We start from the raw sequence: 57,671 nt of genomic DNA, 5'->3' as shown, positions 1-57,671 counted from the left end.
GGCCACGGGCTCCGCGAAGCCGATCCAGGTGTCGACGGTCTGCTGCACCCACTCGATGCGAGTGAGGGTTCGCGGGGCGTCGGGGGTGGCGCCGATCTCCGTCGCCTCGTCGAGCCACAGCGTCGCGACGGGGAAGGCCCGCATGGCGGGAGCGGGATCGCCCGAGGACCCGCCCGAACCGGCGACCTCGATCGCCGTGCGGCGGGTCACCGACCAGTCGATGCCCTCGCTCGGCTGTCGCATCGCCCCCTGCAGTGTGGCGAAGAGGCCCTGCAGGGTCGCGGGGTCGGCGGGGATGCCCGCGGCCTTCGCGAACTGCTCGGCGTCCATGCCGCCCTCGGGCAGTCCCTGTCCCGAGAGCATCTCCCTCAGGATGCGCTGCAGCTCCTCGAAATCCTTGCCGTGCTCGTCCGCGCCCATAGCCGAATCTCCTCGTCTCGTCCGATTCCACGCTACGGCACGACACCCGGTTCCGCCTGCTAGATTGACCGTCGCATCCCATTTCCATTGCGCCCACTGCGAACAGGAGCAGCCCGGCTCCCGGCGCCCGATCCGCCGAGGAGCATCGTGCAGGAGTTCGAGCCGATGCGCACCGTCGAGGACGAGCGGCGGGTGCTGCGCAGGTGGCTGTGGACGGCGGTCGCCGCGTGCCTGCTGCTGCTCGCCGCCGTGATCCCCGCCCCGTTCGTCATCGAGCGCCCCGGCCCGACGGTCGACGTGCTCGGAGACGTCGAACTCGAGGACGGAGAGACGCAGCCGGTCATCGAGGTTCGGGGCGCCCCGGCATCGGACGGCGAGGGATCCCTCCGCTTGCTCACCGTCTCGGTGGCGGGGAGCCCCCAGCACCCGAGGAGCTGGCTCTCGCTCGTTCCCGCACTGATCGATCCCTCTCAGCAGGTGCTGCCCGTCGACGAGGTCTTCCCGAGCGGCACGACGGAGGAGCAGCGCGACGCCGCGAACACGGTGCTGATGGACGACTCGCAGGCGAAGGCCGCAGCCGCGGCCTTCCGATATCTGGGCGAAGATGTGCCGGAGCGGATCGAGGTCGCGGCCGTCATCGACCCTGGCCCCTCCGTCGGAGCACTGCTCGAGGGCGACGTGATTGTCCAGGCCGGGGGTGCGCCCGTCGCGGGTTACGCGGAGCTGCGCGAGCGCATCGTCGCCTCGGGAGCGGGGAAACCCCTCGAACTGGTCGTCGAGCGCGACGGCGCGGAGGTCGAGACGGCCGTCACCCCCGTCGTACCCGATGGCGGGAGCGAACCCATGCTCGGCACGACCGTCGCATCCGAGTACGAACTGCCCCGCAAGGTCGACTTCTCGCTCGGCGACATCGGTGGCCCGAGCGCCGGCCTCGTCTTCTCGCTCGGCGTGGTCGAGCTCATGACTCCCGGATCCCTGTTCGACGGGGTGCAGGCGAGCGGCACGGGCACCATCGCCTCGAGCGGCGAGGTCGGGCCGATCGGCGGCCTCGAGCAGAAGATGTGGGCGGCCTCGCGGGCCGGGGGCGGGCTCTTCCTCATGCCGATCGGCAACTGCGCCGATCTCCCGGAGCGCATCCCCGACGGGCTCGAGGTCGCGCCGGTGGCCACACTCGAAGAGGCCGTCGCAGCGGTCGAGGCGGTCGCCGAGGGGCGGTCTCCCTCGGGTGTCGAGCGCTGCACCGCCGGCTGAGCGGACCGATCCGGGGAAGTGTCAGCGGCGCCCGCTAGGCTGGTACGAACTGCCTCGAGCTCGTGCAGTCCGGACAGGAAAGTAGAGGGACGTGACCGACCAGAACGCCTCAACCCGGCCCCCGCGGGGGCGCCGCTTCTCACCGCTTGCGATCACGATCGTGCTCGTGGTGGTGCTGATCCTCGGATTCCTCGGCGTCGCGGCCGTCATGGCCGAGGTGCTGTGGTACCGCCAGCTCGACTTCCTCCCGGTCCTGACGACCCAGTGGATCGCCGCGGGCACGATGTTCCTGATCGGATTCTTCGGAATGGCGATCCCCGTCTTCCTGTCCATCGACATCGCCTATCGCAAGCGCCCCGTCTACGCGCGTCTCACGGCCCAGCTCGACCGCTACCAGGAGATCTTCGAACCGCTGCGCCGCCTGGTGAAGTGGGCGCTGCCCGCCGTGATCGGCGCATTCGGCGGCTTCTCCGCCGCGACCCAGTGGCAGCGCGCGCTGCTGTGGCTCAACAGCTCTCCCACGGGCGAGAAGGATCCGCAGTTCGGCCTCGACACCTCGTTCTACCTGTTCGACCTGCCGCTGCTGCAGGGGGTCGTCGGCTTCGCCTCCGCCGTGATGCTGATCTCCCTCATCGGCGGGGTCGCCACCAGCTACCTCTACGGCGGCATCTCGTTCTCGGGCCGCGATGTGCGGGTCTCGAAGGCCACGCGCATCCAGGCGGCGATTCTCGCAGCGCTCTACCTGCTGCTGCAGGGCGTGAGTCTCTGGCTCGACCAGTACCGCCTGCTCAACGACCCGTCGGGGCTCATGACCGGCGCGATGTTCCAGGACGTGCACGCGGTGATCCCGGGCAAGCAGATCCTCGCGGGCATCGGCGTGCTCGTGGCCGTCCTGTTCCTCGTGACCGCCTTCACCGGCAAGTGGCGACTGCCCGTCATCGGTACGGCGCTGTTCCTCATCTCGAGCATCGTGCTCGGCATCGGCTACCCGTGGGCGGTGCAGCAGTTCCAGGTGAAGCCCGACGAGAAGAGCCTCGAGGCCGAGTACATCCAGCGCAACATCGACGCGACCCGGGCCGCATTCGGCATCGACGCCGTGGAGACCGAACGCTACGACGCGGTCACCGACGCCGAGCCTGGCGCCCTGCGCAACGACGCCGTCACCACGGCCAACATCCGCATCATGGACCCGGAGGTGATCTCGCGCACCTTCGCGCAACTGGAGCAGAGCAAGCAGTACTACACCTTTCCGAACTCGCTGAACGTCGACCGCTACGAGATCGATGGCAGCGTGGAGGATACGGTCTCCGCCGTGCGCGACATCAACGTCTCCAACGACGAGAGCTGGTACAACCGGACCCTCGTCTACACCCACGGCTACGGACTCGTCGCGGCATACGGCAATCAGCGCTCTCCGGGCGGCGAGCCGGTCTTCCTGGAGAGCGGAATCCCGACGAGCGGCAAGCTCGGCGAGTTCGAGCCCCGCGTCTACTTCGGCATGAACTCGCCGGAGTACTCGATCGTCGGCGGCGAGCGGAAGAAGCCGATCGAGCTCGACTACCCCGCAGACGCCGAGAGCGAGGCGGAGGCCTCGGCCGAGCAGGACGAGGCCGCGGCACCGGCGGAGGATCCCGCGCAGAATCAGGAGAACGCCGACACCGAGGCGGCCGATGCGGAATCCGGCGACACGAGCTCCAGGCAGAACCTCACGACCTTCGCCGGCGACGGCGGGCCCGAGCTCTCGAACGTCTTCACCAAGCTGATCTACGCGCTCAAGTTCCAGGACATGGAGGTGCTGCTCTCGGGCGCCGTGGTCGACGGCTCGCAGATCCTCTACGACCGCAATCCGATCGACCGCGTGCAGAAGGTCGCGCCGTATCTGACCCTCGACTCGGCACCCTACGCCTCCGTGGTCGACGGCCGGGTGGTCTGGATCGTCGACGGTTACACGACGTCGGCCGACTACCCCTACTCGGAGGTGCAGGACATGAACGCCCTCACCGTCGACGCCGACAACGAGCGGGTGAACGTCATGCCGAAACCGGTCAACTACATCCGCAACTCGGTCAAGGCGACGGTCGACGCCTACGACGGCTCGGTCTCCCTCTACGCGTGGGACGAGGAGGACCCGCTGCTCAAGGCATGGGGGCAGATCTTCCCGGGAACCCTCAAGAGCGTCTCCGACATGAGCGGCGATCTGCTCAGCCACGTACGGTACCCCACCGACCTGTTCAAGGTGCAGCGCGAACTGCTCGGTACCTACCACGTCAGCGACCCCGGCGCCTTCTACTCGCGCGAGGACGCCTGGCGCACGCCCGCGAATCCCGTCGGGCAGACCGGCGACGGCGAGCAGTCCCTCGCGCAGCCGCCGTACTACCTCACCCTCGCAGCGGGGGCGGGTGCCGAGCCGAGCTACTCGATCTACTCGACCTTCATCCCCGACGCCCGAGGCGAGGGCGCGCGCGACATCCTGACCGGGTACCTCGCAGCGAACTCCAACGCAGGCTCCGAGGACGGTAAGGTATCCGACGGCTACGGCACGCTGAAGCTGCTGACGCTGCCGAAGAGCAACACGATCCCCGGCCCCGGACAGGTGCAGAACAGCTTCAACACGGACCCCAAGGTGTCGACGGAGCTGAACATCCTCGACCAGCGCGGCACGAAGGTGATCAGCGGCAACCTGCTCACCCTCCCCGTCGGCGGCGGTCTGCTCTACGTGCAGCCGGTGTACATCGAGGCGACCTCGGGCACGCGCTTCCCGCTGCTTCAGAAGGTGCTGGTCTCGTTCGGCGACGAGATCGCGTTCGAGGACACGCTCGACGGCGCGCTCGACGTGCTCTTCGGCGGAAACTCGGGTGCGAGCGCGGGTGACGGCGACGTCGACCAGACGGAGACGCCCGATGCGCCGGACGACGGGACGACCCCGCCCGACGACGGCTCGTCCGCCGGCTCGGGCGGCGGATCGCAGAGCACCGACGTGGCCGCCGCGCTGCGCGACATGAGCCAGGCGCTCAAGGACCGCGACGCGGCTATGAAGAACGGCGACTGGGCCGCCTACGGCGAGGCCGACGAGCGGCTGCGCGCCGCGCTCGAGATCGCGCTGCAGGACGAGTAGTCCCGCGATCCCTCACCCCGACTCGAAGGGCGCTCTCCTACAGAGGGCGCCCTTCGCAGTTCGCGGGCTCCGTGATTCGGAACCGCAGCGGTGATGCGAGTCCGGCTCGCACCGCCGGTTGAACGAGGAGCGCATCGACGAGTCGAAACCGCAGTGGAGAGGCGAAGCGGGCTCACACCGCCCGGGAGCGGCTTTCGGCGAGGGATCGTTCGAGGAGTTCGCGCAGCGCGGAGCGATCCACGCCCGTCAGCCGGGTGAGGTAGAGGCAGGCCTTGCTCGCCCGGTACCGGCCCAGACGCTCCATGAGATCGGGCCAGCGCTCCGCGAAGTCGTCGACCAGGTAGAGCGTGTGCCTGGCCGAACCGGTGGCGAAGGCGAGTTCCGGCATGCGGCCGCCGTGCCCGCTCTCGTAACGGTACTCGTACTCTCCGAAACCGATGATGCGGCGGGCCCATACGACCGGTTCGGCGCCGGTGAGTTCGGCGTGGAGGGCCAGCAGTTCGTCGGCTTCCGCGCGTCGCGGCCCCGTGACGCGGTCGAGCACTTCCGCGACGGGCATGTCGGAGGGGGACATCGCGGGCTGTTTCGCGGCCATGGGCTTCCTCGCTGTCGTGCGTTCGGGAATGCTTGCATGGTACCGGAGGTGCTGGCTCGATCCCCGGTCGTGCGCGATCCCTCGCGGTGCTCGATCCCTCGCTCGGACCTGACAGCTCATTCGGATTCAGAGCCCCGTTTCGATCCGAATGAGCTGCCAGATCCGAGAGAGGTGACGCTTGGTGAGACTGCGCGTGGTGAGGCCGCGACTACTCCATCGTGATCACGATCTTGCCCGCAGTTCTGCCGGTCTCGCCGAGCCGGTGGGCGTCGGCGATCCTGTCGAGGGGGAACGTCTCGGCGATCGTGGCGCGGAGCCTGCCGGCCTCGACGAGCTCGGCGATCGAACCGAGGTCGGCCCTGGAGGAGTCGACGAGCATGCGCAGCGCGCGAACGCCCAGGCGGTCGGCCTCGCGGTAGAGGTCGTCCGAACCGATCGGCAGGATCGAGACGAGGATCCCGCCCGGGCGCAGAGCGCGGAGAGAACGAAGCGAGGTGTCGCCTCCGATGGTGTCGAAGACGACGTCGACGTTCTTCGCGACCTCGGCGAAGTCCCGGTTCCGGTAGTCGATCGGCTCGTCCACGCCCAGACTCCGCAGGAAGTCGTGCTTGGCCTCGCTCGCGGTGCCGAGCACGTGCGCTCCGCGCGCCTTCGCGATCTGCACGGCGACATGCCCCACGCCGCCGGCCGCAGCATGGATCAGCACGCGCTGCCCCGGTTGCAGCTCGGCGTACTCGACCAGCGCCTGCCACGACGTCAGTGAGACCAACGGCAGGGCCGCGGCTTGGACGTGGTCGAGCGATGCCGGCTTCGGTGCGAAGACGCGCGCCGGGGCTGCGACGTACTCGGCGTGCGAGCCGTGCCCGAAGGGGTAGGAGAGCATCCCGAAGACCTCGTCTCCCGGCCGGAAGCGGGCGACGCCCACGCCGACGGCTTCGACGACGCCCGAGACATCCCACCCGAGCACGAACGGGGGATCGCCGATGAACCCTCCGCGTGCGCGGTGCTTCCAGTCGGTGGGGTTGATGCCCGCCGCGCGCACGCGCACGAGTATCTCGTTGGTGCGCGGCTCGGGCCGAGGGATCTCGACGACCTCGAGCACCTCGGGTGCTCCGAGGGAGTGCTGGACGGCGGCTCGCATCGTGGGTGTCGTGCTCATGACCACTACGATGCCAGGCCGACGGAGATGAGCCAACCGGGCGAGCCCGGGCGGTCTCGTCTCAGCCGATGATCCGATCACCCGGTCAACCCCGGAACGTCGTCCACAGGGAGAACGGGGAAGGGCGAAGAAAGTCGTGAGAACGTACTTTCCGCTCCCACGTGCCGCCTCCTGGGCGTTGGAATCGCCAGCCCGGTTCCGGATCCGGCCGCCGTGCAACGGGATTCTGACGCATCGGCACATCCGGGAAAGGCGGAAGGCCCTGATCAGTTTTCCCTGATCAGGGCCTTCCTCATGGTTGCGGGGGCGGGATTTGAACCCACGACCTCCGGGTTATGAGCCCGGCGAGCTACCGAACTGCTCCACCCCGCGGCACAAGAATTAACTTTAGCACGGATCTGAACGAATGCAAATCCGGCGTGTCCCAGCCGCTGTGGATGGCGTCTGCGGGCCGGCGCTTCAGCGATGAGCATGGTCGCCACGGCCCACTCGGGTCGCGGAAGGAGACCCCACATGAAGATCCCAGTTCCTGATGCGCCGCGCCGCGGGCCGCGCTTCGGATTCCTCGCCTCGATCGTGCTGCTGGTCGGGATGCTCGCGACGGTGATGCCCGCCGCGGCGCCGAGCCCCGCGCGAGCGGCGTCGTACAGTCACGGGGTGAGTTTCGGCGGCTGGGAGGTCGGGGCGTTTCTCAGCTCGACGGGCCAGCTCGTCTACTGCGTCGAGCCGGGGGCGTCGGAGCCGCGCGCAGCGCAGAACACGCCCGTGCCGGTTGGCACGTTGACCGGCTATACGACGCAGGCCCGTGACGAGACCGGCTGGAACGGGACGGTCTCGGTCGGCCCGATGTCGGGCGAGTCGCTGCGCAGGATGAACTGGCTGCTGACGAAGCACGGGCAGAGCGCCGATCCCGGCATGGCGGCGGTCGTGCAGATCGCGATATGGATGCTGCGCTACGACTCCGGCACCTCGCCCTGGCTCGACCACCATTTCGGGTGGATCGCGGCCCACGGCGGCGGAGACCATCTCGCGCACGCCAGATCCCTTCTGGCCGAGGCGGAGGCTGCGACCGGGCCCCGCTCGACTCCGGTTCCCGAAGCAGAGCTGTCGCTGGCGCTCGACGCTGAGCAGGGCAGGGGACGGGTCGACTACCCGGCCGGCACCACCGCGATCACCCTGGAGGGAGCCGTGTTCGAGGGCGGCGGCGCCGAGTTGCGGGTCGACGGAGGCGCGGCGGGCAGCGCCTCGTGGACAACCGAACTGCACGCCGAGGGCTGGCAGCGGGAGCACCGCGTCACGGCGACGGGGGAGTGGAATCACGTCGAGGAGGTGTGGCCCGCCGAGGTGATGCTGCACAGCGCGACCGAGGCCAACCAACAGGATCTGGGTTCGATGGTCGGCCCGTTGCAAGACGCCCATCGCGCTCCGCTCGGCCCGGTGTCGGCGGTGATCGACACACGCTTCGCGCCGGTGCTGTCCACGCGCACCGACCAGCCGATCGTGGAGCGCGGAACGGGCAGGTTCTCCGATCTCGTCACCCTCTCGACGCTCGAAGGAGAGACGCCCTGGGCTTCCAGGCGGCATGCCGACGGCTCGGTCGAGTATGCGCCGGTCGTCGCCGAAGGCGTGCTCTACGGACCGTTCTCCCACCCGCAGGCAGTTGCCGATCACGCACCGCAGGGCGCGCCGGTGGCCGGGCGGGCGAGGCTCATCGCCGACCGCGGGCCCGGGGAGTATCGCGCCGAGATCGATGCGGCGCCCGGTGAAGCCGGTTACTACTCCTGGGTGTGGCGCATCGACGAGTCGGAACAGCGGCCCGAGGTGCGCGCGGCGGGACTGCTGCCGTCGGGGTACGGCTTCGCCGATCGCTTCGGCCTGCCCGAGGAGGGGCAGACGGTTCCCTCGACGCTGCACTGGAGCACCGAACTCGAGTCGCGCGAACTGGCGCTCGATTCGCTCGTGCTGAGGGATCGACTGACGGCTTCGCTCCGTCACGGTGCCTGGCTGCGCGATGAGAACGGCTCCAGGATTCCCGCCAGGATCAGACTGACCGTATACGGGAGCGCCGAGGAACCGGTACGAGCGCCGCAGCCCCCGCCCGGGGTCGGCGAGATCGCGCGGGTCTTCGCCGACATCGACAGCACCGGGGAGATCGAGGTGGCCCCGATCGAGCTGCCTTTCGAGACGCGCGGATGGGTCACGGTGCAGGCCTGTCTGCTCTCCGAGGAGCAGTCCGAGGAGCACCGCGGGCTGATCGCCGAGTGGTGCGACGACTTCGGCGTGCCCTCCGAGACCGCGCGCATCTCGGTACCGACGGTACGCACCGAGGCGCAGCCGAGCGCCGTCGTCGGCGAGGCCTTCGGAGATGTCGCCTTCGTGGAGGGTCTCGTGCCGGCCGGTGCCGAGCTGGGCTTCGCGTACTACCTCGCCCCCGCGGCCGGCGAGCCCAAGTACGACGAGCGATGGGAGCCGAGGACCGATGAGAACGGTGAGCCTGTGCTCTGGGAGGAGACCGAACTGGCCGCGATGACCGAGGAGGAGCGCTGTCTCGCGCAGCCCGTCGCCACCACGGCGAGGGTCGAGGTGCGGGCTGCGGGGCGCGTGTCATCGCCGCGCATCGTGGCGCGGAGCACGGGCGTCGGATACTGGGTCGAGGATCTGACGATGCCGCACCCCGAGACCGGGGAGCGGGTGGAACTGCACCGAGGCGCGTGCGGTCTCGAGAACGAGCGCACTGAGATCCTCGATCAGGAGCGGCCTCTTCCCGCGCCGAACACATCGGCCGCGACCGAGCTCTCGGCGACTGGTGGAGTCGACCCCCGGTTCGCCCTGCTCGGGGTCGTGCCGCTCGCCGGGGCGGGCCTGACCATGCTTCTGGCGGCGAGAAGGCGGAGCGGAGGGGCTGGGCTCCGCGAGTGAGAGCTGCGCGTGAGGGCTGGGGTAGACCCTGCGGACGAACCCTTCAGGCGGACCAATCGGGGGAGTGCCGCGGGCGAGCCCCGCGTGAATCCCGCACGTGAAGCCCTGTCGATGGATCCTGCGGATGCGTCCCCGGATCGGGGCGTCGTCGATGCGGCGCCCCGATCCGCAGCACCCCTGCAGCAGTCGCAAATGATTTTCATAAGTTGCGTCGGCATGCTGGTTCCAACGAGAAAGGGAGCCTTCCATGAGCACCACGCCTGACCAGGAACCGTCCGCCCCGAACCAGGCTCCGCACGCGGAGCGGTCGGTCGGCACCCCGACCGAGTCGGCGCCGACCGCCCCGACCGCCGCCTACACGCAGCCGACCGTCCCGCTTCCCGAGCAGGGCGCGTATCCTGCGGCCCCGCACGCGGGGCACGTGCCGGCTGAGGAGCAGCATCAGGCCGCGCAGCCGCAGAACCCGCAGTTCGGCACCGCCCAGCCGCAGGATGCGCATCAGCACGGCGATCAGACCGCGCAGCCGCAGTTCGCGGCAGGCCAGGCCTTCGCACACGAGCAGCAGGGGCAGGCGGAGCCTCTGCACGGTCATGACACCGCGACGGCGCAGCCGAAGAGCCGCACCGGTGCCCTGCTCGCGGGGCTCGCGATCGGTGCCCTGCTCGGCGGCGTGGTGGGCGGCGGCGTCTCCGCCATCGTGGCGTCGAACGTCGCACAGCCGAACTCGACCGCGCAGGGCGGCGGAACGCTGACGCTCAGCAACTCCCGGAGCGCGACCGCCATCTCGGGCGTCGCCGCGGTCGCCACTCCGAGCGTCGTGACGCTCGAGGTCGCGGGGTCGAGCGCCTCCGGCTCCGGATCGGGCGTGATCTACAGGGAGGACGGCTACATCATCACGAACGCGCACGTCGTCACGCTCGACGGGGCAGCAGGGACGGACGCCGCGATCCGCGTCAAGCTCAGCGACGGGCGCATCCTCGACGGAGAGACCGTCGGGGTGGATCCCTACGCCGACCTCGCCGTCGTGAAGGTCGACGCGGAGAACCTTCCGGCCGTGAAAGTCGCCGACTCCTCCGAGCTCAACGTGGGCGACGTGACCGTGGCGATCGGCGCTCCCATGAACCTCGCCAACACCGTGACGAGCGGCGTCATCAGTTCCGTCGACCGGGGCATCTCGGTCGGAAGCCCGCTGATCCCGCAGGATCCCTCGCAGGGTCAGGGCCAGGATCAGGACCAGGGCGACGGGGGCGGCGGCTTCCCGTGGGACTTCCGCTTCGGCACCCCCGAGCAGGATCAGGGGCAGCAGCAGTCGTCCGGAGGCACTGTGACGCTGCCGGTCATCCAGACCGACGCCTCCATCAACCCGGGCAACTCGGGCGGCGCCCTGCTCAACGACCAGGGCGAGCTGATCGGCATCAACGTGGCGATCGCCTCGCCGACGAGCTCCAACGGCACCGCGGGAAGCGACGGCCTCGGCTTCGCCATCCCGTCGAACCTCGCCTCGCGGGTGGCCGATGCGCTCATCAAGGGCGAGCAGCCCTCGCACGGCCTGCTCGGCGCCTCGGTCGGCGATTCGAGCCAGGACACCGACGAGGACGCGAACCACGCGGGCGGCCTGCTCATCGAGGTCAACCCGGGCGGGGCCGCGGAGAAGGCCGGACTGCGTGCAGGCGACGTGATCACCGCGGTGAACGGGATCCCCGCCGCCGACGGCACCTCTGTCTCGGCGCTGATCCGCATGAACGAGGGCGGCAGCGATGTGAAGATCGACTACACCCGTGGAGGCAAGGCCGCCGAGACCACGGCGACGCTCGACCGGCTCGAGTGGTAGTACCCGGAGGCCGGCACGGCAGCGGCTCGCGCCGCCGTGCCGGCCTTCGCCATGCCCTACAGTGGTTGCGATGACTACCGGCGGCTTCCGATTCGCGAGCGGCAACCTCGCCAAACTGCTCGCGCTTCCCAAATACCTGCTCTCCGCGGTGCTCGCGTGGTTCATACCCCGGGCACCGGAGCGCTGGGTGTTCGGCAGCGGGATCGGAGTGGGCGAGGGGGCGCTCGCGCTCGCGCGCCGACTGCGGCAGGAGGATCCGCAGGCGCGCATCACCTGGCTCGTGTCCGACGAGACAGAGGCCGACGAGGCGCGCGCGGAGGGATTCGAACCCGTCCTGCGCAGCAGTCGCGCCGGATACTGGGCGACGCTCAGGGCCGCGGTCATCGTCGTCACCCACGGCCTGGGAGACGCGAATCGTTTCGGCGTGTTCGGCGGGTTCGTCGTGCAGCTCTGGCACGGCGCTCCGCTCAAACGGCTGCACCTCGACACCTCCGTCACGACCTCGGTGCGCGGGCCCGCCCCGATCAGGGCGCTGCTGAAGCGCATGTACCTCGTGGGATCGCGCGAGGTCGACCTCTACGTCGCGGGATCGGTCGTCGCGGCCGAACGCCTGCGGTCGGCGTTCCGCGTCGAGCCGGGCAAGGTGCGCGTGCTGGGCGACCCCCGCGACGACGAACTCGCCGTGCAGGCCGTCGATCCCGCTGCGGCCCGGGCGGCACGCGCCCGGCTGGTCGCCCTTCTCGCAGCAGGCCCCGCGGGAGCCGGACGCGCCGAGGGCGCCGCGGGCGTGGTGGATCCGGCAGCCGCAGCGGACCTCGCGGACGGCGAGGGATCCGGCCCGGCCCCGATCGCCCACGGCGCCCGCATCCTGCTCTACGCACCGACCTGGCGGGACGGCGAGACCGACCCCGCCGTGCCGACCGAGGCGGAGACGGCGATCATCAGGGCCGCGCTCGACCGCCTCGACGCGCACCTCGTGATCCGCCCCCACCCGCTCGGCCGCGGCGCCTACTCGCACCTCCTCGGAGGTCGTATCCACCTGCTCGAGGCCGCCGTCGCTCCCGATGTCACCCCGCTGCTCGGCGGCGTCGACACCGTCATCACCGACTACTCGTCGATCGCGCTCGACTACGCGCTGCTCGGGCGTCCCGTGGTCTGGTTCGCCCCCGACCTCGAAAGCTACGTCGGCAGCCGCGGCCTCTACGAGCCGCTCGAGGTGACGAGCGGGGGGCGCATCGCACGCGACTGGGCCGACGTCGTGTCGCGCCTCGACGAGCTCGCGGGCAACCGTGCGGTGCTCCGCTCGGCGCAGGCCGAGACCCGGGCGCTCGCGGCCCGCTTCCATGCGCACCCCGAGGGCGGAGCCGCGGCGCACGTGCTCGCCGAGGTGCGGAGGCTGCGCACGCCGGCCCGCGAGCTGATCGCGGAGAACGCCGTCTTCTTCGAGAGCTTCTACGGACGCCAGGTGAGCTGCAACCCGCTCGCGATCGACCGCGAGATCGCCGCACGGTTCCCTGAGACCACCCGGTACTGGAGCGTCACAAGCGAGCGCCAGGAGGTGCCCGAGGGGGCGATCCCTCTGCTCGTCGGAGGCCGCGAATGGTTCGCCGCCCGCCGCTACGCGCGGCTGCTCGTCGTCAACGACTGGCTCAGGTACGGCTTCCGCCGCAGGCGCGGCCAGACGGTGCTGCAGACCTGGCACGGCACGATGCTCAAGCACCTGGCGCTCGGCCGCCCGAACGTGAGTCTGCGCACCCGGCTCGCCGTTCGCCGCGAGAGCCGGCGCTGGAGTCTCATGCTCTCCCAGAACCCCCACTCCACCGAGCAGTTCCGCTCGAGCTACGCGTTCAGGGGCGAGATCCTCGAGCTCGGATACCCGAGAGACGATCGCCTCGCCAGCGCCGTGCTCGGCGAGCACGAGCTGAACCCCATCGCGGTTCGCGCCGCGCGCGAGGAGCTCGGCGTGCGCCGGGGAACGTCGGTGCTCGCCTACATCCCCACCTGGCGCGACGGCGGACTCACCCTCGTCGACGATCTCGACGTGCACCGCCTCGCAGCCGAGCTCGGCGAGGAGTGGACCGTGATCGTGCGGGGCCACACCCGTACGCACGCGTTCGGCGGCTATGTCGGTTCGGGCGGCGTGATCGACGCCTCGCAGCACCCCTCGGTGGAGGACGTGCTGCTCGCGTCGGACGTGGTCGTCACCGACTTCTCGTCGGTCATGTTCGACGCCGCCGTCGCGCGCCGCCCGCTGCTGTTCTTCGTGCCCGACCTCGAGGCGTATCGCGACCGGGAGCGCGGCTTCACCTTCGACTTCGAGCGCGAGGCGCCCGGCCCCCTGCTGTCGCGACGCGACGAGGTCGTCGGCATGGCCCGGGCGCTTCGCGACGAGGGATCGGACGCGGCCTGGATGCGCGAATCCGCCGACGCCGCGCGCGCCTGGCGCGAGCGCTTCGCCCCGCACGACGACGGGCATGCCGCAGAACGCGTCGTCGACGCGCTCGTCGACCGCGGCGCGCTCGACTGAGGCGGGAGCTCCGGGTAGGCGACCGCGTCGCGCCGGGGTGACGAGCCTCACCGCGGGCGACGCGCGTACTCGGCCGCGGACGGGGCCCGGGCTCAGGCCCTCGAGCGGTCCACGACCCGCCCGCCGCCGAACAGGATCCCTCGCAGGAACCCGGTGCCCCAGCTCAGGTGCATCGTCACGAGCGTCGCGGCGGTGCGCAGGCGGTCGCCGATCCCACGCTGCTCCGGAATGCGGATCGTCGCGTAGCCGATGCCGAGCAGGTAGAGCACGGCCGGGGCGAGCAGCAGGAGCCACCAGGAGGCCCAGGGGAGCACGCGGGCGACAAGCAGCAGGAGGCCGACGGCGCTCACCGCGAGTGCGATGACGAGGGTGCCGGGCGCGAAGAAGCGCCACGGGTTGGCCCTGCCGTATCTACGCACGAGCACGGCGCGCCAGGTGCCCGTCGCGAAGAACTGCTTCGCGAGATCCCCGAAGCTCGCCCGAGGCCAGTAGGTCACCTGCAGCGAGGGATCGAACCACACGCCGTAGCCCGCGCGCCGCAGTCGGAGACTCAGCTCCCAGTCCTCGCCGCGGAGGATCGCGGGGTCGTAGCCGCCGACCGCCTCGAGCGCGTCTCTGCGGAAGATGCCGAGGTAGGCCGATTCGGCCGGCCCGGGTGCGCCGTCGCCGTGGTAGGCGCCTCCGCCGAGCCCGAAGGGACTGTTGTAGCCGCGCGCGATCGCCCGTTGCACGGGGGAGCGCCCGGCCGCCCGCATGATGCCTCCGACGTCTGCGGCATCCGACTCGCGCAGCGTCGCGATGCCGCGGCGGGTGTAGTCGGGGGTGAGCTCCGAGTGCGCGTCGACGCGTACGATGACGGGGTTGCGGCTCGCCGCGATCGCGCGGTTGAGCCCTGCGGGGATGTCGCGCTCGGGGTTCGCGACGAGACGCACGCGCGGATCCTCGGCGGCGAGGCGCTCCGCGATCTCGTCGGTGCGGTCGCGGGAGGGGCCGAGCGCGAGCACGATCTCCTTCTCGCCCGGGTAGTCCTGCGCGAGGATCGTGCGCACGGCCGCCTCCAAGAACCCCTCCTCGTTGAGAACCGGCATGACGTAGCTCACGGCGGGTGTTTCGGGGAGAGGGATCACCCGTCGATCCTCCCACATCGTGCCTGCGCACGCGCGGGGGTTTCCCGGCCGCGCGCGGATATGCTGGTTCGATGCATGTGGCGAAGGACGTGGTGCGCGCGGTCAAGCTCGCGAAGCGGGTGCTCAAGCGTCGGCGGGTGTTCGCGGACACCCGGCGCAGGGTCGAGGAGCGGGGGGAGCTGCCCCTGGGACGCTTCCGCGTCGGCGTCTACTTCGCCGACAGCGACGTGAACATCTACCAGATGCGGCAGTGGTACGCGCCGCTGCGCGAGCTGTCGAAGCGCTGGCCCGTGCTCGTGCTCGCCCGCAACGCGGCGGGCGCCGGGCTGCTCATGCAGGAGAGCGGCCTCGAGGTCGCCTTCGTGCAGAAGGTCACCGACATCGAGGAGGTCATCGAGCGGCAGCCGCTCGAGGTGATCCTCTACGTGAACCAGAACACCCGCAACTTCCAGATGATGCGCTACGGGCGGCGCTGGCACGTGTTCATCAATCACGGCGAGAGCGACAAGATGTACATGACCAGCAACCAGCACAAGGCGTACGACTACGCGCTGGTCGCGGGCGACGCCGCGCGGGCCCGCCTGTCGAAGGCGCTCTGGGACTACGACGTGGAGCGCTGCACGATCCCCATCGGCAGGCCCCAGACCGACCACCTGACGGGGGAGCCGCCGTTCACGCCCGACGATCGCACGGTCGTGTTCTACGCGCCGACCTGGGAGGGTGATCGCCCGGCAGCGCATTACGGCTCCGTCGCCACGCACGGCGAGAACCTCGTGCGGCGGCTCATCGCGACGGGCAGGCACCGCGTGGTTTACCGTCCGCACCCCCGCAGCGGCGTCGTCGACCCCGAGTTCGGCGCGGCCAACGAGCGCATCATCGCCATGATCGACGAGGCCAACCGCCAGGATCCCTCGGCCCAGCACGTCTACGACACCGCACCTGGGCTCGGCTGGCAGCTGAGCCTGCCCGACGTCGCCATCTGCGATATCTCGGCGATGGTCTACGACCGGCTCGCGACGGGCAGGCCGATCATGGTGACCCGGCCGACGGACCCGGAGGCCGAGGTCGACGAGGGCGGCTACCTCAGCGTCTGCGAGTGGCTCGACGCGTCGGAGACCCCGCGGATCGACGCGGTGCTCGACCGGGTGATCGGCGACGACGCGGCGCGCGAGCGGCTCACGACATGGTCGAGCCGCTACTTCGGCGACACCTCGCCCGGCGCGCCGACGCGCCGCTTCCACGACGCGATCGAGACCCTGCTCGCGCGGGCCGACGCGTGCCGCGAGGCCGAGGGATCCCTCACCGCTGATTGAGCGAGCGGAGCCACCTCACCGCTGATTGAGCGAGCGAAGCGAGTCGAAATCAAGGCGTCCATCCCGGGTTTCGACTCGGCTTCGCCTCGCCGGGCCAGCGGGTCGAGATTGAGGGATCGCCTCTACGCGGGGTGATCGGCGTTGTAGCGCTCGAGCACCTCGTCGATCGGGCCGTCGAGCACGAGTTCGCCCCGGTCGAGGTACAGGCCCCGCGTGCAGAAACGACGCAGGTCGCGCTCGTTGTGAGAGACCAGGAAGAGCGTCTTGCCCGCGGCGAGCAGTTCCTCGATGCGGCGGTAGCACTTCGCCCTAAAGGCCTTGTCTCCGACGGCGAGCACCTCGTCCACGAGCAGCACGGGCTCGTCGAGCTGCGACACGACCGCGAAGGCGACGCGCACCTTCATGCCGCTGGAGAGATGCTTGAAGGGGGTGTCGATGACGTCACCCGCACCGGCGAACGAGATGATGTCGTCGAAGCGCTCCGCGATCTCGCGCCGTTTGAGCCCGTGCATGCCCGCCGTGAGCAGCACGTTGTCGCGCACCGTCAGGTCGCCGGCGAAGCCGCCGGTGAGCTCGATGAGCGGGGCTACGCCGCCGTGCACGCGCACCGATCCCTCATCGGGCAGCAGCACGCCGGCCACGAGCTTCAGCAGCGTCGACTTGCCCTGGCCGTTGCGGCCTACGACGCCGATCGCCTCGCCGGTGCGCACCGTGAAGCCCACATCGCGCAGGGCCCAGAACTCGCCGGGCGCCGTTCGGCGCGCGCGACCTGCGAAAAGGTCCTTGAAACTGCGCCGCGAGCCCCGGTTGCGCCGGAAGCGCACACCGAGGTCGCGCGCCGTGATGATCGCTTCGTCCGTCACGTCACAACTCCTTCAGCACGCCGCCGACCGAGCGGCGGAAGACGAGGGCGCCGACGACCAGCAGCACGGCGGTGATGCCCGCGGAAGAGGCCACGAGACCCCAGTCGAGCTGATCCGGGAAGAACCCCGCGCGGAAGAGGGAGAAGATGCCGGAGAGCGGGTTGAGCCACGCGAGGGGCTGCGCGAAGTGCGGCAGATCTCCGGCGCCGTAGATGACCGGCGAGGCGTAGAACAGCACCCGCAGCAGCAGCTTGATCGCGCGCTCGAAGTCGCGGAAGAAGACGGTCAGCGGCGCCACGATGAGGCCGATTCCCAGGATCAGGGCGGCGAGCAGCACCGCTCCGAGCGGGAAGAGCAGGAGGCCCCAGCCGACGCTCGCGCCGGAGAAGACCGCGAAGCCGACCAGCACGGGGAGGCTCAGCAGGAACTCGATGCCCTTCGACGCCACGATGCGGCCCACCCAGATCCACCGCGGGAGCGCCACTGAGCGCACGAGCTTCACGTCGCGCAGGAACGCGCGGGTCGAATCGCTCACCGCGCCGTTGAACCAGACCCAGGGCAGCATCGCGGTGAGCAGGAAGACGATGTACGGGCTCTCCCCGACGGTGCGGTTGAACACCTGCGTGAAGATGAACCAGTAGATGAGGCTCATCAGCAGCGGATCGAGGATCGACCACAGATAGCCGAGCAGCGAGGTCGAATAGCGCACCTTGAGGTCGCGCCGCGTCAGCAGCCACAGCGACGACCACGCCGTGGCGCGGGCGGAACGGTGCTCGGGGGATTGGGTCACAGAAGCTATTCTGCCGGTTCCAGGCTGGGCGGAGTAGCGGAGGATGTTTTGGTAGATTAGACGCGTGCCGCCCGAGACCTCTTCCACCGTGCCCTCTTCCGCACCCGACCAGACGCCCCAGACCGGCGACGGGTCGCCGAACGCATCCTCCCAGGCTTCCGCGGAGGCCTCGTCGCACGCTCCGAGGACGGGGCGCATCCAGGTGCCGACGCCCTCCGTGGTGCGCGCCCGTGAGCGAGGTCGCATCGCCGCCCAGAATCCGGTCGTGCTGCGCACCGAGATGCTCACGAAGACCTACGGCACACTCGTCGCGGCGAACGAGGTCTCGGTCGAGGTGCACGCGGGCTCGTTCACTGGCTTCGTCGGCCCCAACGGGGCGGGCAAGACGACCACGCTCTCGATGATCAGCGGCCTGCTTCGCCCGACCTCCGGGCGAGTCGCCGTCGGCGAGGTCGACGTGTGGACCGACGGCCCGGCGGCGAAGCGGCTGATCGGCACACTGCCCGACCGTCTGCGGCTCTTCGACCGGCTCACCGGTGCGCAGCTGCTCTACTACTCCGGTGTGCTCCAGGGCGTCGCCGAGGCCTCGCTCGCGCAGCGCGCGGGCGAACTCGCCGAGGCCTTCGGACTCGAGTCGGCGCTCGGACGCCTCGTCTCCGACTACTCCGCGGGCATGCAGAAGAAGATCGCGCTCGCCTGCGCCATGATCCACGCGCCCGACGTGCTCGTGCTCGACGAGCCCTTCGAGGCGATCGACCCGGTCTCGGCGTCGAACGTCACCGAGATCCTGGAGAAGTACGTGGCCGGCGGCGGCAGCGTCATCATGTCGAGCCACAGCCTCGACCTCATCCAGCGCGTCTGCGACCACGTCGCGATCATCGTCGACGGCAGCGTCATCGCCCAGGGCACCGTCGACGAGGTGCGCGACGGCGTCAGCCTCGAAGAGCGCTTCACCCGACTGACCGGCATGAGCGATGCCAAGAAGGGACTCGAGTGGCTGCACGGCTCCTCCGACTCCGAGTAGCGCTGCTGGGCGGCGCCTTCCGCGGGTCGTTCCTCAGGGGCCTGCGAACGGTCGTCCTCTTCCTGCTGCTCGCCGCGGGCGCTGTCGCGCTCGCCCTGCTGCCGGGTCTGCTCATCGCGGACGCCGGCGAACTCCGCACGGTCGACACCGTGATCGGCGGGTTGCTGCTCGCCGCCGTCTTCGTGGTGCCCTTCTTCGAGAATCGGCGTCTGCTCGACGCGCGCCAGTTCGCGCAGTTCCCCGCGGGCCCCGGAACGATCGCGATCTCGCTGCTGCTGACCTCGGTCATCAGCAGGCCGTTCCTGCTGCTCGCGATCTGGCTCGTCTCGCTCGGCGTGCTGCGCCCCGGGTGGCACTCGCCCGGCTGGGCCGCGCCCGTGGCGTTCGTGCTCGCGGCGCTGCTCGCGATGTGCAGCGTGCGCGTGAGCGCGGGCATCTCCAGGCTCATGGCCGGTGCTCGGCACGCGGGCACCGTCCGCACCGTCGGCGTGCTGCTCGCCGTCGCATTCCTCCCCGTCGCCGTGTTCGCCGTCACGACCGCGCTGTCGGGCGGGGTCTCGGGGCTCGGCGAGACCGCCCGCATCCTCGGGTGGACGCCCTTCGGCGCGCCGTTCGCCGGCCTCGCGCTGCTCGCGGCGGGCGACACGGCGGGCGGGCTGATCCGACTCGGGATCGTCGCCGTCTCGGTGCTGCTGCTGCTCGTGGTCTGGGTGCTCGTCGCGACGGTGTCGAACCAGCGCATCGACCGTCCGCTCGATCCGGGCATCGCCCGCAGCGGCCTCGGCTGGTTCGAGCGATTCGCCGCGCGGCCGTCCCAGGTGATCGCCGCGCGCGAACTGACCTACTGGGCTCGCGATCCGCGATACCGCGTGGCGCTCTTCGCGATCCCCGTCGCGCCGATCATCATGCTCGTCGCGCTCTGGATCGCCGGCGTCGACCCGCACACCCTGGCGCTCGTGCCGCTCCCGGTCATCCTGCTGCTGCTCGGCTGGTCCCAGCACAACGACATCGCGATGGACTCGACCGCGATCTGGACGCACGTGGCGAGCGGCACCCGTGGCCGCGCCGACCGCGCCGGCCGCCTCGCCCCCGTGATGATGATCGGCATCCCGCTCGCGCTCATCGGCTCGAGCATCACGGTGACGCTGCTGGGCGACTGGCGCGTGCTGCCCTCGGTGCTCGGTCTGAACCTCGGCGTGCTGCTCGTCTCGAGCGCCTCGTCGAGCGTGTTCTCGGTGCTCATGCCCTATCCCGCGACCCGACCGGGCGACAGCCCGTTCGTGCAGCCGCAGTGGTCGGGCTCGGGCTCGGGTCTCGCGCAGACGCTGTCGATCGTGACGGCCCTCGTGCTCTCGGCCCCCGTCGTCTGGATGTCGGTGAACGCGATGGTGCACGTCGAATTCGCCGACAACGCCTGGGCGCTGCTCTTCGGCGCCGGGTACGGGGCGGCGGTGCTGGGGCTCGGCATCGTGATCGGCGGCTGGCTCTTCGACCGCAGCGCGCCCGAGCTCATCGCCGTGACGCAGGTGTTCGACTGAGCGAGGCGGCATGGTGCCGCGGTGCCGCCGCGGGTGCTGCCGTCGCGTAGAATCGGTTCATGGGAATCTTCACGCGACGCGATTCGGAACCCGCAGGCGGCGTCGACGTGCTCGACCGCGAACTCGAGAAGCTGCTCGAGGACTCGCAGATCGAGGACGGCGATCATGAGCGCTTCTCCCACTACGTGCCGAAGGACAAGATCCTCGAGTCCGCGGTGACCGGGAAGCCGGTGCGAGCGCTGTGCGGCAAGAAGTGGACGCCCTCGCGCGATCCCGAGAAGTTCCCGGTGTGCCCGGAATGCAAGAAGGTCTACGAGAAGATGCGCAAGTAGCGCCGATCCCCGGAGGAAGAAACGACATGACCGACACCCGCGAGGTGCTCACCTGGGATGGCTTCGGAGACGCGACGCGCGACCTCTCGCGCCAGATCGTCGCAGACGGCTTCGTTCCCGACGTGGTCGTCGCGATCGCGCGCGGCGGACTGCTGCCCGGCGGTGCGATCGCCTACGGCCTCGGCGCGAAGAACTGCGGCGCTCTCAACGTCGAGTTCTACACCGGTATCGGCACGGTGCTCGAGCGGCCCGAGGTGATCCCTCCCGCGCTCGATCTCGGCTACCTCGCAGGCCGTCGCGTGCTGCTCGTCGACGACGTCGCCGACAGCGGCCGCACCCTGAAGCTCGCGGTCGAGCTGCTGCGCGCCGAGGGCGCGGACGTGCGCTCGGCAACGATCTACACGAAGCCGGGCACCGTCGCGTCGCCCGACTACTCGTGGAGGGCGACCTCGCTCTGGATCGATTTCCCCTGGTCGGCCAGCGGCTCGGTGATCGAGGAGGATGCCGACAGCCTGGAGCGCTCCGCCTAGAGGTCGCGCCTACCCGCGCGGCCTCTAAGCGCACCAGCCGGTATGCTGGCGACGTGCACACCTCGACGGCATTCCTCACCGACCACTACGAGCTGACGATGGTCGACGCGGCGCTCCGCTCGGGCACCGCTCACCGCCGCAGCGTCTTCGAACTCTTCGCCCGACGTCTCTCCGGCGCCAGGCGATACGGGGTGGTCGCGGGCACGGGTCGCCTGCTCGAGGCGATCGGGCGCTTCCGCTTCGGCGACGCCGAACTGGAGTTCCTGCGCGAGCGGGCCATCGTCGCGGACCGCACGCTCGACTGGCTCGCCGATTTCCGCTTCAGCGGCGAGATCTGGGGATACCCGGAGGGCGAGGTGTTCTTCCCGGGCTCACCGCTCGTCATCGTCGAGTCGAGTTTCGCGGAGGGCGTGCTGCTCGAGACGCTGGCGCTCAGCATCCTGAACGCCGACTCCGCCGTCGCCACCGCTGCGTCGCGCATGGCACACGCGGCAGGCGGCAAGCCGCTCGCCGAGATGGGATCGCGCCGCACCGGCGAGTACAGCGCCGTCGCCGCGGCCCGCGCCGCCTACGTCGCCGGTTTCAGCGCGACCTCCAACCTGGAGGCTGGGCGCAGTTACGGCATCCCGACCATGGGCACCGCCGCTCACAGCTTCACGCTGCTGCACGACAGCGAGCGCGAGGCGTTCGAGGCGCAGGTCGCCGCGCTCGGCACCGACACGACCCTGCTCGTAGACACCTACGACATCGAGCAGGGCGTGCGCACCGCGGTCGAGGTCGCGGGCACCGATCTCGGGGCCGTGCGCATCGACTCCGGCGACCTGCCGGTCGTGGTGGCGCGCGTGCGGCAGCTCCTCGACGAGCTCGGCGCCACCCGCACCCGCATCACGGTCACCAACGACCTCGACGAGCACACCGTCGCGGCGCTCGCGTCTTCTCCCGTGGACAGCTTCGGGGTCGGCACCTCTGTCGTCACCGGTTCGGGCACCCCGACCATGGGCATGGTCTACAAGCTCGTGGCCCACGAGAACGACGAGGGCGAGTGGGTCTCGGTCGCGAAGAAGTCGGCGGACAAGGCGTCCGTCGGCGGGAGGAAGAGCGTGCGCCGCGCCTTCAACCGGCGAGGGATCGCCACCGCCGAGCTGCTGTTCCTCGGCGACGGCCCGGGCGGGGAGCCCGAGGGCTCCGAGCTCGCCGCCAGCTCGCGGGAGGTGCTCGTGCCGCTCGTCGAGGCGGGCGAGGTGCGCGCCGAGCACATCGGGAGCGCCGGCATCGCGGCGGCCCGCGAACGGCACCGCGCCTGCGTCGCCGAGCTGCCTCCCGTCGCCATGAGCCTCACCCGGGGCGACCCCGCGATCCCCACCGAGTACCGCTAGGGGCGGCGGGGATCCCTGTCGGATACTCCGCGCCGCGAGGAGCGTCGGGGATCCCTACCGGAAATCCCGCGACGCGACTCCGGCGGGCGCGGCCAGCGGCTCGAACCGCTGCGCGATGACGTTCACGACGCCCTCGGGCGAGCGCTCGAGCACACCGCGGATGACGAGGGCGGGGGAGGAACGGGCGACCAGGCGGTTCTGCTCCCACACCTGCTGCCACGTGACGACGTTCACCGTGCCGGCCTCGTCCTCGAGGGTGATGAAGGTGATGCCGCTCGCCGTTCCGGGGCGCTGCCGATGCGTGACGATGCCGGCCACCTCGACCGCGGTGCCGGGAGCCGTCTGCCGTATTCGGTCCGAGCGGACGACGCCGCGCGCGTCGAGCGCGTCTCGCACGAACGCGAGCGGATGCGCGCCGCGGCCCGCGACCCCGGTGGTCCAGAGGTCGAGTTCGGCCTGCTCGGTCTCGCTGAGCACCGGCAGCAACGGGGGCTGCACGTGCACCGCGATGCCCGGCAGGAAGCGCTCGCGGTTGTCGGCGGCCGGGGCAGCGGCCCAGAGCGCCTCGCGCCGCCCCAGGCCCAGGCTCTCGCAGGCACCGGCCGCGGCCAGTGCCTCGATGCGCTCGCGGTCGAGATCCGCACGCCGTGCGAGGTCGGCGAGGTCGGCGAAGGGGCCGGCCTCCCGGGCCCTCGCGATCCGATCCGCGATCGCGGTCTCGATGCCGCGGATGTCCGAGAGCCCGAGCCTGACCGCGAAGGCGCCGTCGCGGCGGTGGCGGCCGCTCGTGTCGGCGGTCTCCGGGTCGAACTCCGGGACCGGAGGCTGCTCGGGGGAGAGGCAGGCATCGGAACCGCGTGCCGCGGCGGCGCCCGCCGCGCCCGCGATCCGCTCGAGCCCCGCCTGCGCGTCGGAGCGCTGCACGTCGGGCGGCAGCACCTCGACGCCGTGGCGCCGGGCGTCCTCGGTGAGCGAGCGGGCCGAGTAGAAGCCCATCGGCTGCGACTGCAGAAGCCCGGCGAGGAAGGCGGCGGGGTAGTGCAGTTTGAACCAGGCGCTCGTGTAGACGAGCAGCGCGAAGCTGATCGAGTGGCTCTCGGCGAAGCCGAAGTCGGCGAAGGCCTTGATCTGCTCGTACATGAGCTGGGCCGCCTCACCCGTGATGCCGTTCTTCGCCATGCCCGCGAAGAGCTTGCCGCTGAGGCCGTCGATCCGCTCCTCGCCGCGCTTCGAGCCCATCGAGCGGCGCAGCAGATCCGCGTCCTCGCCCGAGAAATCCCCCACGGCCGTGGCCATCTGCATGAGCTGCTCCTGGAAGACCGGGACGCCGAGGGTGCGCTCGAGCACGGGGATGAGCTTCTCGTGCGGGTAGTCGACCTCCTCGGGGTGCGCCCTGCGCCTGAGATACGGGTGCACCGCGCCGCCCTGGATCGGACCGGGGCGGATCAGCGCGATCTCGATGACGAGGTCGTAGAACCTGCGCGGCTTCAGCCGCGGCAGGGTGTTCAGTTGGGCGCGGCTCTCGAGCTGGAACACGCCGACGGCATCGGCCCGGCAGAGCATGTCGTAGACCCCGGCCTCCTCCTTGGGGATCGTCGCGAGGGTCCATCGCTCGCCCGTGTGCCGCGCGGCCAGGTCCATCGTCTTCTGGAGGGCGCTCAGCATGCCGAGGCCGAGCAGATCGAACTTCACGAGGCCCATCGCCGCGCAGTCGTCCTTGTCCCACTGCAGCACGGTGCGGTCGTCCATGCGCGCGTGCTCGATCGGGCAGACCTCGCCGACCGGGCGTTCGGTGAGCACCATGCCGCCGGAGTGGATGCCGAGGTGCCTGGGGGCCTTCGCGAAGCGGGCGGCGAGCGCCCGGACCTCGGCCGGGATCTCGTTCAGCATCTCCCCGGAGGGGCGGTGCCAGCCCTCGATGTCGCGGGTCCAGGCGGTCTGCTGCCCCGCGCCGTAGCCGAGCGCCTTGGCAGCGTCGCGGATCGCGCCCTTCGTGCGGTAGCTGATGACGTTCGCGACCTGGGCGGCGTTGCGCCTGCCGTACTTCCCGTAGACGTACTGGATGATCTGCTCCCGCTGCTCGGAGTCGAAGTCGACGTCGATGTCGGGCTCCTCGTCGCGCAGGCTGGAGAGGAAGCGCTCGAAGGGGAGATCGTAGAGAATCGCGTCGACGGCGGTGATACCGAGCACGTAGCAGACTGCGGAGTTCGCGGCCGATCCGCGCCCCTGGCAGAGGATGTTCCTGTCGCGCGCCTCGCGAACGATGTCGTGCACGATGAGGAAGTAGCCGGGGAAGTCCTTCCGTTCGATGACTTCGAGTTCGCGCTCGAGACGCTGCCGGTGCCCGTCGGGCAGGCGGTCGCCGTAGCGCTTCGCCGCGCCCTCCCAGACGAGGTGTCTGAGCCAGCTCATCTGGGTGTGCCCCTCGGGCACGTCGAGTTTCGGGAGCCTGGGCTTCGCCGCCTTGAGCGGAAAACCGAGCTCGCGGGCGAGCGGCACCGTGCGTGCGACCGCGTCGGGGTGGCGGGCGAAGCGGCGGAGCATGGCGGCTCCGTTGCGCAGGTGGGCGGCGCCGGTGGCGGGGAGGTGCGGATCGAGCTCGTCGAGGCTGCGGCGGGCCCGTACCGCCGCCATGGCCTCGGCGAGGTCGGCGTCCGCGCGCACCGCGTAGTGCACGTTGCCGGTGACGAGCGTGGGGAGGCCGTGCGCCTCGGCGAGACTCGCGAGGCGGTCGACGCGGGCGTCGTCGCCGGGGTGGCCGTGGTGGGTGAGCTCGACGTAGACGGCGTCTGCTCCGAAGCGGTCGGTGAGCGCGTCGAGTTCGCGGGAGGCCAGCGCGTCTCCCGCCTCGCGGGTGGTGCCGGCATCGAGCGCGCGCCCCACCGCACCCTTGCGGCAGCCGGTGAGGATCGCCCAGTGCCCGCGACCCCGCGCGGCCAGTTCGTCGAGGTCGTAGACGGGTCGGCCCTTCTCGCCGCCCCGCAGTTGAGCCTCGGTGATCGCCCCGGCGAGGCGATGGTACCCCTCTATGCCGTGTGCGAGGACGAGGAGGTGCGTGCCCGCCGGGTCGGTCGCGCCGAGCTGGGGAGCGTCGAGTCCGAGCGAGAGCTCGGCGCCGTGCACCGTGATGAGCTCGGGGTGCAGCTCCGCGGCCTCTGCGAAGCGGGCGGTTCCGTAGAAGCCGTCGTGGTCGGTCAGGGCGAGGCCGGTGAGGCCCAGCCGCGCGGCCTCCGAGACGAGCGCCTCGGGAGAGGATGCGCCGTCGAGGAAGCTGTAGTGCGAGTGGGCGTGCAGCTCAGCGTAGGGCGTCCCGGCCGCTCCGGGTGTTCCGGGCGCTCCGGTCGGGGCCGTGGGGTCATCGCGTGGGGGCGGAGCTGGAGCTGGAGCCGGGGCACCGGGTGGCGCCGGCAGCTCGGTCGGGGGCGGCGAGCCGACCGGAGACCCGACCGGAGACCCGACCGGAGACCCGCCGTGCCGCGGTCTCCCCGACAGGCGCCGTTCGAACTCCTCCCACGGCACCGGGGGATTGCTCCATCCCATGCCCGCCTCCTCTCGCGTCGTATCGGTTCTTCTCGCGTCGTCCCGGTTCGTCTCGGTTTTCTCCGGAGCCGTGGATCGTCACAGCGGCCAGCCGCAGCGATCCTTCATCGCATCACGGCTATTCCCGCCCGCCTCCCGCTTCCGTTCCGTCCCTAGTCGTAGCGACCCTCCGCGAACCACCTCCCTCCCTGGTGCAGCAGCAGCCAGGCGTCCCCGTCGCCGAGTTGCACCTGCAGGCGGAAGCGTTCGGGGACGCCGCGCCACCAGCGCTCTCGGAGTGCCCACGGCTGCGACCAGCCGGCGACCGGTGCGCTCCCCGCCGCCTCGCCGACACGCAGCCGCGCTGGTCTGGCGTCGAGCAGTTCGTCGCAGTCGATGCCGACGAGCAGGCCGGAGTCGTCGAGCAGTTCGGCGGGAACCGGGGGCGCGAACACCTCGCTGGGGTGGGGAGCGGGGAGGGATCCCGGCCACGGCCCGGTCGCGGAGCGCCGATCGCGCGCGGCGGTCGCCCACGGCGTGAACTGCTGCCGCTCGGCGAGCAGACGCCCTCCGGTGATCCTGACGGTGCCGACCCCGGTGTGCCCGATGCGGCTCTGGACCCGGCTGAGGTGGTGGTGCACGCGCTCATCGGGCCCCGTGCTCCAGAGGCCGGGTTCGTGCGCCGCCGCACGGTCGGTGTGCACGGGGGAGAGTCTCACGCGGACGATCCCCGCTCCGTTCCGCTCCGGATCCCTGGGCACGGTGTCCGACTGCCAACGGATGCGGTTCACGACATCGGCCGCGGTGAAGCGGCGGGGGTGCGACCATACGCGCTCGTGGCGCAGGCCGATGTCGTCGGTGAGCTCGACGCGGAGCGAGGTGCAGACCAGTCGCTCCTCGGCGAGCTCTTCGACGAAGCGCTCGGAGAGCGCGGCGCAGGCGAATGCCAGCTGCTCGGCGGCGTCGAGCGGCGGCTCGAAGTCGAGCGTTGCTGCGAGTTCTCGGGCCGGGGTGCGAGGGCGCAGCTCCGAGCCGTGCGCGGGCGGCGCGGCGGAGGCACGGCGGTGCACCGCCGTGCCTGTCGCGCCGAAGCGCTGCCGCACCGCCTCCTCCGGGAGTGCTGCGAAGGAGCCGAGCGTGCGGATGCCGAGCCCTCGCAGCACCTCCGCGAAGCGCGGATCGGCCGCGCGCGAGACCGGCAGCGGGCTGAGGAAGGCCCGTGATCCGCCGGCCGCCACGATGCGGATGCCCGGAGCGGGGGACTCGATCCCCGGGGCATCCGCGGCCGATCGGGCCGCCTGCTCGGCCGCGAACCATCCATCGGCGATGCCGATCCTGGCGTCGGGGAGCTCGAGCGATTCGGCGAGCCGCAGGATCTCGGCCGCGGCCCGGTCCTCTCCGCCGTAGTATCTGGCTGGGCCTCGCGCCCGCATCGCGCAGAGGCCGGGTCGCAGCGGGGAGACGCCGGGGATGATGCGCTCGAGCGCGGCGATGACGGGCGCGAAGCGGCGCTCGTCGACCTCCGGGTCGTGCGGGAGGATCACCGCGTCGGCGCAGCGGAACTGCGCTTCGCGCTCGGACAGCCCCGGCCGCACGCCCTCCGCGCGCGCGGCGGCGGAGCAGGCGACGACGCGCCGCTGCGAGACGAGCGCGACGGTGGGAGGCAGGGGCGGAGCCTCCTCCGCTGCGCGCTCGATCGCATGCGCCCGCACCGGCCAGTCGGGGATCCAGAGGACGAGGGTGCGCTCGGGTGCGGTCGCCGTGCTCATCGCAACCCGCTCGCGATCGGTGAGGGATCGGCCACGACCGCGCCATCCTCGAAGCCGACGGTGTGCTCGCGCACCCCGCGCCGGTCCTGCGTGCGCACCGCGAGCCGTCGGGAGCGGAGCGCGCCGTGTCCCCGACCGAGCCCGGTCCATTGGGAACCTGTGACCCTCAGCGTGCTCTCGGGCCGCGGCCAGTCGCCCAGCACGATGAGCGCGGCGCCGTGCTCGCGGAGTCGAGCCGAGATTCGTTCGGCGTCTCCGGCGCGAGGCGTCGAGGTCGCCCGGAGCAGCACGACGGTGAGGATCTCGCACAGCGCGCTCGCGAGACTGATGGCGTGGGCGCCCGGTTCCGGGATCAGGACGCAGCGATCGAGTGCGACGCCGAGCTCGACTGCGGCCTCTGCTCCGAAGGAGCGGCAGCCGATCACCCCGCACCAGGCGCCCGATGCGGAGCTCGCGCTCATCAGGGCGAGCGCCAGCTGCTGCGAGCCGTGCACCGAGTAGCTCGCCCCTTTCCGCAGTGCCCCGCCCGGCAGCAGGGTGCGCAGACCGGCGTGCGTCGGAAGCGCGCGGTCGTCGAGCCGCACCGGCTGCATCTCGGAGATGCGCCGCTGCAGGGAGTCGACGGTCGCGGCGGGAATCATGGAGCAATATTCGAACATATGTTCGAATAAGTCAATCCGGAATCGGCCCGGGTTTCGACGGCCGCCGGAGCGCGTAGGATGGTGGGGATGAACGAGGACGAGCTGGACGATTACGAGCGCGAGGCCGAGCTGTCGCTGTTTCGCGAGTACCGCGACATCGCGAGCCAGTTCCGCTACGTCGTCGAGACCGAGCGGCGCTTCTACCTGGCCAACGAGGTCGATCTCAAGCGGCAGGACGCGGGCAGCGACTTCTATTTCGAGCTCACCATGGGCGATGTCTGGGTGTGGGACGTGTACCGTTCCGACCGCTTCGTGAAGTCGGTGCGGGTGCTCACCTTCAAGGACGTCAACGTCGAGGAGCTCTCGGCGCGCGAGTTCAAGCTGCCCCAGGAACTGTCGATCGACGAATAGGGCGAGGGATCGCGGCCCGGTATCGCTGCCCGGCGTCTCGGGCGCCTGAGGCGGTCGCGAGCGGTCCGCCTTCTCCCTCCACAACCGGAACGGGTACCGTTCTCACGGCGTGTCGTCCACATCGGCCGGTTTCGGGCTGCGGGATCCCCGACGCGCCGGGGAGGATCGGGGCATGATCCCTCTCCGCTCCCTCGCACCGCTCGCGGCACTGCCGGCGAGGCAGCCGGCGCCGCTGCTCGCGGCTCTGCTGACTCCGCTGCTCGCGCTCACCGCGAGCGCGCCGGGCGCGGAGCGCTGGGCGCCGCCGCTCGGGAGGGCGCTCGAGGTCTCGGGCCCCTATCGCGCCCCGGTTCACGACTACGCGTCTGGGCATCGCGGCATCGACCTGCCCGCCGTTCCCGGAGAGGCGGTTCTGGCCCCCGTGTCGGGCACGGTCTCGTTCGCGGGCCCGGTCGTGGACCGCGGGGTGGTCTCGATCCGACTCGATACGGACACGGTCGTGTCGATCGAGCCGGTCGCCGCCGAGGTCGCCACCGGCGCGTCGGTGCGTCGAGGGGAGCGGATAGGCGCCGTGTCGAGCGGCGGGCACTGCCTCGCCGAGTGCGTGCACGTGGGAGTGCGGGTGGAGGGCGCGTACGTCAACCCCATGCGCTTCTTCGCGAACCGGCCCGTGCTGCTGCCCTGGTGAGCAGACCCGTGCTGCCGCCGTGGGGACCGGGGCGGTCTGCGCGGGCTTCGAGGCTGCTCGGAGCTTGTGCCCGCTCAGGCGCGCGGGTGCGCCTGGCGGTAGGCCTCGGCCAGACGCTCCGTGGAGACGTGGGTGTAGATCTGCGTGCTGCCGAGGCTGGCGTGCCCCAGCATCTCCTGCACGATGCGGAGGTCGGCGCCCCCGTTGAGGAGGTGCGTGGCCGTGGAGTGCCTGAGCGTGTGCGGGCCGCGTGGCCCTCCGCCCGGCTCCTGTTCGAGCTCGCGTGCGACGACGCGATAGACGGTGCGGGTGCTGAGCGCACCCCCGCGGACGCCGAGGAAGAGGCGGTCCGAGACGCCGGGCCCGGTCTGCGCTCCGGCAGCGCCGCGGGGCTCGCCCGCGGACCCCTCGAGCGGGTCCCCCGCAGAACCCACGGGACCCGAGGGTCGGTCCTCTGCCGCGGTTCGTGCGGCGAGCGCGGGGCGGCCGCGTTCGAGGTAGGCCTCAATCGCCCTGGCTGCGGGGGCGCCGATGGGCACGACGCGCTCCTTGCCGCCCTTGCCCAGCACCCGGACGGTGCGCTCGCGCCGGTCGAAGCCGGTGAGCGGCAGCCCGCAGAGCTCCGACACGCGCAGGGCGGCGGCGTAGAGCAGTTCGAGCACGGCGTGGTCGCGCAGCTGCTCGGGGTCGCCGCTCTCGGCGCGCGCGGCGGCTCGGTCGAGGATGCGGGCGACCTGCTCGTCGCCGAGCACTCGGGGGAGGGATCGGGGCGCCTTCGGAGAGCGGAGGCGCGAGGCCGGGTTGCCCGGCACGGCTCCGGTGCGCTCCAGCCACGAGCCGAAGGACTTGAGCGTCGCGACGCCCCGCGCGATCGTGCTCGGCGCGAGTCCGCGCTGCTGCCGCGCCCAGAGCCAGCCCCGCATCACCTCGATATCGCACTCCGCGACGGTCATGGCGTCGGCACCGGCACCCGGATCCGTTCCCCGCTCCTTCTCCGACCCCGTTCCCGGCACCCTTTCCGCGTCCGTTCCCGGATCCCTCTGCGAATCCGTCGCCGGCTTCGTCCCGGGGTTCCTCCCCGCGCGCGTCGGGCTCCCTGCACGCGTCGCGGCCGCGTGCTCCGCGAACTCCCGCAGATCGCGTCCGTAGGAGCGCAGCGTGTGCTCGGAGTAGCCGTACTCGAAGCGAACGGCGTTCAGGAAACCCTCGATCGCCTCGTCCAGTCGCATGCCCTCATTCTCGCCGCTGCAGCACCCAGCGCGTCTCCGAGATGCCCGGCGTTTCGCGACGTGCCACGAATCCGAGCAGTTCGAGCTCGGCGAGCGCGCCCGCCGTTTCCTCTGGGGCTAATCCCGCCTGCCTCGTCACCTCCGCAGTGCTGCGGGTGCCCCGCAGCGGGAGGGCGTCGATCACGCGTCGATGCAGCGGGCTCTGACGCTCGCCGTGCTCGCCGCGGCCGGTTTCGCCTGAGCCGGTCCCGTTCGAACCGGTCGTGCTCCCGCCCGCTCCCTCTCCGGCGACACCCGCGTCGTCGATGCCCAGCAGCTCTCTCACCTCCTCTCCGTTCGTCACGAGCGACGCGCCGTACTCTCGGATGAGCCTGTGGCAGCCGCTCGATGCCGCGCTGGTGATGGGACCGGGCACCGCACCGAGCGGACGGCCCAGCTCGGCCGCATTGCCCGCCGTGTTGATCGACCCCGAGCGCGCGCCGGCCTCGGTGACGAGCGTGGCGGCCGAGAGGGCTGCGATGATGCGGTTGCGCATCAGGAATCTCCACCTGGTGGGGGCCGCGCCCGGCACCATCTCGGAGCACACCGCGCCGGCCTCGGCGATGCGCTGCAGCAGTTGGGTGTGCGCCGCGGGGTACGGCCGATCGGCCCCGCCCGCTACCACGGCGACGGTCGGCGTCTGCGCGGCGAGAGCGGTGCGGTGCGCAACCGCATCGATGCCGTAGGCCGCGCCCGAGACGATCGTGGCACCTGCCGCGCTCGCCGCATCGGTGAGCTCGGCGGTGACGTGAGTGCCGTAGCCGGTGCATGCCCTGGCCCCGACCACCGCGAGCGATGCCGCGGACAGGTGCTCGGGCTCGCCGAGCACCCAGAGCAGGAGCGGCGCGTGCTCGCCGAGATCGTCGAGCAGGGTCGGCCAGGCTTCGGCCCCCGGGGCGATGATCCGCATTCCGTTCGCGACGCCCCGGTCGAGGTCGGTCAGGGTCGCCGAGCGATCGAGGCGCGGGGCCCAGCGCCTGATCCCCGCGCCGATGCGACGGGCGTCGAGCTCCACCCCGGTAGCACGGCGCGCCGCCTCGCAGAGCCGTCGTGCGCCGGCCCCCGAGACCACGAGGTCGAGTGCCGGCCCCGGGCCGAGGGCCGCGAGGAGTTCCCCGGCTGCCGCGTCGGCGGGTTCGACGAGCCGCGACCAGATGATGCGGGCGAGCATCGCGTCGGCCGCCGCCGCGTCGAAGCCCGGGCCTTCTCGTACGAGGCGGTCGAGCCTACAGCGGATCTCGGCGTCGGCTCCCACGTGCATGCTCGCCCCGCTCACGGCGCACCGCCGCCTCTCAGCACGAGCGCCCGCGCGATCTCCTCGCGCCCGGGCCGTTCGAGCTCGGCCAGATCGGCGATGGTCCACGCGAGTCGCAGCACGCGGTGATAGCCGCGCAGCGTCAGCGCCCCTCGCGCGAGCGCACGATCGAGCACCGCGGTGTCCGCCCGTGTCAGACGGCCGGCGGCACTGCGCAACCAGGTGCCCGGGAGCTCGGAGTTCACCCTCCACGCCGTGCCGCGCAGGCGCTCGGTCGCCCTGAGTCGAGCCCGTCCGACCCGCTCGCGCAGCTCGGCGCTCGACGGAGTCGGAGCGGCGGCATCGCCGAGCAGCGCGCTCGAGACGCGGCGGACGGTGAGATGGAGATCGATGCGGTCATTCAGCGGGCCCGAGATGCGCTGCAGGTAACGCACCCGGGTGGCGGGGCTGCAGCGGCACTCCGCCGCGGTATCGGGGGAGCCCGCGTTGCCGCACGGGCAGGGGTTCGCCGCGAGCACGAGCTGGATGCGGGCGGGGAGCGTCGTGCGCAGCCTGGCACGGTGGATCTCGATCCACCCGGATTCCAGCGGCTGTCGCAGCCCGTCGAGCACGGAGCGGGGGAACTCGGGCGCCTCGTCGAGGAAGAGCACGCCGTGGCAGGCGCGGGTGATCGCGCCCGCGTGAACTCCGGCACCGTCTCCTCCGCCGATGATCGACACGGCGGAGGCCGTGTGGTGCGGCGCCTCGAACGGCGGGCGGTCGACGAGGGACCCGAGCGGCACCCCGCCCAGAGCTGCGATGCTGCTGGCGGTGAGCGACTCCGCCTGGGTCAGGTCGGGCAGGATCGACGGCAGACGCGAGGCCAGCATCGTCTTGCCCGCGCCCGGCGGCCCGAGCAGCGAGAGATGATGCCCGCCCGAGGCCGCGATCACCAGGGCCTCGACGGCCTCGGGCTGCCCGATGACGTCTGACATGTCGGCCTCCTCCGCAGCCCGGCGCTCCTGCCGCGGAGTCGGTGGCACGACCCGCCAGGCCCCGGCCGCGCCCGCGTGCCAGGCCACCGCGCCCGCGAGGTCTCGCGCGGCGACGATCTCGACGCCCGGCACGAGGGCCGCCTCGGTCGCTCCCTGCTCCGGCACGATCACGCGGCGAAACCCCAGCTCCCGTGCCGAGACGGTGGCCGCGAGGAGCCCGGCCGGGCGGCGCAGCTCGCCGTCGAGTCCGAGTTCGCCGATGTGCGCCGTCTCGCCGAGCCGGGTGCCCGGCAGCCTGCCCGAGGCCGCGAGCGCGGCGAGCGCGATCGCGAGGTCGAACCCGGATCCCTGCTTCGGCAGATCGGCCGGCTGGAGATTCACGGTGATGAAATGGTCCGACAGCGGCAGGCCGGACTGCGCCGACGCGGTGCGCACCCGCAGCTTCGCCTCGGCGAGCGCGGTGTCGGGAAGACCGATGATCGCCATGCCGGGCAGCTGCCGGGATACTGCGGCCTCGACCATCACGGCTGTGCCTTCGAGGCCGGTCAGCGCGATCGCGCCGGCTCGGCACACCTCGCGGCTCACGAGATGCCCCGCAGGTGGTCGATTCGCGGGGCTGCGCCGGGAAGCAGCGTGATGCCCACGGCGTCGATGCGCAGCTCGAGACCGTGCGCTGACTGGGCGCGCCGCCAGTCGAGCAGCAGGCGCCGCAATCGGGCGGCTTTGCGCGCGGTGATGGCCTCCAGCGGGGTGCCGTAACCGGTGCCGCTCCGCGTCTTCACCTCCACGGCGACGAGGGTGCGGTGCTCTCGCGCGACGATGTCGAGCTCGCCGTGCCTGGTGCGCCAGTTCCTCTCCAGTATGCGGAACCCCTGCGCCGCCAGATACTCGGCGGCGATCGCCTCGCCGCGATCGCCGAGTGCGCGGTTGCCCGACCCGCGAGCCGTTCCGTCTTCGATTCTCGTGCCGTTCATCGTGCACCTCCTGTCGGCCAGCGTCGCGGCTCTGCCCGGGGAGCGAAAGCAGAAAAGAGCCGATGTGGAGAAGCCGGGCCCGAATCGGTGGAAACGCCGGGTGTGGAGGGAGAAGGCCCCCGAGTCTCCGACGAGTCGGCGTCTCGGTGGAAACGCCGGGTGCTGAGGGAGGGATCGGGCGCCGCAGCGGTGCTACACTGTTGGATGCATCTCGAAAGAGATGACTTCGCGTGCCCGATTGTCGGCGCTTCGCCACCGGTCTCCCGCAGGGAGCGGCGAAGCCCGCGGGCACCAGGATCTGGCCGCATCCGCGGCCGATGAACAACCGCAAGCGCGCGCCCGCAGGGGTGCGCAGAACAGGAGACCGGCAATGGCCGTCGTCACCATGCGCCAGCTGCTCGACAGCGGCGTCCACTTCGGACACCAGACCCGTCGCTGGAACCCGAAGATGAAGCGCTTCATCTTCGCCGAGCGCTCGGGCATCTACATCATCGACCTGCAGCAGTCGCTCGGCTACATCGATGCCGCCTACGACTTCGTGAAGAACACCGTCGCGCGCGGCGGCAACATCCTCTTCGTGGGCACCAAGAAGCAGGCGCAGGAAGCGATCGCCGAGCAGGCGACCCGCGTGAACCAGCCCTACGTCAACCAGCGCTGGCTCGGCGGTCTGCTCACCAACTTCCAGACCGTCACCGGTCGCCTCGAGCGCATGAAGGAGCTCGAGCAGCTCGACTTCGAGGGCACCACGAGCGGCTTCACCAAGAAGGAGCTGCTGCTCAAGAAGCGCGAGCTCGAGAAGCTGCAGAAGTCGCTCGGCGGCATCCGTCACATGACGAAGACCCCGTCGGCTCTCTGGGTGGTCGACACCAAGAAGGAGCACCTCGCGATCGACGAGGCGAAGAAGCTCGGCATCCCCGTGATCGCCATCCTCGATACCAACTGCGATCCCGATGAGGTCACCTACCCGATCCCGGGCAACGATGACGCCATCCGCTCGGTCGCGCTGCTGACCCGCGTGATCGCCGACGCCGCGGCCGAGGGTCTCATGGAGCGCCACCAGAAGCCCGCCGAGGGCGAGGCCGCCGCCGAGCCCCTCGCCGAGTGGGAGGTCGAGCTGCTGAACGCTGAGAAGACCGAGGCCCCCGCCGAGGAGGCTCCGGCCGCCGAGGAGGCTCCGGCTGCTGCCGAGGCACCCGCCGAGGCCTCCGCCGAGTAACGAGCCCCACACTTTCCACTGCACACTCAGTAAAAGGAGTCACACATGGCTGCAGTAAGCATGGCCGCTGTGAAGGAACTGCGCGAGCGCCTCGGCGCCGGCATGGTCGACTGCAAGAACGCGCTCACCGAGGCCGATGGCGACATCGAGAAGGCCATCGAGATCCTGCGCCTCAAGGGCCTGAAGGGCGTCGCGAAGCGCGGCGACCGCGAGGCGAGCGAGGGCCTCGTCGCCGTCGAGCAGAGCGAGGGCGCCGCCACGATGATCGAGCTCGTCTGCGAGACCGACTTCGTCGCGAAGAACGAGAAGTTCCTCGCGCTCGCGGATCGCGTGCTCAAGGCGATCGTCGCGGCAGGCGCGAAGAACGCCGAGGAGGCCCTCGCGGCCCCCGCCGGCGACCAGACCGTCGCCGAGCTGATCACCGACGAGGCCGCCGTCATCGGCGAGCGCATCGAGCTCCGCAAGGTCTCGCGCGTCGAGGCCCCGGCCACCGCCGTCTACCTGCACCGCACCTCGAAGGATCTGCCCCCGCAGATCGGCGTGGTCGTGGGCTACGAGGGCGACGACGCGAAGGCTGCGCTGAGCATCGCCCAGCACATCTCCTTCGCCGATCCGCTCTACGTCTCCCGCGACGAGGTCCCCGAGGCCGATGTCGAGAAGGAGCGCGAGATCGTCACCGAGGTCTCGAAGAACGAGGGCAAGCCCGAGGCCGCTCTGCCGAAGATCGTCGAGGGGCGCCTGAACGCGTTCTTCAAGCAGGTCGTGCTCAACGAGCAGATCCACGCGCTCGACGAGGAGAAGCGCGACGTGAAGAAGGTCGCCGATGCGGCCGGCATCACCGTCACGGGCTTCGCCCGCGGCAAGGTCGGCGCGTAAGCGAGACCATCGAGACCCGGGTCGGACTGGGGAGCACCCCTTCCGGCCCGGGTCTTTCGCTGCCCCGCACTATCATTGGCTGAGACCAGAACCACACCCTGCGAAGGAGAACCCATGACCGAGACCCGCAAACGCCGAGTCCTGCTGAAGCTCTCGGGGGAGGCGTTCGGGGGCGGCACGCTCGGCGTGAATCCCGATGTGGTGAGCCAGATCGCGCGCGAGATCGCGGCTGCCATGGAATCGGCGGAGGTCGCGGTGGTCGTGGGCGGCGGCAACTTCTTCCGGGGCGCCGAGCTCTCCCAGCGCGGCATGGATCGCGCCCGAGCCGACTACATGGGCATGCTCGGCACGGTGATGAACGCCCTCGCCCTGCAGGACTTCCTAGAGCAGGCGGGCGTCGGCAGCCGCGTGCAGTCGGCCATCACGATGACGCAGGTCGCGGAGACCTACATCCCGCTGCGCGCCATCCGCCACCTCGAGAAGGGACGCGTGGTGATCTTCGGCGCCGGCGCCGGCCTGCCCTACTTCTCCACCGACACGGTGGCGGCGCAGCGCGCGCTCGAGATCCACGCCGACGAGGTGCTCGTCGCGAAGAACGGGGTCGACGGCGTCTACACGGCCGACCCGCGCCAGGATCCCGACGCCACGCTCATCGATCGGATCAGCTACAACGATGCGCTCGTGCAGGGCCTCAAGGTCGTCGACTCGACCGCGTTCAGCCTCTGCATGGACAACGGCATGCCGATGCGCGTGTTCGGCATGGAGCCGGCGGGCAACGTCACGCGGGCGATCAGCGGCGAGAAGCTCGGCACGCTCGTGCACAGTTGAGTCCTGCGCGCCACCACTAGACTTGAAATATTGACCACCGGAGCAAGGAGAACGCCGTGATCGAAGAAGTCTTCGCCGATGTCAGGGAACGCATGACGAAGGCGGTCGACGCCGCGAAGGAGAGCTTCGCCACGGTGCGCACGGGCCGTGCGAACCCGGCGCTGCTGCAGAACCTGCAGGTCGACTACTACGGCACGCCCACCCCGCTGCCGCAGCTCGCATCGGTGCAGAACCAGGACGCCCGCAGCCTGCTGATCACCCCCTACGACAAGGGCGCGATGAAGGGCATCGAGCAGGCCATTCGCGACATGCCGAACCTCGGTGCCAACCCCTCGAACGACGGCAACGTGATCCGCGTCACCCTGCCCGAGCTGACGGAGGAGCGCCGCAAGGAGTTCGTCAAGATCGTGAAGAACCGCGCCGAGGATGCGCGCGTCGCGGTGCGCGGTGTGCGTCGTCACGGCAAGGACGAACTGGATGCGCTGAAGAGCGAGATCGGCGAGGACGACGTGGCGCGGGCCGAGAAGGAACTCGAGGCCGTCACCAAGCAGTTCATCGAGCTGATCGACGACGCGATGAAGCGCAAAGAAGCCGAACTCCTGGAGGTCTGACTGCGATGTCGGGCTCGGAGCGCCGCGATGAGATCAGGGCTCACCTGGAATCGAAGCGTGCGCAGCTCGAGGCGACGAACGCCCGCATCGAGGCGCGAGCCGGTCGCAATCTGGTCTTCGCGATCGGTTCCGGCCTGATCTTCGCCGCGATCTTCATCGCGAGCCTCTTCCTGCTGAAGGGACTGTTCGCGGTGCTCGTCGCCGCGCTCGTCTCGATCGCGCTCGTCGAGCTCGCCGCGGCGTTCCGCACCGCGGGGCGGCGGGTGCCGCGCGTCGGCGTAGTGCTCGGCGGCCTCGTCGTGGTCGTCGGCGCCTATTTCTGGGGGGCTGAGGGCATGCTGCTCGGGCTCTTCGCCGGATCGGTGCTGCTGACGCTGTGGCGCCTCGTCGAGGGGCTTGTTCCGAGCTGGGAGACGGCGCCGCGCACGCTGGTGCGCGATGTGTTCTCTGGCCTCTTCACGCTCGTCTACGTCGCCTTCCTCGCCTCGTTCGCGGTGCTCCTGCTGAGCGGTGAACGGGGGGAGTGGTGGGTCTTCGGGCTCGTCGCCGTCGTGGTCTCCGTCGATGTGGGGGCCTATGCGGCGGGAGTGACGCTCGGCAAGCACAAGATGACGCCGCGGATCAGCCCGAACAAGACATGGGAGGGATTCGCGGGAGCGGCGCTCGTCGCCGTGATCGTCGGAGTCGTCGTCTCGTTGTTCGCGCTGCGGCAGCCGTGGTGGGTCGGCGTGGTGCTCGGCCTCGTCGTGCTGCTGACGGCGACCGGGGGCGATCTCACCGAGTCGCTCATCAAACGGAATCTGGGAGTGAAGGACATGAGTTCGTGGATCCCCGGTCACGGCGGTTTCCTCGACCGGCTCGATTCGCTCCTCCCGTCCGCCGTCGGCGTGTACGGGGTCGCGCTCGTATTGGGAGTGGTGTGATGGCGCAGGGCGTTCAGCAAGAGGCGAAGCGCGGCGGGCAGAATGGTGTGGTGCACACGGCGTTCCCCCTCGCAGGCAAGTCCGAGCTCGGCTACCACCCCGAGCAGGTCGACGCGTTCCTCGAACGTGCGCGTTCGAGCTACGAGACGGCATCGGGCGAGGGATCGGGGATGACCGCCGCCGAGGTGCGCGGCACGGCCTTCGCCGTGAGGAAGCGGGGGTACTCCGCCCGCTATGTGGATGCGGCGATGGACCGCCTCGAGGAAGTCTTTTTCGAGCGGGAGCGTCGTGCCCGCCTCCGCGAGATCGGCGAGGACGCCTGGTGGGACGAGACCCGCCAGCTGCTGTCGGAGGTGCGCGGCCGTTTGCAGCGCCCGCGCGGTCGGCGCTTCCGCCGCAGGGGTCTGTTCGCCACCGGCTATCGTCGTTCGCAGGTCGATGCGTTCCTCGATCGAGTCTCCGACATGTTCGAGCGGCGGGAGATCGCGATCGCTCCGGCCGATGTGCGCGACGTGGTGTTCCACTCGCAGTGGCGGGGATACGACGAGGACCAGGTGGATGCGCTGCTCGACTCGGTCGTGGACCTGATCCTCTCGACCCGATGAGGCCGAGGCGTTCGGGGCCTCTCTCGAAGTCGCGCATGATCCGGGCGTCTTCTCCTCTGTCGTGCGGAATGACAACGTTGAGAAGGCACGGCGGGGCGTTGCCCTGTCCGTCGCGCCGAGATACAATCGTTACATTGTGCCTGTCGTGAATCACTCCTTCCGTTCCCCCTGGACCAGACTCCGAGCCCCGTTCGCGGTAGTCGCGGTCGCTGTGCTCTTCGGCGGCGCCGTGGTGGCGCCCTTCTCGATGCCGAGCGCCCAGGCCGACGAGGCCGCGTTCCAGGCGCGCATCACCCAGGAGTTCGTGCCCAACGAGAATCCCGAAGACGATCTCGTCTTCGCGGAGGTTCCCACGGTCACGCTGCCCGATCCGGAGGAGGAGCGCAAGCGCCTCGAAGCGGAGAAGGCGGCCGCCGAGGCCGAGGCGGCGAAGAAGGACCAGTCGTCGTCCGCCTCCGCGCCCGCGAGGTACACGGGCGGCGGTGCGCCCGCCGAATGGATGGCTGCCGCCGGCATCCCCGAGAGCGACTGGTTCTATGTCGACCAGATTGTCTCGCGCGAGAGCGGCTGGAACCCGAACGCGACGAACGCGACTTCGGGTGCGTGTGGCCTGGCACAGGCATTGCCCTGCAGCAAGGTCCCTGGCGGGAACGGTTATGACCCTGTGGCCAATCTGATTTGGGCGAATCAGTATGCCCATACCTGCGTATCGGGCCGCATGTACTGCGGTTGGAAGGGTGCGTTTGACTTCTGGCAGGCGAACGACTGGTGGTGACCCGGCGTGGCGCGTAACCGCCGCGTCAACAAGTATCAGCGGGCCGCCCAGGAGCCTCCGCGCGACGTCACGAGGCTCGCCTACGGGGGAGCGCGTCGCGAGTCGCGGCGGGGCCTGGAATGGTTCGTGCGCGATATCCCGGCCCACCGAGCCGAGAAGGTCTACCGCTGTCCGTCGTGCGGCACGGATATCCCGGCCGGTCAGGCGCACGTCGTGGCCTGGAACGCCGAGCACTTCTTCGGCGATGAGGCGGCCGTGAGGGATCGTCGGCACTACCACGCCCACTGCTGGCGCAGCTTCTGAACCTTTAGAACAGAGTCGGGGGCGCCGCTGCGGTGCTCGGCTCGATCTCGACCGCGGCAGCCGCCCCTGCGAGACCCGGCCCGGGGTCGGGCGCGAGACCGGAGCGGAAGGCCGTGGCGACCGCGCGGGCGCGCAGGTCGGCCGCCTCGTTGAGCGGATGGCCGGCGTGCCCCTTCACCCACTCGAACTTCACATTTCGACCTGCGAGGGCGGCGTCGAGCTGTTCCAGCAGATCCCTGTTGAGCACCGGCTTGCCGTCGGCCTTGCGCCAGCCGCGCCGCTTCCAGCCGGGCATCCACTTCGTCACCGAGTTGATCACGTACTGGCTGTCGCACAGCACGAGCAGCGGTTCGTCCGCGCGGTGGGCCGTGGCCCGCAGCAGGTCGAGCACGGCCATCAGCTCGCCCTGGTTGTTGGTGGCGCGGGGCCAGCCGCCCGCGCGCCACTGCCGCTCGTCGATCACCCAGGCCCATCCGGCCGGGCCTGGGTTGCCGAGTGCCGAACCGTCTGCCGCTGCGGTGATTGCCATCCCTCTATCCTGTCAGAGCGCGGGCGCGGTCAGCCCGCCGTACGCTCGTCGTCGGTCCTGACGGGCTGCTCGACGGCGGTGCCGGTGACGGTGCTCATCTTCTGGGCATTGGTGATGACCTCGCCCAGGCTCTCGAAATAGCGTGCGACGGCCCCGCGCTCGACCTTCAGCTGGGTCATGCGGTCCTCCGCCGCGGCGAGCACCTTCGTCGCCCGTTCCTCGGCCGCGGCGAAGGTGGTCTGCGCGCGTCGCTCCGCCTCGAGCTTGACCTCGGCGGCCTGCCGCTCCGCCGCTGCGCGGATCTCCTGCGCATCGTGCGCCGCCTCGGAGGTGATGCGCTGGTATTCCGCGCGGGCCTCCTCGAGCTGAGCCCGCAGCTGCTCGAGCTCGGAGGTCGCCGCCTCCAGCTCGCGGCGCGAGGCCTCGGCCGCCGTGCGCTGGCGCTCGGCGAGCTCCTGGGCCAGCTGATCTCGCTGCTGCGCCGAGTTCTGCGCGAACGCGATGGTCTCCGAGTCGATCCGCTCGCGCAGCGCCCGCAGTTCGTCCTCAGCCGCTGCCCGCGCCTCGGCGAGCTGAGTCTCCTCGCCGTTGCGGTACTCCGCGAGCTCTGCGACGGTGTCGGCGCGCAGCAGATCGGTCTCCTCCACGACCGCGACGCGCTTGGCTGCCACCTCGCGATCGATGGCCGCGGCTGCGGCCTCGCGCTGCACGCGCAGCTCCTCCTCGTGCGCGGCGAGCGCCGTGGCGATCGCGCGGTCGTGCTCGGCGCGCTCGCGCTCGAGGTCGTCGGCGAGCTTCGCCCGTTCGCGCTCGATCTCCAGCTCGAGCGCCTCGCGCTGCTGCCCGAGCGCGGTGGCCGCCTCGTCGCGATCGATGCGGAGACGTTCCGCGGCGGCGGCCCGCTCGTCGGCGAGACGCTGCTCGTGCTCGCGCAGCTGCGCGGCGATCCGCTCCTCGTGCACCGTGGTCTCGTCGGAGAGCCGTGCGGTGTGCGCCGCCAGGGCCTCAGCGAGCTCACGCTCCTGCTGTTCGCGCTCGGAGGCGATGCGGCTCTCGTGCTGCTCGAGCTCGGACGAGATCCTGGCGACGTGCGCGTCGCGCTCCGAGATGAGACGATCCTGATGCGCCGCGAGCTCCTCGCCGATGCGGCTCTCGTGCGCCCTGCGCTGCTCCGCGAGCTCGCGCTCCAGCGCTCCGCGCTGCTCGACGAGTTCGGTCTCCTGCGCTTCCCGCTCGGAGCGGAGTCGTGCGGTCTGCGCCTCGCGCTCCTCCGCGAGGGCCGCTTCGTGCTGCTCGCGTTCCGCCGCGATGCGCGCTTCGTGCTGTTCCAGCTCGGTCGCGATGCGCGAGTTGTGCTCTTCCAGCTCGGCTGCGATGCGCGCCTCGTGCGCCTCGCGCTCCGCACGGATCGATTCCTCGTGAGAGGTGCGCTCTTCGGCGATGCGCTGCTCGTGCGCCTCGCGCGCGGAGGCGAGTTCGGCATCCTGCGCCTCGAGCTCTCGGCGCAGCCGCGCCTCGTGCTCGACGGTCGAGCTGCGCACCGCGTCCTCATGCGCCGCGCGCTCTTCGGCGATGCGTCGCTCGTGGGCTGCGAGCTCGGAGGCGATCGTGCGCTCGTGGGTGTCGCGCTCGGTCTCGATGCGGGTCCTGTGCTCCTCGAGCTCCGCGGCGATGGCGGCTTCCTGCGCCTCACGAACGGCGGCCAGGCCGGCGGCCTGCTCCGCATCGAGGCGCTCGCGCGCCTCAGCGGCCCGAGCATCGTCCCGCTCCCGCTCCCGGAGCGCCTGCGCCGCCAGCGTCTCGATCTCGCTGCGCTGCAGCGTCAGTTCGCGCGCGATCGCGGCGTCGTGCTCGGCGCGCTCCTGCGCGATACGGTCCTCGTGTGCGGCGCGCTCGGCTGCGATCGCCCGCTCGTGCTGCTCGCGCTCGGCCGCGATCGCGGCGTCGTGCTCGGCACGCTCCTGTGCCACCCGGCCCCGCAGGGTCTCGATCTCGGCGGTGAGCTCGCGCTGCTGCGCCGCGAACCGGGTCTCGAGCTCGCGCTCGCGCTCGGTGAAGCGCTCCTCGAGCTCGGCCTCCTCGCGCTGGCGCTTGGCCTCGAACTCTGCGCGCGCGCGTTCGCCCTCCTGCACGAGCCGCGCGCGCTCGAGCTCGGCCTGGCGCTGATCCTCCGCCTTCCTGCGGTCGAACTCCTCGGCGTGACGCTCGGTCTCCGCGCGCAGCTCGTTCGCGGCGCTGCGCGCCTCGCCTGCGAGCCGCTCGGCCTCCGCCCGCGCCCTCGCAAGGATCTCGGCCGCCTCGCGCTCGGCGGTCTCGCGGAGGGTCGCGGTCTCGCGCTCCGCGGAGCCGCGGGTGAGCTCGGCGGCGCGGCGGGCCTCGTCGAGCAGGCGCTCGCGCTCGGCGTTCGCCTCACCGGTCTGCTGCGCCACATCCGTGCGGGCTCCGGTCAGGATGATCTCGGCCTGTTCCGCAGCCGCCGCGAGCAGCGCGTCCGCCTTGCCGTGCGCGTCTTCGAGCACGCGCCGGCTCTCCTCCTCGGAGGAGCGGCGCAGCTTCTCGGCGTCGAGATCGGCTTGCGCCATCAGGCGCTGCGCGTGATCCTCCGCGATCTGCAGGCTCTTCTCGACGCGCAGTCCGAGTCCCGAGTAGCCGCTCGCGCCGAGTTCCGCGACCTGCTCCTGCAGCTCCGCGATCAGCTGCCGCTGCTCGTCACCGGTTCGCGATGCCTCCTGATGAGCGGTCTGCAGCGCCTCGAGGTGCGCCTGCAGCGTCGAGATGTGACCGGTGAGGGCTGCGACGCGCTCGTCGACCTCCTCGCGGTTGTAGCCGCGGAAGGCCGGTGAGAACTGCTGGGCTGATTCGGACAAGTGGCCTCCGAACGGGAAGGTGAATGCGAAGCGCTGCGCCGGAAGGGGGCGCGGAAGATACAAAGAGCCATGATAGTTCACTTCCCGGAGTCAGGGGTGGAGACGCTGGCACGCGGGCCCATGACGCGCGCGGATTCGCTCGACGGCGGGAGCCCGGCTGAGGTGTCGACGGTGAGCTTGCCCTCGGCGCCCACGGCGCGCACCGATCCGCAGCTGCGGAGTCTCGACGGACGGATGCATGAGCTCGTCCACGACACGCACGGATTCCTCCGCTACCGTTGTAGGGATCACGAATCGCGCGCCGGCCGCACCCGCCGGTGCGGCGGCGCAACCGGCGTCCGCCGGATTCAGAACGACGACATTCAGAGGAGCCACCTTGCGGTATGTGCTTGCGATTGCGGCGCTGGTGCTCTCCGGCGTGATGCTGCTGCTGGGCATCGGCCAGCGCACCTTCCTCGCCGGCCCCGCCGAGATCACCTACGAGGCGTCCTTGGAGAAGGACGCCCACTACGCGGTGATCAGCGGCGAGGAACTCGCGAAGGTGCCCGGTCAGGCGAACATCGTGGTGGGAGGCGAAGACGCCTTCGCCGCCACGGGATCGGCGATCGACGTGGGGGCGTGGGTGGCGACCTTCGACCACGTCGCCCTCGCGGCCGACACCGGGACGCGCGCTCTCGAGTCGACCGCGGTCCCGGCCTCGGCTCCGGCCGAGGACGGTGCCGATGCTCGTGCCGAGGACGGCTCGGAGCCTCCGGCCGATACCACCGACCCCGCCGACGCGGAGCAGACGGATCCGGGTGCGGCCGAGCCCGAGTGGCTCGACCCGCGCGGCAGCGACCTGTGGCTGCAGGAGAAGGCGCTGAGCGGTGACGCGGAGGAGGTGCGGATGCCGGTGAAACTCGCCGAGGACCAGGCGGTGCTCGTGGCGGCGGACGGCGAACGGGCGCTCGCGGGACCGGTCTCGATCGTCTGGGTGCAGGATCGCAGCACGCCGTGGGCGGGTCCGCTGCTCGTCTCGGGCGGCATCCTCGCGCTCGTCGGAGCCGTGCTCTACATCCTCGCGGTCGATCACGACCGCCGCGGCCTCGGTCCGCGTCGCGGTCGGAAGGGCCCGCTGCAGGGCATCCGCAACAGCTTCTCCCGCAAGCGGCGGAGTGTCGCCCCGTCGACAGAAGGGGGTTCGGCCCGAGTCGACCGCCGGATCGCGGTGCCTGCGCTCGGTCTTGCCGTCGCGCTCGGCCTGAGCGGCTGCTCGGCGAACTACTGGCCGCAGTTCGGCGAGAGCGCGCCTCAGGCGACGACGGAGGCTCCCGCACCGCAGAACGGCGCCCCGATCCCGGTCACGGAGGCGCAGCTCGACCGCATCGTGGCGCGCGTCTCGAAGGTTGCGGGCGACGCCGACGAGAAGCTCAGCGCCGAGGTGCTGCGGGAGCGGTTCACGGGCGATGCGCTGGCGCAGCGCGAGGCCAACTACAAGATCCGCGCCTCGGTCCCCGACTACGGCGTGACCCCTCCGCACATCACCGATCAGGCGCTCGACTACGAGCTCGTGCAGAGCACCGAGTCGTGGCCGCGCACGATCTTCGTCACGGCCGCTTCCACGAAGGGCGGCGCGGAGAAGGGATCCGAGGAGGAGGCGTCGCCCTCGCTCGCGATGGTGCTGACCCAGGAGACGCCGCACGACAACTTCCTCGTCTCACGCATCGTCGCGCTGCGCGGCGGGATCTCGATGCCGCAGGCCGCTCCCGCCGAGGAGGGCACGGCGCTGCTCGCGGAGGATCTCGAGAGCCTCGTGCTGCAGCCGGGCGAGGTCGGCACCGCGTTCGCCTCGGTGCTGCAGAACGGCGAGGCGTCGGAGCACTTCGAGCTCTTCGACCTCGGCACCGACAAGCTGCTCGAGAACTACGGCAAGGCCCGCGTCGACCAGGCGGCCGCTCAGGCGACCGAGGCCGGTACGCCGATGACCTTCTCCATGTCGGCGCGCCAGGGCGATCAGGACCCTGTGGCGCTGTCGACGGGTGTGGGCGGCGCGCTCGTCGCGACGACCGTGATCGAGGAACAGGTCGTCGAGTCGGGCGGCGGGCGCTACAAGCCGGAGGCGGTCGGCGTGGTCACGGCGCTCTCGGGCCTCTCCGGTCAGCAGGACCGCATCGTGCAGGAGATCGCGCATCAGATGCTCTTCTTCGTGCCGAGCAAGGCCGAGGAGGGCGCCAAGATCCAGCTGCTGGGTGAGACCAGCGAACTCGTGGGAGTGAGGAACTAACAGCATGTCGCAGCAGATGCCCGAGCGGATCCCCGGCGGAGGGATCGACCTGAGCCACCTCGCGTCGCGGGGCCAGCCGCAGCCCGGTGCAGCGCCGGCGTCCGTGGGCGGCAGCGGTGCGGGCGGCGACGCCGGCACCGGTCAGACGGTCGATGTGCCGTCGCTCGTGCTCGACGTCACCGACGCGACGTTCGAGCAGATCGCCCAGCTCTCGGCCGTGGTGCCGATCGTCTTCGACCTGTGGGCCGAGTGGTGCGAGCCGTGCAAGACCCTGAGCCCCGTCATCGAGCAGGTGACGCGCGAGCTGGAGGGCCGCGTGCTGTTGGCCAAGGTCGACGTCGACGCCAACCCCGGCCTCGCCCAGGCGTTCCAGGCCCAGTCGATCCCGACCGTCGTCGCGCTCGTCGGCGGTCGGCCCGTGCCCCTGTTCCAGGGCGCCGTTCCGATCGCGCAGGTGCGGGAGTTCTTCGGGCAGCTCGTGCAGCTGGCCGAGCAGCACGGCGTGAACGGCCGTGTCAGCGCGCCGGAGGGCGCGGGGGAGGGCGAGACGACGGAGGCGCCTGCCGAGCCCGAGGTGCCGGAGGCGCACCGCGCGGCGATCGAGGCCGCGGAGCGGGGAGACTTCGCCGCCGCGGTGAGCGAGTGGGAGGCGGTGCTGGCGAAGGCCCCGGCCGACGCGACCGCGCGCGCCGCACTGGTGCAGATGAAGCTGCTGCAACGTCTCGACGGCCTGACCGCCGACGCGATCCGCGGTGCTGCGGCCGCCGACCCCGCCGACGTCGACGCGCAGCTGCGCGTCGCCGACCTCGACGTCTCGGGCGGCCACGTCGAAGACGCCTTCCTGCGCCTGCTCGACCTCTTCGCGGCGAGCTCCGACGCGGACGATCGCTCCAGGATCAGGGAGCGCCTGCTCGAACTCTTCGAGGTCGTCGGCGTCTCCGATCCGCGGGTGGCGGCGGCGCGCGGCCGTCTCGCCAACCTGCTGTACTGAGCGGGGCCTCCGTGCTCGCTCCGGCCGGAGACCGCCGCGGCGACGCAGGCGGCGCCGGGAGAGGAGGCCCCTCCCGCACCGCCGCGTACCTCGACCACGCGGCGACCTCCCCGATGCCTCGAGAGGTGATCGAGGCCTACGCCCGCGCCCTGCGCGCCGTCGGCAACCCGGCGTCGACGCACGGTCACGGGCAGCGGGCGCTCGAAGCGCTCGAGACGGCGCGCGAGCGCATCGCCCGCGCGCTCGGCTGCGACCACGCCGAGACGATCCTCACGAGCGGCGGCACCGAGTCGATCAATCTGGCGCTGAAGGGCATCTTCTGGGCGAGGCGCCGCGAGGGATCGGGACCCGTGCTGCTGATCGCGGAGGGCGAGCACCACGCCACGATCGAGGCCGCCGAGTGGTTGCGCGATGCGCAGGGCGCCGAGCTGCGGTGGCTGCCCGTCGACGCAGAGGGGCTGCTGCGGCCGGAGACACTCGCCGCCGCGATCGCGGAGGAGGGATCCGAGCGCGTCGCGCTCGTCAGCTTCCTGTGGGCGAACAACGAGGTGGGCGCGGTGCAGCCCGTCGCCGAGCTCTGCGCCATCGCGCGGAGTGCGGGCATCCCCGCGCACGTCGACGCGGTCTCGGCGCTCGGGCAGGTGCAGGTCGACTTCCGCGCATCCGGTGCCGCCGCGCTGTCGGTCTCGGCCCACAAGATCGGGGGCCCCGTCGGCGTCGGTACGCTCGTGCTCGGGCGGCGCACCCCTGCCGACCCTCTGCTGCACGGCGGCACCCAGCAGCGGGCGCGCTCGGGCACGCAGGACGTGGCCGGAGCGGTCGCGTTCGCCGCGGCGATCGACCTCGCGCTCGATCGGCACGGCGCCCCGCACCCGGAACGGCTGCAGCGGCTCGAGGCGCTGCGCGACAGACTCATCGCCGGGGTGCGGGCCATCGACCCGAGCGCCGCGCTGCGCGGGCCGGATCCCTCTCCCCGCGATCAGCGGGAGTCGGGAACCGAGGCGTCCGCGCGGCCGGATCCCTCGCCCTCCCGCCTGCCGGGGAACGCGCACTTCACCTTCCCCGGATGCCAGGGCGACTCGCTCGTGTTCCTGCTCGACGCCGCGGGGGTGTCGGCGTCGGTCGGCTCGGCGTGCCGGGCGGGGGTAGCCGAACTCTCGCACGTGCTGCTCGCCATGGGGCTCGACGAGTCGGAGGCCGCTGGGGCGCTGCGCTTCACCCTCGGGCCCGAGACGCGCGAGGAGGAGGTCGACGCGCTGCTCGCCGCCCTGCCGTCGGTGCTCGAACGAGCACGCGCCGCCGGTCTCGCGTGAAGCCGGGCGAAGGCGTAAACTTGCTCGGATGAAGGTTCTGGCTGCGATGAGCGGGGGAGTGGACTCCGCGGTGGCCGCGGCCCGCGCGGTCGAGGCCGGGCACGAGGTCGTCGGCGTGCACCTCGCCCTCAGCCGCATGCCGGGCACGCTGCGCACCGGCTCACGGGGCTGCTGCACGATCGAGGACGCGATGGATGCGCGCCGGGCGGCGAACATGCTCGGCATCCCCTTCTACGTCTGGGATCTCAGCGAGCGCTTCAAGGAAGACGTCGTCGATGATTTCATCGCCGAGTACGCGGCGGGTCGCACGCCGAACCCCTGCATGCGCTGCAACGAGAAGATCAAGTTCGCGGCCCTGCTCGACAAGGCGATCGCGCTCGGCTTCGACGCCGTGGCGACCGGCCACTACGCGACCCTCGTCGAAGGGAAGCACGGGCCGGAGCTGCACCGCGCGAGCGCGTGGTCGAAGGATCAGTCGTACGTGCTGGGCGTGCTCACCGAGCGACAGCTCGCGCACTGCTACTTCCCGCTCGGCGACACGCCGTCGAAGCAGCTCGTGCGGGCGGAGGCCGAGGAGCGCGGCCTGCAGGTCGCGCAGAAGCCCGATAGCCACGACATCTGCTTCATCCCGGACGGGGACACCCGCGGCTGGCTCTCGGAGCACGTGCGACGCGAGCCCGGAGACATCCTCGACGAGGCGGGCGACGTCGTCGGCCGACACGACGGTGCGCACGGCTACACCGTCGGCCAGCGCCGCGGCCTGCAGCTCGGCCGGCCGGCACCCGACGGACAGCCCCGCTATGTGCTGTCGATCCGCCCCGTCTCGAATCAGGTCGTGGTGGGCCCGCGCGAGAGTCTCGCGATCGGCGGCATCGCCGGCGGGCGGTTCAGCTGGACGGGCGAGCCGGGCTTCGACCTCGCCGAGCCGTTCGCCTGCGATGTGCAGATCCGTGCGCACGCCGATCCCGTTCCTGCGAGGGCTCGGCTCGCGCCCATCCTCGACGCCGAGCGCACGGAGCAGCACCGCGCAGAGGCCACGCACGAGGTGCGCGTCGACATCGACCTCGAGCGCGCCGAGCCGCTGTCGGGCGTCGCGCCGGGTCAGACCGCGGTGCTCTACGTGGGTACGAGGGTGCTCGGCCAGTTCACGATCGACCGCGCGGTGCCCGCGGGAGCGGCGGCTGCTGCGCCCTGACGGCGAGGCGACCCCTCACCGTCCGCTCGCGGGGCTCCTAGACTGTCTGCGTGAGCACTTCTCCCGCGATCCCTGACGAATTCGAGGCCGCCCGTGTCGAGGCCGAGCGCCTCACGGCCGACATCGAGCGCTACCGCACGGCCTACTACTCGGAGGCGACGAGTCTCGTCTCGGACGCCGAGTACGACGAGCTGTTCCACCGCCTCGAGGCGATCGAGCGCGCGTTCCCCGAGCTTGCGGGCCAGGACAGCCCCACGCAGGAGGTCGGCGCCGCAGTCGTCTCCGCCGGTTTCCCCGAGCACGAGCACGCAGAGCGCATGCTGAGCCTCGACAACGTGTTCTCGATCGACGAGTTCCGCGAGTGGGCCGAGAAGGCGCGGGCGGCGGCCGGCCGACCCGTGCGGTGGCTCACGGAGCTCAAGATCGACGGCCTCGCGATCAGCCTGGCCTACCGCAACGGGGTGCTCGAGACCGCCACGACGCGCGGCGATGGGCGCGTCGGCGAGGACATCACGGAGAACGTCGACCTCATCCCCGTGATCCCTCGCGAACTGCGAGGCGAGGGCGTGCCCGAGTTCTTCGAGGCCCGCGGCGAGGTCTTCCTCTCCACCGCCGACTTCGAGGCGCTGAACGAGCGCCAGCACGAGCTGCAGGAGGCGTTCGCGGCCGAGCAGCGCGCCAAGGGCGTGCCGGAGGAGCGCATCTCGATCCGCTACCCCGAGTTCGCGAACGCCCGCAACACTGCCGCGGGCAGCCTACGGCAGCGGGCCGAGAAGAAGAGCGCCGCCGAGCTCGAGCTGATGAGGGATCGTCTCGGCCGCCTCTCCCTCTACGTGCACGGCATCGGCGCCTGGCAGCACCCCGCATTCGAGAATCAGTCGGACGCCTACGCGCTGCTCGCGCAGTGGGGGCTACCGGTGTCGCCGCACTCCCGCGTGTTCGACGAGATCGACGAGGTGGTCGCGTTCATCGAGGACCGCGGCGAGCACCGGCACGACGTCGAGCACGAGATCGACGGCATCGTCGTGAAGATCGACGAGTTCGACCTCCACGCCGAGCTCGGCGAGACGAGCCGCGCCCCGCGCTGGGCGATCGCCTACAAGTACCCGCCCGAGGAGGTGCACACGAAGCTCCTCGACATCCGGGTGGGAGTCGGCCGCACCGGTCGGGCGACACCCTACGCCGTGATGGAGCCTGTAAAGGTCGCCGGGTCGACCGTGCGCCAGGCCACGCTGCACAACCAGCAGGTCGTGAAGGCGAAGGGCGTGCTCATCGGCGATACGGTCGTGCTGCGCAAAGCGGGCGACGTGATCCCCGAGGTGCTCGGCGCCGTCGTCGCGCGGCGCGACGGCAGCGAGGTGGAGTGGCGGATGCCCAAGGACTGCCCGGAGTGCGGCACCGAGCTGCGCCCCATGAAGGAGGGCGACATCGATCTGCGGTGTCCCAACGCGCGCGGCTGCCCGGCTCAGGTGCGCGGCCGGGTGGAGCACATCGGTTCGCGCGGGGCGCTCGACATCGAGGTGCTCGGCGAGATCACCGCCGCCGCGCTCACGCAGCCCGAGGTGCCTGCCGAGCCTCCCCTCGAGACCGAGGCGGGGCTCTTCGAGCTCACCCGCGAGCAGCTCGTGCCGATCGTGGTCGTCGTGCGCGACAGCGAGACGGGGGAGCCCGTCATCGACGAGGAGACCGGTGAGCCGCGTCGGCGCACGCCCTTCCAGAAGCTGGGCCCGGCCACCTACCCTCCGGGCTGGGAGAACGCGAGCCAGGCGGAGCGCCGCAAGGCGGGCATCACGAAGAACCACCGCGAGCCGCAGCCCTCCAAAGACGTAGACACGCTGCTCTCCGAACTCGAGAAGGCGAAGACGAAGCCGCTGTGGCGGCTCCTCGTCGCGCTGAACATCCGTCACGTCGGACCGGTCGCGGCGCGCGCGCTCGCCGACTGGTTCGGATCCCTCGCCGCCATCCGCGCGGCCTCGCTCGAGGAGCTCTCCGCGGTCGACGGCGTGGGCGGCATCATCGCCGAATCGCTGCAGGACTGGTTCGAGGTCGACTGGCACCGCGAGATCGTGGAGCGCTGGGAGGCGGCGGGCGTGCAGTGGGCTACCCCCGGCCACCCCGGCCCGGGTGCCGCGGCCGCAGAGGGCGGCGTGCTCGCGGGCCTCACCGTGGTCGCGACCGGCACCCTCGAGGGTTTCACGCGCGAGGGCGCGAAGGAGGCGATCATCCAGGCCGGGGGCAAGGCCGCGTCGAGCGTATCGAAGAAGACGGACTACGTGGCCGCCGGGCCGGGGGCCGGATCCAAGCTCGCCAAGGCCGAGGAACTCGGCATCCGGGTGCTCGACGCGGAGGAGTTCGCGATCCTCGTGACGGAGGGCCCGGCCGGGCTCGGAGACGCGGCCGCGGGTACCGACGAGGGATCGGAGGATCCCTCCGAGACCGGTGATGCGCCGCAGCTCGACTCCGACTGAGCGAGTTATCCACATATTCCCGGACGGGCGCCCGCATCGGTTCCGCTCCGCGTAGTCTGGCTGCGTGGGGCGGGGGACCGATAGTGCCACGCGAGAGGAAGCCCGATGCATACCGACGACACGACCGACCCCTCGACCCCGATCCGCGCGGCGTGGGCAGCGACCGACCCGCTGCTCACAGCCTATTACGACGCGGAGTGGGGCATGCCCGTGACCGATGAGGCCGGCGTCTTCGAACGGCTCAGCCTCGAGGCTTTCCAGTCGGGACTGTCGTGGCTGACTGTGCTGCGCAAGCGCGATGCGTTCCGTGAGGCCTTCGACGGCTTCGATCCCTCGCGGGTCGCGGCTTACGGTGACGCCGATGTCGAGCGGCTGCTCGGCGATGCCGCCATCATCCGCAACCGCGCCAAGATCCTCGCCACGGTCGCGAATGCGCGAGCGGCGATGCGGCTGAGAGGCGAGGGATCCGGCCTCGCCGAGCTCGTCTGGTCGTATCGGCCCGAGCGCTCGCCCGCGCCGCGCGTCGAGGCGGAGGTGCCGAGCACCTCGCCCGAGTCGGTCGCGCTCGCGGAGGAGCTGAAGCGCCGCGGCTTCTCCTTCGTCGGTCCCACGACGGTGTACGCGCTCATGACGGCGATCGGCATCGTCGACGCCCACCTGGTCGGCAGCCACCGCCGCGGCTGCTCCGGGCTGTGGGCCGTCGACGGCTCGCGCATCGGTGATGCGCTGCCCGAGGATCTCGCCGCTCGGCTTCGGTGAGTCGGTGCGCGCGTGCGCCGGTGCGTGCGCTCCTGCACGGGTGCGCGCGCCGGTGCACCCGTGCTTCCGTGCGCGCCTCGGTAGGATGGTCTGGTTCGTAGAATCCACCCCCTCCAGATGGAGCAGCATGCCTGAAACGACTGCGGCAGCAGCGGGTACCGGGACGAGCAGCGAGATCACGGCCGACACCGTGCAGCATCTCGCGGGCCTCTCCCGGATCGCCCTCACCGACGCCGAAGTCGAGTCGCTCACCAGCGAACTCGGCTCGATCCTCACCAACATCGCCAAGGTCAGCGAGGTCGCCACGGCCGACGTGCCGGCGACGAGCCACCCGATCCCGATCAACAACGTGACCCGTCCCGATGAGATCGCCGACGTGCTGACCCGCGAGGAGGCGCTCGCGAACGCGCCCGAGGCGGCCGACGGCATGTTCCGGGTCTCGTCGATCCTGGGGGAGGAGCAGTAGTGAGCGACCTGATCCAGCTGACCGCGGCGGAGCTCGCCGCGAAGCTCGCCTCCGGCGAGGTCGCCTCCGTCGAGGCGACGCAGGCGCACCTCGACCGCATCGCCACCGTCGACGGCGAGCTGAACGCCTTCCTCGCGACCGACGCCGAGGCCTCCCTCGCCGCCGCGCGAGCCATCGACGAGCGCCGCGCCGCGGGCGAGGCACTCGGCGAACTCGCGGGCGTGCCGCTGGCGGTCAAGGACGTGCTCGTCACGACCGACATGCCCTCCACTTCGGGATCCCGCATCCTCGAGGGCTACCGCTCGCCCTACGACGCGACCGCCGTGGCCAAGGCTCGCGCCGCCGGCCTCGTCAACATCGGCAAGACCAACATGGACGAGTTCGCGATGGGCTCGTCGACCGAGAACTCGGCCTACGGCCCCACCCGCAACCAGTGGTCGCTCGACCGCGTGCCCGGCGGCTCCGGCGGCGGTTCCGCAGTCGCGGTCGGCGCCTTCGAGGCCCCGCTCGCGCTCGGCTCCGACACGGGGGGCTCGATCCGCCAGCCCGCCGCCCTCACCGGCACCGTCGGCGCGAAGCCCACCTACGGCGGCGTGAGCCGCTACGGCGCGATCGCGCTCGCCTCGTCGCTCGACCAGATCGGCCCGTGCGCGCGCACGGTGCTCGACACGGCCCTGCTGCACGACGTGATCGCCGGACACGACCGCCACGACTCCACCTCGCTCGACTTCGCCTGGCCGTCGATGGCCGAGGCGGCGCGCGGCGGCGCGGATCCCTCGACCCTCAAGGGCCTGCGCGTCGGCGTCGTGAAGCAGCTCATGATCGACGGCGTGCAGACCGGGGTGAAGGAGCGGTTCGAGCAGTCGCTCGCGCTGCTCGCCGAGCAGGGCGCCGAGATCGTCGAGATCGACGCCCCGCACTTCGAGTACGCGGTCGCGGCCTACTACCTCATCCTGCCCTCCGAGGCCTCCTCGAACCTCGCGAAGTACGACTCGGTGCGCTTCGGCCTGCGGGTGACCCCCGAAGGCGGCGGCACCGTCGAGAGCGTGATGAGCGAGACCCGCGAGGCGGGCTTCGGTGCCGAGGTGAAGCGACGCATCATCCTCGGTACCTACGCGCTCTCGGCCGGCTACTACGACGCCTATTACGGCAGCGCGCAGAAGGTGCGCACCCTGATCCAGCGCGACTTCGCCGCGGCCTTCGCGCAGGTCGACGTGATCGCCTCGCCGACCGCTCCCACGACCGCGTGGCGGCTCGGCTCGCACGGCGGGGATCCCATGCAGGACTACCTCAACGACGCGACGACCATCCCCGCGAATCTCGCCGGAATCCCGGGTCTCAGCCTGCCGATCGGCCTCGCCGCCGAGGACGGGCTGCCCGTCGGCCTGCAGCTCATGGCTCCCGCGTTCGAGGACGCCCGACTGTATCGCGCGGGCGCGGCGATCGAGTCGCTGATCGCGGATCGCGACGGCGGTGCCTTCTGGGCGCAGGCCCCCTCCCTTGCAGGTGCTTCGACCGGAGAGGCGGCGAACTGATGGCCAAGACCAAGCTGATGGACTTCGACCGGGCGCTCGAACTCTTCGAACCGGTGATCGGCCTCGAGGTGCACGTCGAGCTCAACACGAAGACCAAGATGTTCTCCTCGGCGCCCAACACCTTCGGCGCCGAGCCGAACACCAACCTCACGCCCGTGTGCCTCGGACTGCCCGGCGCGCTGCCGGTCGTGAACGAGCAGGCGGTGCGCTACTCGATCAGCCTCGGCCTCGCGCTCGGCTGCGAGATCGCCGAGGTCTCGGGCTTCGCCCGGAAGAACTACTTCTACCCCGACATGGCGAAGAACTACCAGATCTCGCAGTACGACGATCCGATCGCTCACGACGGATCGGTCGAGATCGAGCTCGCCTCGGGACGCGTGGTGCACGTGCCGATCGAGCGCGCGCACATGGAGGAGGACGCGGGCAAGCTCAACCACGTGGGCGGCTCGACGGGGCGCATCCAGGGCGCGGAGTACTCGCTCGTCGACTACAACCGCGCGGGCGTGCCGCTCGTCGAGATCGTCACGCGGCCGATCTTCGGCGGCGAGGCCGACACCCCGGAGATCGCGGCGGCCTACGTGGCCACGATCCGCGAGATCGTGATCGCGCTCGGGATCTCGGACGCCCGCATGGAGCGAGGCAACCTGCGCTGCGACGCCAACGTGTCTCTGCGTCGTCGTGTGCCCGCAGGGGCACCGGCCGAGCCGCTCGGCATCCGCACCGAGACGAAGAACGTGAACTCGCTGCGCTCCGTCGAGCGGGCCGTGCGTTTCGAGATCCAGCGGCAGGCGCAGATCCTCGCCGATGGTGGTTCCATCACGCAGGAGACGCGGCACTGGCACGAGGACACGGGGGAGACCTCGCCCGGCCGTCCCAAGAGCGACGCCGACGACTACCGCTACTTCCCGGAGCCCGATCTCGCACCGCTCACGCCGTCGCGCGAGCTGGTCGAGGAGCTGCGGGCCGAGCTGCCCGAGCATCCGACGCTGCGCCGCCGCCGGCTGCGCGATGCGTGGGGCTTCTCGGCGCTCGAGTTCCAGGACGTCATCAACGCGGGCCTGCTGACGGCGATCGAGTCGACCGTCGCGGCGGGGGTGCCCTCGCAGACCGCGCGCAAGTGGTGGACCGGCGAGGTGGCGCGCATCGCGAACGAGCGCTCGGCGACGCCGACCGATCTCATCACGCCGGAGCAGATCGCCTCGGTCGTGGAGCTCGTCGACGCGGGAACGCTCAACGACAAGCTGGCGCGCCAGGTGATCGCCGGCATCATCGACGGCGAGGGTACCGCCGCCGAGATCGTCGAGGCGCGCGGACTCGCGATCGTGTCGGACGACGGCGCGCTCATCGAGGCCGTGGACGCCGCGCTCGCGCAGCAGCCCGACGTGCTCGAGAAGATCCGCGACGGCAAGGTGCAGGCCGCGGGCGCGATCATCGGCGCCGTCATGAAGGCCATGCGAGGTCAGGCCGACGCGGCGCGCGTGCGCGAGCTCGTGCTGGAGCGCGCCGCCCAGTAGCGGCGGTCGAGAGAGAAGCCGATGTACTTCATCGTCGTGAAATATCAGGTCAGGCCCGAGTTCGCCGCGGTCTTCCTCGAGCGCACCGCCGAGTTCACCGCGGCCACCCGGGCCGAGCCGGGCAACCTCTGGTTCGACTGGTCGCGCAGTGTCGACGATCCGAACGAGTTCGTGCTCGTCGAGGCGTTCGCCGACGACGAGGCCGCGAGCGCGCACGTGAACTCCGAGCACTTCCCGAAGGGGCTCGAGGCGATGCGTCCGCTCCTGGTGAGCACGCCGAAGATCGTCTCGCGCAAGGTCGAGGGATCCGGCTGGGACGAGATGGGCGAGCTCCGGATCGCCTCGGCGGACGCAGGCTGAGTGGACTCGGAGTAGACCGAGGGATGCCAATGGCAAGTCGCGGAGTAGATCGGGGAGGGGTCGACCGCTGAAACGCAGGCGACCGCCGGTGGTTTCACCGGCGGTCGCCTGTTTCTCGTGAAGGGCCTGGTTGCCGCGGACCCGGTTGCCGCGGACCCGGGTTCTCGACGGTCAGTCGTCGCGAAGGTCCTCTTTCGCCTCGTTGCGAGCCTTCACCGAGTCGCGCTCGGCTTCGGCCTTCTTCACCTCGGCTTCGGCCTTCACCTCGTCGATCTTGTCCTTGGCCCTGTCCACGCCGTCCTCGACGGCGCGTCCGACCTTCTTCGCCGCAGCCTCCGCGGTCTCCTTCGCATCCTCAAGAAATCCCATGATGTTCTCCTCTGCATACGCGGACGGGGTCCTCACCAGTCTCGCCGATGGCGCTGCATCCCGCCATCGGACAACGACCAAGTCGGTGGGGTAGCGTACGCCGTTCGGGAGGCCTGCGATTTTTGAGGCGTGAGGGTTCGGGTCGTGCGAATTCGCTCGGAGCCGTTCGAGTGCAGGAGCGTGAGAGTGACCGGACGCGCGAGCCACGTGCTGCGTGAGCGCCGTCAGGCCGCGGCGGCGGACCCTGCGCTCGTCTCGGACCGTGGTTCCGAGCTGAAGTCCGATGGAGAGGCGAAGAGCACCGAAGGGTCGAGGCCGGGTGGTCTGTCGCGGTGCCGCCGCCCGGCCGGGGAGACCCACTCCAGCACGCCGTTGGGCCGCTGCGTCACGCGCCAACCGGTGTTGTGCTTGAGCGTGTGGTGTCCACGACAGAGGTGGGCGAGGTTGTCGCTCGATGTCGGGCCTCCGTACTGTGCGTCGATCGTGTGATCGATGTCGCATCGGGCGGCGGGAACCCGGCATCCCGGAAACCGGCAGTGCCGGTCACGGGCGACGAGCAGGCGTTTGATGGCTCTTCGGATTTGAGAGTGTAGGCCGATCGGTGAGTACGCCTGGGTAGAACGAAGACCTCGTAAGAGAATCAGGGTGTTCAACGTCCATCGTTCTCTCACGAGGTCTTCGTGTTTAACGCTACCT

Annotated in this window: 47 protein-coding genes and 1 tRNA gene (1 of these 48 running past the window's edge); 31 read left to right on the top strand and 17 right to left on the bottom strand. The window is 70.9% G+C overall.

Features of this window, described 5'->3' with window-relative positions; genetic code table 11:
- On the bottom strand, positions 1 to 420 hold the 5' portion of the coding sequence (locus J4H91_RS12525) for a zinc-dependent metalloprotease (RefSeq protein WP_208046597.1). It extends 963 nt beyond the left edge of the window; only the first 420 of its 1,383 coding nucleotides appear in the window; its start codon is at positions 418 to 420; its stop codon lies beyond the left edge, outside the window.
- A gap of 147 nt (positions 421 to 567) precedes the next feature.
- Between J4H91_RS12525 and J4H91_RS12520 the strand changes: the two genes are divergently transcribed.
- Positions 568 to 1,671 carry a YlbL family protein gene (locus J4H91_RS12520; RefSeq protein WP_341783540.1) on the top strand — a complete coding sequence of 368 codons (1,104 nt, stop codon included), beginning with the start codon at positions 568 to 570 and terminating at the stop codon, positions 1,669 to 1,671.
- A 91-nt stretch (positions 1,672 to 1,762) separates the two neighbouring features.
- Positions 1,763 to 4,786 (top strand): UPF0182 family protein, encoded by a 3,024-nt coding sequence (locus tag J4H91_RS12515; RefSeq protein WP_208046596.1) that lies wholly within the window; start codon positions 1,763 to 1,765, stop codon positions 4,784 to 4,786.
- A 172-nt stretch (positions 4,787 to 4,958) separates the two neighbouring features.
- Here J4H91_RS12515 and J4H91_RS12510 read toward each other — a convergent pair whose 3' ends face one another.
- From J4H91_RS12510 to J4H91_RS12500, 3 genes are all read right to left on the bottom strand, one after another.
- The gene (locus J4H91_RS12510) at positions 4,959 to 5,381 is read right to left on the bottom strand and encodes a DUF1801 domain-containing protein (protein WP_208046595.1); all 423 of its coding nucleotides are present in this window, start codon (positions 5,379 to 5,381) and stop codon (positions 4,959 to 4,961) included.
- Positions 5,382 to 5,589: 208 nt separating this feature from the next.
- The gene (locus J4H91_RS12505; RefSeq protein WP_208046594.1) at positions 5,590 to 6,540 is read right to left on the bottom strand and encodes an NADP-dependent oxidoreductase; all 951 of its coding nucleotides are present in this window, start codon (positions 6,538 to 6,540) and stop codon (positions 5,590 to 5,592) included.
- A 295-nt stretch (positions 6,541 to 6,835) separates the two neighbouring features.
- Positions 6,836 to 6,912, bottom strand: a tRNA-Met gene (locus tag J4H91_RS12500).
- A gap of 141 nt (positions 6,913 to 7,053) precedes the next feature.
- Between J4H91_RS12500 and J4H91_RS12495 the strand changes: the two genes are divergently transcribed.
- From J4H91_RS12495 to J4H91_RS12485, 3 genes are all read left to right on the top strand, one after another.
- Positions 7,054 to 9,459, top strand: a complete 2,406-nt coding sequence (locus tag J4H91_RS12495; protein ID WP_208046593.1) for a hypothetical protein — start codon at positions 7,054 to 7,056, stop codon at positions 9,457 to 9,459.
- A 247-nt stretch (positions 9,460 to 9,706) separates the two neighbouring features.
- The gene (locus tag J4H91_RS12490; protein WP_208046592.1) at positions 9,707 to 11,290 is read left to right on the top strand and encodes a S1C family serine protease; all 1,584 of its coding nucleotides are present in this window, start codon (positions 9,707 to 9,709) and stop codon (positions 11,288 to 11,290) included.
- Positions 11,291 to 11,360: 70 nt separating this feature from the next.
- Positions 11,361 to 13,817 carry a CDP-glycerol glycerophosphotransferase family protein gene (locus J4H91_RS12485; RefSeq protein WP_208046591.1) on the top strand — a complete coding sequence of 819 codons (2,457 nt, stop codon included), beginning with the start codon at positions 11,361 to 11,363 and terminating at the stop codon, positions 13,815 to 13,817.
- Between the two features lie 92 nt (positions 13,818 to 13,909).
- Here the strand turns inward: J4H91_RS12485 and J4H91_RS12480 are convergent, their stop codons facing one another.
- Positions 13,910 to 14,962: a glycosyltransferase family 2 protein gene (locus J4H91_RS12480; protein ID WP_208046590.1), complete on the bottom strand. Its 1,053-nt coding sequence runs from the start codon at positions 14,960 to 14,962 to the stop codon at positions 13,910 to 13,912.
- A gap of 53 nt (positions 14,963 to 15,015) precedes the next feature.
- Here J4H91_RS12480 and J4H91_RS12475 point away from each other — a divergent pair, with 53 nt between their 5' ends.
- A complete protein-coding gene (locus J4H91_RS12475) occupies positions 15,016 to 16,257 on the top strand; it encodes a CDP-glycerol glycerophosphotransferase family protein (RefSeq protein ID WP_208046589.1) in 1,242 nt (413 codons plus the stop codon).
- A 122-nt stretch (positions 16,258 to 16,379) separates the two neighbouring features.
- Here J4H91_RS12475 and J4H91_RS12470 read toward each other — a convergent pair whose 3' ends face one another.
- Entirely contained in the window at positions 16,380 to 17,120 is a 741-nt protein-coding gene (locus J4H91_RS12470; protein WP_208046588.1) for an ATP-binding cassette domain-containing protein, read from the bottom strand.
- Between the two features lies 1 nt (position 17,121).
- A complete protein-coding gene (locus J4H91_RS12465; RefSeq protein ID WP_208046587.1) occupies positions 17,122 to 17,910 on the bottom strand; it encodes an ABC transporter permease in 789 nt (262 codons plus the stop codon).
- A 64-nt stretch (positions 17,911 to 17,974) separates the two neighbouring features.
- On the opposite strand from J4H91_RS12465, the gene J4H91_RS12460 reads away from it, so the two are divergent.
- Genes J4H91_RS12460 through J4H91_RS12440 form a run of 5 tightly spaced genes read left to right on the top strand, consistent with a single transcriptional unit; the run spans position 17,975 to position 22,710 of the window.
- Positions 17,975 to 18,934 (top strand): ABC transporter ATP-binding protein, encoded by a 960-nt coding sequence (locus J4H91_RS12460; protein ID WP_341783539.1) that lies wholly within the window; start codon positions 17,975 to 17,977, stop codon positions 18,932 to 18,934.
- On the top strand, positions 18,904 to 20,472 hold the full coding sequence (locus J4H91_RS12455) for a hypothetical protein (RefSeq protein ID WP_208046586.1): 1,569 nt from the start codon (positions 18,904 to 18,906) through the stop codon (positions 20,470 to 20,472). Before J4H91_RS12460 ends, J4H91_RS12455 begins: the two co-directional genes overlap by 31 nt.
- A 59-nt stretch (positions 20,473 to 20,531) precedes the next feature.
- Positions 20,532 to 20,804 carry a DUF3039 domain-containing protein gene (locus tag J4H91_RS12450; RefSeq protein WP_208046585.1) on the top strand — a complete coding sequence of 91 codons (273 nt, stop codon included), beginning with the start codon at positions 20,532 to 20,534 and terminating at the stop codon, positions 20,802 to 20,804.
- A gap of 26 nt (positions 20,805 to 20,830) precedes the next feature.
- Entirely contained in the window at positions 20,831 to 21,334 is a 504-nt protein-coding gene (locus J4H91_RS12445) for a phosphoribosyltransferase (RefSeq protein WP_208046584.1), read from the top strand.
- Positions 21,335 to 21,387: 53 nt separating this feature from the next.
- Positions 21,388 to 22,710 carry a nicotinate phosphoribosyltransferase gene (locus tag J4H91_RS12440; protein ID WP_208046583.1) on the top strand — a complete coding sequence of 441 codons (1,323 nt, stop codon included), beginning with the start codon at positions 21,388 to 21,390 and terminating at the stop codon, positions 22,708 to 22,710.
- A gap of 54 nt (positions 22,711 to 22,764) precedes the next feature.
- On the opposite strand, the gene J4H91_RS12435 is transcribed toward J4H91_RS12440, so the two are convergent.
- The 3 genes from J4H91_RS12435 to J4H91_RS12425 form a co-directional block, all read right to left on the bottom strand.
- Positions 22,765 to 26,250: an error-prone DNA polymerase gene (locus J4H91_RS12435; protein ID WP_208046582.1), complete on the bottom strand. Its 3,486-nt coding sequence runs from the start codon at positions 26,248 to 26,250 to the stop codon at positions 22,765 to 22,767.
- Positions 26,251 to 26,402: 152 nt separating this feature from the next.
- Entirely contained in the window at positions 26,403 to 27,998 is a 1,596-nt protein-coding gene (locus J4H91_RS12430) for a DNA polymerase Y family protein (RefSeq protein ID WP_208046581.1), read from the bottom strand.
- Entirely contained in the window at positions 27,995 to 28,639 is a 645-nt protein-coding gene (locus J4H91_RS12425; RefSeq protein ID WP_208046580.1) for a hypothetical protein, read from the bottom strand. The genes J4H91_RS12430 and J4H91_RS12425 overlap by 4 nt, the downstream gene beginning before the upstream one ends.
- An 87-nt stretch (positions 28,640 to 28,726) precedes the next feature.
- Between J4H91_RS12425 and J4H91_RS12420 the strand changes: the two genes are divergently transcribed.
- On the top strand, positions 28,727 to 29,050 hold the full coding sequence (locus J4H91_RS12420) for a DUF2469 domain-containing protein (RefSeq protein ID WP_208046579.1): 324 nt from the start codon (positions 28,727 to 28,729) through the stop codon (positions 29,048 to 29,050).
- Positions 29,051 to 29,222: 172 nt separating this feature from the next.
- The gene (locus J4H91_RS12415; protein ID WP_208046578.1) at positions 29,223 to 29,738 is read left to right on the top strand and encodes a M23 family metallopeptidase; all 516 of its coding nucleotides are present in this window, start codon (positions 29,223 to 29,225) and stop codon (positions 29,736 to 29,738) included.
- A 74-nt stretch (positions 29,739 to 29,812) separates the two neighbouring features.
- Here J4H91_RS12415 and J4H91_RS12410 read toward each other — a convergent pair whose 3' ends face one another.
- The 4 genes from J4H91_RS12410 to J4H91_RS12395 are packed head-to-tail and all read right to left on the bottom strand — an operon-like array spanning position 29,813 to position 34,209.
- The gene (locus tag J4H91_RS12410; RefSeq protein WP_208046577.1) at positions 29,813 to 30,967 is read right to left on the bottom strand and encodes a tyrosine recombinase XerC; all 1,155 of its coding nucleotides are present in this window, start codon (positions 30,965 to 30,967) and stop codon (positions 29,813 to 29,815) included.
- Positions 30,968 to 30,971: 4 nt separating this feature from the next.
- On the bottom strand, positions 30,972 to 32,282 hold the full coding sequence (gene dprA, locus J4H91_RS12405) for a DNA-processing protein DprA (RefSeq protein ID WP_341783538.1): 1,311 nt from the start codon (positions 32,280 to 32,282) through the stop codon (positions 30,972 to 30,974).
- The gene (locus J4H91_RS12400) at positions 32,279 to 33,820 is read right to left on the bottom strand and encodes a YifB family Mg chelatase-like AAA ATPase (protein ID WP_208046576.1); all 1,542 of its coding nucleotides are present in this window, start codon (positions 33,818 to 33,820) and stop codon (positions 32,279 to 32,281) included. The genes dprA and J4H91_RS12400 overlap by 4 nt, the downstream gene beginning before the upstream one ends.
- Positions 33,817 to 34,209 carry a YraN family protein gene (locus J4H91_RS12395; protein ID WP_208046575.1) on the bottom strand — a complete coding sequence of 131 codons (393 nt, stop codon included), beginning with the start codon at positions 34,207 to 34,209 and terminating at the stop codon, positions 33,817 to 33,819. Before J4H91_RS12395 ends, J4H91_RS12400 begins: the two co-directional genes overlap by 4 nt.
- Positions 34,210 to 34,579: 370 nt before the next feature.
- Between J4H91_RS12395 and rpsB the strand changes: the two genes are divergently transcribed.
- The 8 genes from rpsB (at position 34,580) to J4H91_RS12355 (ending at position 40,346) form a co-directional block, all read left to right on the top strand.
- Positions 34,580 to 35,425 carry a 30S ribosomal protein S2 gene (gene rpsB, locus J4H91_RS12390; RefSeq protein ID WP_208046574.1) on the top strand — a complete coding sequence of 282 codons (846 nt, stop codon included), beginning with the start codon at positions 34,580 to 34,582 and terminating at the stop codon, positions 35,423 to 35,425.
- A gap of 45 nt (positions 35,426 to 35,470) precedes the next feature.
- Positions 35,471 to 36,301, top strand: coding sequence for a translation elongation factor Ts (gene tsf / locus J4H91_RS12385; protein ID WP_208046573.1), 831 nt, complete (start codon positions 35,471 to 35,473; stop codon positions 36,299 to 36,301).
- A 114-nt stretch (positions 36,302 to 36,415) separates the two neighbouring features.
- Positions 36,416 to 37,129 carry a UMP kinase gene (gene pyrH / locus J4H91_RS12380; RefSeq protein WP_208046572.1) on the top strand — a complete coding sequence of 238 codons (714 nt, stop codon included), beginning with the start codon at positions 36,416 to 36,418 and terminating at the stop codon, positions 37,127 to 37,129.
- A gap of 56 nt (positions 37,130 to 37,185) precedes the next feature.
- Positions 37,186 to 37,740, top strand: a complete 555-nt coding sequence (frr, locus tag J4H91_RS12375; RefSeq protein ID WP_208046571.1) for a ribosome recycling factor — start codon at positions 37,186 to 37,188, stop codon at positions 37,738 to 37,740.
- A gap of 5 nt (positions 37,741 to 37,745) precedes the next feature.
- Positions 37,746 to 38,663 (top strand): phosphatidate cytidylyltransferase, encoded by a 918-nt coding sequence (locus J4H91_RS12370; protein WP_208046570.1) that lies wholly within the window; start codon positions 37,746 to 37,748, stop codon positions 38,661 to 38,663.
- Positions 38,663 to 39,268, top strand: a complete 606-nt coding sequence (locus tag J4H91_RS12365) for a DivIVA domain-containing protein (RefSeq protein ID WP_208046569.1) — start codon at positions 38,663 to 38,665, stop codon at positions 39,266 to 39,268. Before J4H91_RS12370 ends, J4H91_RS12365 begins: the two co-directional genes overlap by 1 nt.
- A gap of 211 nt (positions 39,269 to 39,479) precedes the next feature.
- Complete coding sequence (locus tag J4H91_RS12360) at positions 39,480 to 40,043, top strand: aggregation-promoting factor C-terminal-like domain-containing protein (RefSeq protein WP_341783537.1); 564 nt, start codon at positions 39,480 to 39,482, stop codon at positions 40,041 to 40,043.
- A 6-nt stretch (positions 40,044 to 40,049) separates the two neighbouring features.
- On the top strand, positions 40,050 to 40,346 hold the full coding sequence (locus J4H91_RS12355) for an ATP/GTP-binding protein (RefSeq protein ID WP_208046568.1): 297 nt from the start codon (positions 40,050 to 40,052) through the stop codon (positions 40,344 to 40,346).
- A 4-nt stretch (positions 40,347 to 40,350) separates the two neighbouring features.
- On the opposite strand, the gene J4H91_RS12350 is transcribed toward J4H91_RS12355, so the two are convergent.
- Both J4H91_RS12350 and J4H91_RS12345 read right to left on the bottom strand, forming a co-directional pair.
- Positions 40,351 to 40,875, bottom strand: coding sequence for a ribonuclease H family protein (locus tag J4H91_RS12350; protein ID WP_208046567.1), 525 nt, complete (start codon positions 40,873 to 40,875; stop codon positions 40,351 to 40,353).
- Between the two features lie 29 nt (positions 40,876 to 40,904).
- Entirely contained in the window at positions 40,905 to 43,742 is a 2,838-nt protein-coding gene (locus J4H91_RS12345; protein ID WP_208046566.1) for a hypothetical protein, read from the bottom strand.
- 385 nt (positions 43,743 to 44,127) lie between these two features.
- Here J4H91_RS12345 and J4H91_RS12340 point away from each other — a divergent pair, with 385 nt between their 5' ends.
- The 10 genes from J4H91_RS12340 (at position 44,128) to J4H91_RS12295 (ending at position 56,606) form a co-directional block, all read left to right on the top strand.
- A complete protein-coding gene (locus J4H91_RS12340) occupies positions 44,128 to 46,005 on the top strand; it encodes a DUF8094 domain-containing protein (RefSeq protein WP_341783541.1) in 1,878 nt (625 codons plus the stop codon).
- 4 nt (positions 46,006 to 46,009) lie between these two features.
- Positions 46,010 to 46,996 (top strand): tetratricopeptide repeat protein, encoded by a 987-nt coding sequence (locus J4H91_RS12335; protein ID WP_208046564.1) that lies wholly within the window; start codon positions 46,010 to 46,012, stop codon positions 46,994 to 46,996.
- An 11-nt stretch (positions 46,997 to 47,007) separates the two neighbouring features.
- Positions 47,008 to 48,309, top strand: a complete 1,302-nt coding sequence (locus J4H91_RS12330) for a cysteine desulfurase family protein (RefSeq protein ID WP_341783536.1) — start codon at positions 47,008 to 47,010, stop codon at positions 48,307 to 48,309.
- A gap of 28 nt (positions 48,310 to 48,337) precedes the next feature.
- Complete coding sequence (mnmA, locus tag J4H91_RS12325) at positions 48,338 to 49,504, top strand: tRNA 2-thiouridine(34) synthase MnmA (protein WP_208046563.1); 1,167 nt, start codon at positions 48,338 to 48,340, stop codon at positions 49,502 to 49,504.
- Between the two features lie 50 nt (positions 49,505 to 49,554).
- Positions 49,555 to 51,972, top strand: a complete 2,418-nt coding sequence (ligA, locus tag J4H91_RS12320; protein WP_208046562.1) for an NAD-dependent DNA ligase LigA — start codon at positions 49,555 to 49,557, stop codon at positions 51,970 to 51,972.
- A gap of 105 nt (positions 51,973 to 52,077) precedes the next feature.
- The gene (locus J4H91_RS12315) at positions 52,078 to 52,731 is read left to right on the top strand and encodes a DNA-3-methyladenine glycosylase I (protein ID WP_208046561.1); all 654 of its coding nucleotides are present in this window, start codon (positions 52,078 to 52,080) and stop codon (positions 52,729 to 52,731) included.
- A 127-nt stretch (positions 52,732 to 52,858) separates the two neighbouring features.
- Entirely contained in the window at positions 52,859 to 53,197 is a 339-nt protein-coding gene (gatC, locus tag J4H91_RS12310; RefSeq protein WP_208046560.1) for an Asp-tRNA(Asn)/Glu-tRNA(Gln) amidotransferase subunit GatC, read from the top strand.
- Complete coding sequence (gatA, locus tag J4H91_RS12305; RefSeq protein ID WP_208046559.1) at positions 53,197 to 54,732, top strand: Asp-tRNA(Asn)/Glu-tRNA(Gln) amidotransferase subunit GatA; 1,536 nt, start codon at positions 53,197 to 53,199, stop codon at positions 54,730 to 54,732. The genes gatC and gatA overlap by 1 nt, the downstream gene beginning before the upstream one ends.
- The gene (gatB, locus tag J4H91_RS12300; protein WP_208046558.1) at positions 54,732 to 56,246 is read left to right on the top strand and encodes an Asp-tRNA(Asn)/Glu-tRNA(Gln) amidotransferase subunit GatB; all 1,515 of its coding nucleotides are present in this window, start codon (positions 54,732 to 54,734) and stop codon (positions 56,244 to 56,246) included. Before gatA ends, gatB begins: the two co-directional genes overlap by 1 nt.
- A 21-nt stretch (positions 56,247 to 56,267) precedes the next feature.
- Positions 56,268 to 56,606, top strand: a complete 339-nt coding sequence (locus J4H91_RS12295) for a putative quinol monooxygenase (RefSeq protein ID WP_208046557.1) — start codon at positions 56,268 to 56,270, stop codon at positions 56,604 to 56,606.
- A 171-nt stretch (positions 56,607 to 56,777) separates the two neighbouring features.
- Here the strand turns inward: J4H91_RS12295 and J4H91_RS12290 are convergent, their stop codons facing one another.
- Entirely contained in the window at positions 56,778 to 56,975 is a 198-nt protein-coding gene (locus J4H91_RS12290) for a hypothetical protein (RefSeq protein WP_208046556.1), read from the bottom strand.
- Positions 56,976 to 57,671: the final 696 nt, after the last annotated feature.

Origin of the sequence: Leucobacter ruminantium (genome assembly GCF_017565705.1) — a bacterium.
Classification (GTDB): Bacteria; Actinomycetota; Actinomycetes; order Actinomycetales; family Microbacteriaceae; genus Leucobacter; species Leucobacter ruminantium.
Note: the sequence above shows the minus strand (reverse complement) of the source record. Positions and strands in the feature narration are given on the sequence as shown.

Bases quoted from the DNA above. Each gene is read 5' to 3' on its own strand.
- J4H91_RS12505 (WP_208046594.1), bottom strand. From the start codon at position 6,540: ATGAGCACGACACCCACGATGCGAGCCGCCGTCCAGCACTCCCTCGGA.
- J4H91_RS12335 (WP_208046564.1), top strand. From the start codon at position 46,010: ATGTCGCAGCAGATGCCCGAGCGGATCCCCGGCGGAGGGATCGACCTG.
- J4H91_RS12315 (WP_208046561.1), top strand. From the start codon at position 52,078: ATGCATACCGACGACACGACCGACCCCTCGACCCCGATCCGCGCGGCG.
- J4H91_RS12420 (WP_208046579.1), top strand. From the start codon at position 28,727: ATGAACGAGGACGAGCTGGACGATTACGAGCGCGAGGCCGAGCTGTCG.
- J4H91_RS12295 (WP_208046557.1), top strand. From the start codon at position 56,268: ATGTACTTCATCGTCGTGAAATATCAGGTCAGGCCCGAGTTCGCCGCG.
- gatB (WP_208046558.1), top strand. From the start codon at position 54,732: ATGGCCAAGACCAAGCTGATGGACTTCGACCGGGCGCTCGAACTCTTC.
- J4H91_RS12475 (WP_208046589.1), top strand. From the start codon at position 15,016: ATGCATGTGGCGAAGGACGTGGTGCGCGCGGTCAAGCTCGCGAAGCGG.
- J4H91_RS12430 (WP_208046581.1), bottom strand. From the start codon at position 27,998: ATGAGCACGGCGACCGCACCCGAGCGCACCCTCGTCCTCTGGATCCCC.
- J4H91_RS12370 (WP_208046570.1), top strand. From the start codon at position 37,746: ATGTCGGGCTCGGAGCGCCGCGATGAGATCAGGGCTCACCTGGAATCG.
- J4H91_RS12290 (WP_208046556.1), bottom strand. From the start codon at position 56,975: ATGGGATTTCTTGAGGATGCGAAGGAGACCGCGGAGGCTGCGGCGAAG.
- J4H91_RS12495 (WP_208046593.1), top strand. From the start codon at position 7,054: ATGAAGATCCCAGTTCCTGATGCGCCGCGCCGCGGGCCGCGCTTCGGA.
- J4H91_RS12415 (WP_208046578.1), top strand. From the start codon at position 29,223: ATGATCCCTCTCCGCTCCCTCGCACCGCTCGCGGCACTGCCGGCGAGG.
- J4H91_RS12425 (WP_208046580.1), bottom strand. From the start codon at position 28,639: ATGATTCCCGCCGCGACCGTCGACTCCCTGCAGCGGCGCATCTCCGAG.
- rpsB (WP_208046574.1), top strand. From the start codon at position 34,580: ATGGCCGTCGTCACCATGCGCCAGCTGCTCGACAGCGGCGTCCACTTC.
- J4H91_RS12350 (WP_208046567.1), bottom strand. From the start codon at position 40,875: ATGGCAATCACCGCAGCGGCAGACGGTTCGGCACTCGGCAACCCAGGC.
- J4H91_RS12510 (WP_208046595.1), bottom strand. From the start codon at position 5,381: ATGGCCGCGAAACAGCCCGCGATGTCCCCCTCCGACATGCCCGTCGCG.
- J4H91_RS12365 (WP_208046569.1), top strand. From the start codon at position 38,663: ATGGCGCAGGGCGTTCAGCAAGAGGCGAAGCGCGGCGGGCAGAATGGT.
- J4H91_RS12485 (WP_208046591.1), top strand. From the start codon at position 11,361: ATGACTACCGGCGGCTTCCGATTCGCGAGCGGCAACCTCGCCAAACTG.
- J4H91_RS12435 (WP_208046582.1), bottom strand. From the start codon at position 26,250: ATGGGATGGAGCAATCCCCCGGTGCCGTGGGAGGAGTTCGAACGGCGC.
- J4H91_RS12410 (WP_208046577.1), bottom strand. From the start codon at position 30,967: ATGCGACTGGACGAGGCGATCGAGGGTTTCCTGAACGCCGTTCGCTTC.
- gatC (WP_208046560.1), top strand. From the start codon at position 52,859: ATGCCTGAAACGACTGCGGCAGCAGCGGGTACCGGGACGAGCAGCGAG.
- J4H91_RS12445 (WP_208046584.1), top strand. From the start codon at position 20,831: ATGACCGACACCCGCGAGGTGCTCACCTGGGATGGCTTCGGAGACGCG.
- J4H91_RS12450 (WP_208046585.1), top strand. From the start codon at position 20,532: ATGGGAATCTTCACGCGACGCGATTCGGAACCCGCAGGCGGCGTCGAC.
- J4H91_RS12490 (WP_208046592.1), top strand. From the start codon at position 9,707: ATGAGCACCACGCCTGACCAGGAACCGTCCGCCCCGAACCAGGCTCCG.
- J4H91_RS12395 (WP_208046575.1), bottom strand. From the start codon at position 34,209: ATGAACGGCACGAGAATCGAAGACGGAACGGCTCGCGGGTCGGGCAAC.
- tsf (WP_208046573.1), top strand. From the start codon at position 35,471: ATGGCTGCAGTAAGCATGGCCGCTGTGAAGGAACTGCGCGAGCGCCTC.
- pyrH (WP_208046572.1), top strand. From the start codon at position 36,416: ATGACCGAGACCCGCAAACGCCGAGTCCTGCTGAAGCTCTCGGGGGAG.
- J4H91_RS12480 (WP_208046590.1), bottom strand. From the start codon at position 14,962: ATGTGGGAGGATCGACGGGTGATCCCTCTCCCCGAAACACCCGCCGTG.
- mnmA (WP_208046563.1), top strand. From the start codon at position 48,338: ATGAAGGTTCTGGCTGCGATGAGCGGGGGAGTGGACTCCGCGGTGGCC.